The 43016-nt window shown below is 56.7% G+C and carries 36 protein-coding genes, 2 rRNA genes and 1 pseudogene (2 of these 39 cut by a window edge); 17 read left to right on the top strand and 22 right to left on the bottom strand.

Features of this window, described 5'->3' with window-relative positions; all coding sequences use genetic code 11:
- From nirD to mgtE, 4 genes are all read left to right on the top strand, one after another.
- Window positions 1–184 carry the 3' portion of a nitrite reductase small subunit NirD gene (nirD, locus tag ACTG2S_RS00915; protein ID WP_042079916.1) on the top strand. The gene continues 134 nt to the left of window position 1, outside the view, so 184 of the gene's 318 nt are visible here — the last part of the coding sequence; the start codon falls outside the window, past its left edge; its stop codon occupies window positions 182–184.
- Between the two features lie 57 nt (window positions 185–241).
- Window positions 242–1054, top strand: a complete 813-nt coding sequence (gene nirC / locus ACTG2S_RS00920) for a nitrite transporter NirC (protein ID WP_199427791.1) — start codon at window positions 242–244, stop codon at window positions 1052–1054.
- A gap of 12 nt (window positions 1055–1066) precedes the next feature.
- On the top strand, window positions 1067–2467 hold the full coding sequence (gene cysG, locus ACTG2S_RS00925) for a siroheme synthase CysG (RefSeq protein WP_279498866.1): 1401 nt from the start codon (window positions 1067–1069) through the stop codon (window positions 2465–2467).
- Window positions 2468–2613: 146 nt separating this feature from the next.
- On the top strand, window positions 2614–4038 hold the full coding sequence (gene mgtE, locus ACTG2S_RS00930) for a magnesium transporter (RefSeq protein WP_258721933.1): 1425 nt from the start codon (window positions 2614–2616) through the stop codon (window positions 4036–4038).
- Between the two features lie 84 nt (window positions 4039–4122).
- Here the strand turns inward: mgtE and ACTG2S_RS00935 are convergent, their stop codons facing one another.
- From ACTG2S_RS00935 to ACTG2S_RS00950, 4 genes are all read right to left on the bottom strand, one after another.
- Window positions 4123–5088: an ABC transporter permease gene (locus tag ACTG2S_RS00935; protein ID WP_021230728.1), complete on the bottom strand. Its 966-nt coding sequence runs from the start codon at window positions 5086–5088 to the stop codon at window positions 4123–4125.
- A gap of 2 nt (window positions 5089–5090) precedes the next feature.
- Complete coding sequence (locus ACTG2S_RS00940) at window positions 5091–6209, bottom strand: ABC transporter permease (protein WP_005340798.1); 1119 nt, start codon at window positions 6207–6209, stop codon at window positions 5091–5093.
- Window positions 6209–7774 carry an ABC transporter ATP-binding protein gene (locus ACTG2S_RS00945; RefSeq protein ID WP_005342527.1) on the bottom strand — a complete coding sequence of 522 codons (1566 nt, stop codon included), beginning with the start codon at window positions 7772–7774 and terminating at the stop codon, window positions 6209–6211. Before ACTG2S_RS00945 ends, ACTG2S_RS00940 begins: the two co-directional genes overlap by 1 nt.
- An 85-nt stretch (window positions 7775–7859) precedes the next feature.
- The gene (locus tag ACTG2S_RS00950; RefSeq protein ID WP_005340803.1) at window positions 7860–8858 is read right to left on the bottom strand and encodes a BMP family lipoprotein; all 999 of its coding nucleotides are present in this window, start codon (window positions 8856–8858) and stop codon (window positions 7860–7862) included.
- A 643-nt stretch (window positions 8859–9501) separates the two neighbouring features.
- Here ACTG2S_RS00950 and ACTG2S_RS00955 point away from each other — a divergent pair.
- The 4 genes from ACTG2S_RS00955 (at window position 9502) to ACTG2S_RS00970 (ending at window position 15009) form a co-directional block, all read left to right on the top strand.
- Window positions 9502–11466: a hypothetical protein gene (locus ACTG2S_RS00955; RefSeq protein WP_439981869.1), complete on the top strand. Its 1965-nt coding sequence runs from the start codon at window positions 9502–9504 to the stop codon at window positions 11464–11466.
- 5 nt (window positions 11467–11471) lie between these two features.
- On the top strand, window positions 11472–11933 hold the full coding sequence (locus tag ACTG2S_RS00960; RefSeq protein ID WP_439981871.1) for a hypothetical protein: 462 nt from the start codon (window positions 11472–11474) through the stop codon (window positions 11931–11933).
- Between the two features lie 69 nt (window positions 11934–12002).
- A complete protein-coding gene (gene uvrD / locus ACTG2S_RS00965) occupies window positions 12003–14174 on the top strand; it encodes a DNA helicase II (RefSeq protein ID WP_139410479.1) in 2172 nt (723 codons plus the stop codon).
- Between the two features lie 169 nt (window positions 14175–14343).
- Window positions 14344–15009: a hypothetical protein gene (locus tag ACTG2S_RS00970; RefSeq protein WP_439981872.1), complete on the top strand. Its 666-nt coding sequence runs from the start codon at window positions 14344–14346 to the stop codon at window positions 15007–15009.
- 106 nt (window positions 15010–15115) lie between these two features.
- On the opposite strand, the gene ACTG2S_RS00975 is transcribed toward ACTG2S_RS00970, so the two are convergent.
- From ACTG2S_RS00975 to ydfZ, 3 genes are all read right to left on the bottom strand, one after another.
- Window positions 15116–15646, bottom strand: a complete 531-nt coding sequence (locus ACTG2S_RS00975; RefSeq protein WP_274160885.1) for an REP-associated tyrosine transposase — start codon at window positions 15644–15646, stop codon at window positions 15116–15118.
- Between the two features lie 225 nt (window positions 15647–15871).
- On the bottom strand, window positions 15872–16309 hold the full coding sequence (locus tag ACTG2S_RS00980; RefSeq protein ID WP_017778641.1) for a DUF2846 domain-containing protein: 438 nt from the start codon (window positions 16307–16309) through the stop codon (window positions 15872–15874).
- A gap of 205 nt (window positions 16310–16514) precedes the next feature.
- Window positions 16515–16712 (bottom strand): putative selenium delivery protein YdfZ, encoded by a 198-nt coding sequence (gene ydfZ, locus ACTG2S_RS00985; protein WP_005342516.1) that lies wholly within the window; start codon window positions 16710–16712, stop codon window positions 16515–16517.
- A gap of 310 nt (window positions 16713–17022) precedes the next feature.
- Between ydfZ and ACTG2S_RS00990 the strand changes: the two genes are divergently transcribed.
- Window positions 17023–17523, top strand: a complete 501-nt coding sequence (locus ACTG2S_RS00990; RefSeq protein WP_236317998.1) for a DUF1993 domain-containing protein — start codon at window positions 17023–17025, stop codon at window positions 17521–17523.
- 101 nt (window positions 17524–17624) lie between these two features.
- On the opposite strand, the gene ACTG2S_RS00995 is transcribed toward ACTG2S_RS00990, so the two are convergent.
- From ACTG2S_RS00995 to ACTG2S_RS01020, 6 genes are all read right to left on the bottom strand, one after another.
- A complete protein-coding gene (locus ACTG2S_RS00995) occupies window positions 17625–18137 on the bottom strand; it encodes a cupin domain-containing protein (RefSeq protein ID WP_274161805.1) in 513 nt (170 codons plus the stop codon).
- A 278-nt stretch (window positions 18138–18415) separates the two neighbouring features.
- On the bottom strand, window positions 18416–19072 hold the full coding sequence (locus ACTG2S_RS01000) for a DUF3313 domain-containing protein (RefSeq protein WP_005340820.1): 657 nt from the start codon (window positions 19070–19072) through the stop codon (window positions 18416–18418).
- A 390-nt stretch (window positions 19073–19462) separates the two neighbouring features.
- Window positions 19463–20593: an ABC transporter substrate-binding protein gene (locus ACTG2S_RS01005; protein WP_274161804.1), complete on the bottom strand. Its 1131-nt coding sequence runs from the start codon at window positions 20591–20593 to the stop codon at window positions 19463–19465.
- A 57-nt stretch (window positions 20594–20650) separates the two neighbouring features.
- Entirely contained in the window at window positions 20651–21286 is a 636-nt protein-coding gene (locus tag ACTG2S_RS01010) for a LysE family translocator (RefSeq protein ID WP_274161803.1), read from the bottom strand.
- 40 nt (window positions 21287–21326) lie between these two features.
- Window positions 21327–22148: a helix-turn-helix transcriptional regulator gene (locus ACTG2S_RS01015; protein ID WP_274161802.1), complete on the bottom strand. Its 822-nt coding sequence runs from the start codon at window positions 22146–22148 to the stop codon at window positions 21327–21329.
- 60 nt (window positions 22149–22208) lie between these two features.
- Window positions 22209–22925 (bottom strand): substrate-binding periplasmic protein, encoded by a 717-nt coding sequence (locus ACTG2S_RS01020; RefSeq protein ID WP_439981875.1) that lies wholly within the window; start codon window positions 22923–22925, stop codon window positions 22209–22211.
- A gap of 299 nt (window positions 22926–23224) precedes the next feature.
- On the opposite strand from ACTG2S_RS01020, the gene ACTG2S_RS01025 reads away from it, so the two are divergent.
- Window positions 23225–23764, top strand: a complete 540-nt coding sequence (locus ACTG2S_RS01025) for a hypothetical protein (protein WP_439981878.1) — start codon at window positions 23225–23227, stop codon at window positions 23762–23764.
- Between the two features lie 43 nt (window positions 23765–23807).
- Here the strand turns inward: ACTG2S_RS01025 and ACTG2S_RS01030 are convergent, their stop codons facing one another.
- The 5 genes and pseudogenes from ACTG2S_RS01030 to rfaD all read right to left on the bottom strand — a co-directional run bounded on the left by ACTG2S_RS01030 (window position 23808) and on the right by rfaD (window position 30691).
- The gene (locus ACTG2S_RS01030) at window positions 23808–25022 is read right to left on the bottom strand and encodes a 3-deoxy-D-manno-octulosonic acid transferase (protein ID WP_439983218.1); all 1215 of its coding nucleotides are present in this window, start codon (window positions 25020–25022) and stop codon (window positions 23808–23810) included.
- 778 nt (window positions 25023–25800) lie between these two features.
- Window positions 25801–26619, bottom strand: coding sequence for a glycosyltransferase (locus ACTG2S_RS01035; protein WP_040069919.1), 819 nt, complete (start codon window positions 26617–26619; stop codon window positions 25801–25803).
- On the bottom strand, window positions 26616–27845 hold the full coding sequence (locus ACTG2S_RS01040) for an O-antigen ligase family protein (RefSeq protein ID WP_236325018.1): 1230 nt from the start codon (window positions 27843–27845) through the stop codon (window positions 26616–26618). The genes ACTG2S_RS01035 and ACTG2S_RS01040 overlap by 4 nt, the downstream gene beginning before the upstream one ends.
- Window positions 27846–27856: 11 nt before the next feature.
- Window positions 27857–29616, bottom strand: a pseudogene (locus ACTG2S_RS01045) (polysaccharide deacetylase family protein).
- Between the two features lie 118 nt (window positions 29617–29734).
- Entirely contained in the window at window positions 29735–30691 is a 957-nt protein-coding gene (gene rfaD, locus ACTG2S_RS01050; protein ID WP_204380457.1) for an ADP-glyceromanno-heptose 6-epimerase, read from the bottom strand.
- A 158-nt stretch (window positions 30692–30849) separates the two neighbouring features.
- Between rfaD and ACTG2S_RS01055 the strand changes: the two genes are divergently transcribed.
- The 5 genes from ACTG2S_RS01055 (at window position 30850) to ACTG2S_RS01075 (ending at window position 36897) form a co-directional block, all read left to right on the top strand.
- Window positions 30850–31494, top strand: a complete 645-nt coding sequence (locus ACTG2S_RS01055; protein WP_005340848.1) for a TetR/AcrR family transcriptional regulator — start codon at window positions 30850–30852, stop codon at window positions 31492–31494.
- 114 nt (window positions 31495–31608) lie between these two features.
- Window positions 31609–32799 (top strand): glycine C-acetyltransferase, encoded by a 1191-nt coding sequence (locus ACTG2S_RS01060; RefSeq protein WP_005342487.1) that lies wholly within the window; start codon window positions 31609–31611, stop codon window positions 32797–32799.
- 55 nt (window positions 32800–32854) lie between these two features.
- Window positions 32855–33883, top strand: coding sequence for an L-threonine 3-dehydrogenase (tdh, locus tag ACTG2S_RS01065; protein ID WP_005340852.1), 1029 nt, complete (start codon window positions 32855–32857; stop codon window positions 33881–33883).
- 197 nt (window positions 33884–34080) lie between these two features.
- Window positions 34081–34536, top strand: coding sequence for a c-type cytochrome (locus ACTG2S_RS01070; protein ID WP_058056430.1), 456 nt, complete (start codon window positions 34081–34083; stop codon window positions 34534–34536).
- Window positions 34537–34620: 84 nt separating this feature from the next.
- Window positions 34621–36897, top strand: a complete 2277-nt coding sequence (locus tag ACTG2S_RS01075; RefSeq protein ID WP_100652217.1) for a putative bifunctional diguanylate cyclase/phosphodiesterase — start codon at window positions 34621–34623, stop codon at window positions 36895–36897.
- Between the two features lie 2 nt (window positions 36898–36899).
- Here the strand turns inward: ACTG2S_RS01075 and rep are convergent, their stop codons facing one another.
- Window positions 36900–38912 (bottom strand): DNA helicase Rep, encoded by a 2013-nt coding sequence (gene rep / locus ACTG2S_RS01080; protein ID WP_069529784.1) that lies wholly within the window; start codon window positions 38910–38912, stop codon window positions 36900–36902.
- A 181-nt stretch (window positions 38913–39093) separates the two neighbouring features.
- Between rep and ACTG2S_RS01085 the strand changes: the two genes are divergently transcribed.
- Together ACTG2S_RS01085 and ACTG2S_RS01090 are read left to right on the top strand one after the other, a co-directional pair.
- Entirely contained in the window at window positions 39094–40314 is a 1221-nt protein-coding gene (locus ACTG2S_RS01085; RefSeq protein WP_439981880.1) for an aminotransferase class V-fold PLP-dependent enzyme, read from the top strand.
- Between the two features lie 13 nt (window positions 40315–40327).
- Window positions 40328–40762, top strand: coding sequence for a SufE family protein (locus tag ACTG2S_RS01090; protein WP_274161796.1), 435 nt, complete (start codon window positions 40328–40330; stop codon window positions 40760–40762).
- Between the two features lie 21 nt (window positions 40763–40783).
- Here the strand turns inward: ACTG2S_RS01090 and tcdA are convergent, their stop codons facing one another.
- From tcdA to ACTG2S_RS01105, 3 genes are all read right to left on the bottom strand, one after another.
- The gene (gene tcdA, locus ACTG2S_RS01095) at window positions 40784–41620 is read right to left on the bottom strand and encodes a tRNA cyclic N6-threonylcarbamoyladenosine(37) synthase TcdA (RefSeq protein WP_274161795.1); all 837 of its coding nucleotides are present in this window, start codon (window positions 41618–41620) and stop codon (window positions 40784–40786) included.
- A gap of 194 nt (window positions 41621–41814) precedes the next feature.
- Window positions 41815–41929, bottom strand: a 5S ribosomal RNA gene (gene rrf / locus ACTG2S_RS01100).
- Window positions 41930–42051: 122 nt separating this feature from the next.
- Window positions 42052–43016, bottom strand: a 23S ribosomal RNA gene (locus tag ACTG2S_RS01105); it runs 1925 nt beyond the window's last position.

Here is a 43016-nt window from a genome sequence, read left to right on the forward strand (position 1 = left end):
CTTCGCCGCCAACGTGCTGTCGCGGGGCCTGATCTGCGAACACGACGGCGAGCTCTGGGTCGCCAGCCCGCTCAAGAAGCAGCGCTTTCGTCTGAGCGATGGCCACTGTTTCGACAATCCCGCCATGTCGGTGCAGAGCTACCCCGTTGAAGTGCGCGATCAGCAGGTCTGGGTCGCTGTCTAAAGCCAAATTCACTCTCTTTCGGGCTGCCAGAGGGCAGCCCTTTCAAGGACTCACAAGATGTACACGGAAACCATCAACAAGTGCGCCGCCAACGCGGCCCGCATCAACCGCTTCGAGCGCAGCGACAAGCTCGGCTTCTGGCTCAGCTCCGCCATGGCGGGGGCCTATGTGGGCCTCGGCATCATCCTCATCTTCACCCTCGGCAATCTGGTGGATCCCGCCATCCGGCCGCTGGTGATGGGGGCCACCTTCGGTATCGCCCTGACGCTGGTGATCATCGCCGGCTCCGAGCTGTTTACCGGCCACACCATGTTCCTCACCTTCGGGGTGAAAAGCGGCAAGATCACCATGGCCGACCTACTGCGCATCCTGCCGCAGACCTGGGCCGGCAACCTGATTGGATCCATCGTGGTGGCGCTCATCTACTCCTACGGCGGCAGCCTGCTGCCGGATGCGGGCAGTCTGGCCCACAAGGTGGCGCTGGCCAAGACCCAGGCACCGGCGCTGACCCTGTTTATGAAGGGGATCCTCTGCAACTGGCTGGTCTGCCTCGCCATCTGGATGGCGCTGCGCACCGAAGGGGCCGCCCGCTTCATCGCCATCTGGTGGTGCCTGCTGGCCTTTATCGCCTCCGGCTACGAGCACTCCATCGCCAACATGACCCTGTTCGCCCTCTCCTGGTTCGGCGCCCACTCCGAGGCCTACACCCTGGGCGGCATCGGCCACAACCTGCTGTGGGTAACCCTGGGCAACACCGTCTCCGGCGTCCTCTTTATGGGCCTCGGCTACTGGTATGCCACCCCGAAAGCTGAGCGCCCGGTCGCGGTGAGCGAAACCACCAGCACCGCCAACCAGACCCGAACCGCCTGATCCGGAGGCCCCATGGACTACTTGCCCATCTTTTGCCGACTCGACAACAAACCCGTGCTGCTGGTCGGCGGCGGCGAGGTAGCGGAGCGCAAGGCGCGCCTGCTACTGGATGCTGGTGCCCACCTCACAGTAGTCGCGCCCGAGCTCGACCCCGAGCTGGCAGAACTGGCTGCCAACGGGAGCATTGAGTGGCTGGCCGGTGAATTTGCGCCGCAGCAACTGGCGGGCAAGTGGCTGGTGGTGGCCGCCACCGATCGGCGCGAGGTGAATGCGCTGGTTTACCAAAGCGCCAATCAGGCGCGGATCTTTGCCAACGTGGTGGATGACCCGAAACGCTCCAGCTTCATCATGCCGTCGATCATCGACCGCTCACCGCTGATGGTGGCCATCTCCTCCGGCGGCAAGGCGCCTGTGCTGGCCCGGCTGCTGCGGGAAAAACTGGAAGCCCTGCTGCCGCAACATCTGGGGGCCGTGGCGACCTTTGCCGGCAGCCTGCGGGAGCGGGTCAAGGCGCGCTTTGCCAGCATGGGAGAGCGGCGCCGCTTCTGGGAGCGGCTGCTCGGGGCGGATCGGCTCGGCCAAGCACTGGCCCGCGGTGATAGTGCCTCTGCCCACCAGCTGGCCGACAACCTGTTTGCCGACGAGAGCCAGAGCACTGGCGAAGTGGTGCTGGTGGGAGCCGGCCCCGGCGATCCGGGACTGCTCACCCTGCACGCCCTGCGCCAGATGCAGCAAGCCGACGTGGTGGTCTATGACCGGCTGGTCTCCGACGAGGTGATGGCACTGGTGCGCCGGGATGCCAAACGTATCTTCGTCGGCAAGCAGGCGGGCAACCACTGCGTGCCGCAGGAGGGGATCAACCAGCTCTTGCTGGAGGAGGCGAAAAAGGGGCAACGGGTGGTGCGGCTGAAGGGGGGTGACCCCTTTATCTTCGGCCGTGGCGGCGAGGAGCTGGAGACGCTCGTTGGTACTGGGATTGGCTTTCAGGTGGTGCCGGGGATCACTGCGGCCAGCGGCTGCGCCGCCTACGCCGGTATTCCGCTCACCCACCGCGATCACGCCCAGAGCGTGCGCTTCGTCACCGCCCACGGCAAGGGGGGCGCCCGGGATCTCGACTGGCCGCTGCTGGCCAAGGACAAACAGACTCTGGTGTTCTACATGGGGCTCTCATCCTGCGCCACCATCCGCGAGCAGCTGCTGGCCCACGGCAAGGCGGGCAACACCCCGGTGGCGCTGATCGAGCGCGGCACCCAGCCCTGCCAGCGGGTCATTCGCGGCACTCTCGATGAGCTACCCGCGCTGGCGGTGGGGGTCGAGAGCCCGGCCCTGATCATGGTGGGATCCGTGGTGACCCTTGCCGACCGGCTCGCCTGGTTTGGCGAGGCCCCGCAGCGCCAGCGAGCCCTCGCCTGAGGGATCATCGGCAACTCACCATGAGGCCACCAGCAGGTGGCCTCACTTTTACCTCTCTCTTCCCCCATCACGGTCATAACCTGTTGTTTTAAGTCTGGTATCCTATGGGCATTGAGCCCTTGGCTACCATCTCAGGAATTCATCCCATGTCTCTTCCCATCAAGAACAGCGCCCGGCAGCGCGCGGATGACAGATCCCGCATTCTCACCCTGCTGCTGCGCGATGATGCCCTCACCGACAGCCTGCTCGATCCGCAGGTGGTGCAGGATGCCGAGCAACGCGATCAGACCAGCGAACTCACCGCGCTGGTCAACGGGTTGCCCGCCGCCGACGTCGCCGATGCGCTGGAGTCGCTGCCGCCCGATGAGCGTCATGCCCTGTGGGCACTGGTGGAGGAGGAGAAGCGCGGCCAGATCCTGGTCGAAGCGTCAGAGACGGTGTGGGACAGCCTCATCAGCGGGATGAGCGACAAGGAGCTGCTGCACGCCCTGCGCACCCTGGATATCGACGACCAGATCTATCTGGGCCAGTACCTGCCACGCAACCTGATGGGGCGGCTGCTCACCTATATGGCCCCCGCCGAGCGGGATCGGGTGCGGGAGGTGATCCGCTACGGCAAGCACACCGTCGGCGCCATGATGGACTTCGAGATCATCACCATCCGCCCCGAGGTGACGCTCGCCACGGTGCAGCGCTATCTGCGCCTGCGCGGTAAGATCCCCGCCAACACCGACAAGCTGTTCGTCATCGATCGGCGCAACCACCTGCTGGGGGAGCTGGCCCTCACCACAGTGCTGCTGCACAAACCCGCCACCCTGGTGAGCGACGTGATGGAGCGGGATCCGGTCACCTTCGATCCGGAGGATAACGACGAAGCGGCGGCCCGCACCTTCGAGCGGGATGACCTGCTCTCCGCCGCCGTGGTGGATGGCAAGGGCAAGCTGATGGGCCGCCTCACCGTCGAAGAGGTGGTGGATCTGGTCTATGAGGAGAGTGACACCGACCTGCGCCGGATGGGGGGTATCAGCGAGGATGAAGACGTATTCGCGCCCGTCTCCAAGGCGGTCAAGACCCGCTGGGCCTGGCTTGCCATCAACCTCTGCACCGCCTTTGTCGCCTCGCGGGTGATCGGCCTGTTCGAGCACACCATCTCGCAGCTGGTAGCACTGGCGGCGCTGATGCCCATCGTCGCCGGGATCGGCGGCAACACCGGCAACCAGACCATCACCATGATAGTGCGGGCGCTGGCACTGCAGCACATTCAGGCGGGCAACCTCTCCTTCCTTCTGCTGCGGGAACTCGGCGTCGCCTTTATCAACGGGCTGGTGTGGGGCGGCACCATGGGCATTGCCACCTATCTGCTCTATCAGGATGCCGCGCTCGGCGCCGTGATGACCCTGGCCATGATGCTCAACCTGCTGGTGGCCGCCCTGATGGGGGTGATTATCCCCATGACCATGACCCGCCTCGGCCGCGACCCGGCAGTCGGTGCCAGCGTGATGATCACCGCCATCACCGATACCGGCGGCTTCTTTATCTTCCTCGGGCTGGCGACCCTGTTCCTGCTGTAACCAGCCACTCAAACCATAAAAAACAGGCCCACCGAAGTGGGCCTGCTGTTATCTGTGTGATCAGGAGTATCGCAATAAAGGGCGCTACTCCCGCTCCTTCACATAAGGTGTACCAAGTGCCTTCGGTGCCACCGCGCGGCCGATAAAACCGGCCAGCAGGAACACGGTCAGGATGTAGGGCAGCGCCTCGATGGCCTGCACCGGAATGGCGAAGCCACCGATGCTGACCCCTTGCAGGCGGATGGCGACCGCATCGAGGAAACCGAACAGCAGACAGGCGGCCATGGCATTCCAGGGACGCCACTTGCCGAACACCAGCGCCGCCAGCGCCATAAAACCCTTGCCCGCACTCATGTTGGGGATGAACTGGGCCGTCTGGGCCACCGCCAGATAGGTGCCACCGATACCGGCCAGCAGGCCGCCGATGAGGAGCGCGGTGTAGCGCATCCGCACAACCGAGATACCGGCGGTATCGACTGCTGCGGGCGCCTCGCCCACCGCCCGCAGCCGCAGACCGAAGCGGGTACGGAACATCACCCACCAGGCCAGCGGCACACAGGCAAATGCCACGTACTCCAGCAGGGAGTGGCCGCTCAGCAGCTCGCTGTAGAGCTGGCCGATCACCGGCACATCCCACAACTCCTTGGCATAGGGCAGATCGATGGGAGCAAAGCGGGCATCACCGGAGAGCGCCGGGGTCTGGCCACCCTGATCGAACCAGTAACGGCCCAGCGTCACGGTCAGACCGGCCGCCAGAATGTTGATGGCCATCCCGCTCACCACCTGATCACCGCGGTGGGTGATGGTGGCAAAGCCGTGCATCAGGGCGAACAGGATGGAGACTCCCACCCCGGCACCCAGACCTATCCAGGCGGAACCGGAGACCGCCGCAGCCGCGCCACTGGCGAACGCCGCTGCCAGCAGTTTGCCTTCCAGCGCGATGTTGACCACCCCGGAGCGCTCGCAGAACATGCCGGCCATGGCGGCCAAAATGAGCGGCGGCGCGGTACGAATGGTGGCATCCAGCATCAGGATCAGAATTTCAAACATGATCAGACTCCTTTAGCTTGCGCGGCTGAGCGGTTGGCAAACGCCAGATAGAGCTGCTCGATGCGCGGACGCATCATGTGCTCAAGGGCGCCACAGAACAGGATCACCAGACCCTGCAACACCACCACGATGTTGCGGTCGACACCGAACTCGAAACTGAGCTCGGCGCCCCCCTGATAGAGGAAACCGAACAGCAGGCTGGCGATGATGACGCCGACCGGATGGTTGCGCCCCATCAGCGCCACCGCGATACCGGTGAAGCCGAACCCTTCCACGAAGTTGAGCTTGATCTGGTGCAGCTCACCCTGCAGCACGTTGAGGGCAAAGAAGCCCGACAGCATGCCGGAGATGACCATCGCCAGGATCACCACCTTGGGATAGGAGATACCGGCGTAGGCGGAGGCGCTTTGGCTGGCGCCGACCGAGCGGATCTCGTAACCCCAGCGGGTGTGCCAGATAAAAACCCACACCAGCGCCGCACAGATCAGCGCCCAGAAGAAGCTGATATTGAGCGGGCTGTTGGGGATCTCCATCCCGAACAGGCTAGCCAGCCCGCTCATCTTGGGCAGCCAGCTTGCTTCGGCAAACACCTTGCTCTCGGTCGCCATCGAGCCGGGCGGCTTGAACACCTCCACCAGCAGATAGGCCATCAGCGAGGCGGCGATGAAGTTGAACATGATGGTGGTGATCACGATGTGACTACCGCGCTTGGCTTGCAGCCAGGCCGGAATAAAGGCCCAGGCCGCACCGAACAGACCACCGGCAATGATGGAGAGCGGCAACAGCAGGGCAAACGGCAGCACATCGCCGAGCATCAGACAGACCAGACCGACACCGAGCCCGCCGATATAGGCCTGACCTTCACCACCGATATTGAACAGACCGGCGTGGAAGGCGACCGCCACCGACAGACCGGTAAAGATAAAGCCGGTTGCGTAGTAGAGGGTGAAGCCGACCCCTTCACCGGTGCCGAACGCGCCGTACCACATGATCTTGGCGGCATCGACCGGATTGATGTCGAGGTAGTAGAACAGAATGGCCGACACCAGGAAGGCCAGCAGGATGTTGACCGCAGACAAGACGCCTACGGAGACCCAGGCAGGAATACGTACTTGGCTCATCAGTGGGCCTCCTTGGCTACTTCGTCCGGCACTATGTTCGCCATCATCAAACCAATGGTGCGCTCATCCGCCTTGGCACCATCCAGCTCGCCGACGATGCGACCATCGGCAATGACCAGAATCCGGTCTGCGAGGCTCATGATCTCGTCCAGCTCCACCGAGACCAGCAGCACCGCCTTGCCCTTGTCGCGCATGGCGATGATCTGCTGGTGGATATATTCGATGGCACCGATGTCGACCCCGCGGGTCGGCTGGCCGATCAACAGCACATCCGGGTCCTGCTCCACTTCACGGGCGATCACCAGCTTCTGCTGGTTGCCACCGGAGAAGTTGGCGGTCTTGTGATCGGGATGGGGCGGGCGCACGTCCCACTTCTCCATCTTGGCCTGACAATCCTGCTGGATCGCCTCCTTGTTCTGCAGCCACCCCTTGTTGTATTGCGGGCGGCGGTGATAGCCGAGAATAAAGGCCTCTTTCGCCTCGAAGCGGTTGATCAGTCCCATCTTGTGGCGATCTTCCGGCACATGGCCGAGGCCGTAGTTGCGCACCAGCTCGGGATCGGCCGGGTGCTCCGCGCTCACCTTGTGCACGCCGCTGCGGCTGCTGATGGTAAAGCCGCCCTTGCTTGGCTTGAGAATGCCGCCAAGCAGACTGAGCAGTTCGGACTGGCCGTTGCCGGAGACCCCGGCGATGCCGACCACTTCACCGGCGCGCACCTCGAAGCTGACCGATTTGACCCGCTCCACCTTGCTGGCGTCGAAGTAGCTGAGCCCTTCGATCTTCAGCTTGGCTTCACCGGGCTGGGTTGGCCCCTTGTCGACCTTGAGGCGCACCTTGCGGCCCACCATCAGCTCGGCCAGTTGCTCCTTGTCGGTATCCTTGGTGGCGACGTGTGCCACCATCTCGCCACGGCGCATGATGGAGACCTGATCGGTAATGGCCAGGATCTCCCGCAGCTTGTGGGTGATAAGGATGATGGTTGCCCCCTGATCCCGCAGCTTTTTCAGTACCTCGAACAGGTGATCCGCCTCTTGCGGGGTCAGTACCCCGGTCGGCTCGTCGAGGATCAGGATGCGGGCGCCGCGATAGAGCGCCTTGAGAATTTCGACCCGCTGTTGCAAGCCAACCGGCAGATCTTCGACCTTCTCGTGCAGCGGCACGTCGAGGCCATAATCCCGCGCCAGTTCGCCAAGCAGCTTCTCTGCCGACGCCACGCTCTGCTGAAGGTGCCAGCCGTTCTCAGCGCCGAGGATGACGTTTTCCAATACGGTGAAGTTATTGACCAGCATGAAGTGCTGGTGAACCATGCCCACCCCTGCGGCAATCGCATCTTGTGAGCCATGGGGTTTGAAAGGATTCCCGTCGATCAGCATCTCGCCTTTGTCGGCATGGTAGAAACCATAAATGATGCTCATCAGGGTGGACTTACCGGCGCCATTTTCGCCGACAATGCCGTGGATACTGCCTTTGCGAACCTTAAGGTCGATCAGCTTGTTGGCGTACACTTCGCCGAACCGCTTATCGATACCTCTTAATTCGATGGCATAGCGATCTGTCTGGTCCATGATGCAGCCCTGCGTTTCATGAAATAAGACTAAAAACCGGCCCGTGCGGGCCGGTGGTGCGTTGAGAGTCGTAGCAACTATCTAATTAGTATTTGCAGGTGTTATCGCTCATGTAGTCATGAACCTTGACCTTGCCAGCGATGATTTCAGCCTTGATGGCATCTACCTTGGCTTTCATTTCCGGGGTGATCAGCTTCTCGTTGTCCTTGTCGAGTGCCCAATCCACACCACCTTCGGCCAGACCCAGGTTCTTGATACCCGGCTTCCACTCGCCTTTGGCAGCGTCATCCCAGGTCTGGTAAGCGGCCAGACCCACAGACTTGACCATGGAGGTCAGCATGGTGCCCGGTTGCAGGTGGTTCTGGTTGGAGTCCACACCGATAGCGAACTTGCCGCTGTCCTTGGCTGCCTGATAGACACCGATACCGGTACCGCCAGCTGCGGCGTAAACCACGTCAGCGCCCTTGGCGAACTGGGACTTGGCCAGCTCGGCACCTTTGGCCGGGTCAGCAAACGCGGCAGGGGTGGAGCCCGCCATGTTCTGGAACACTTCGATCTTCGGATTGACGAACTTGGCACCCTGCTCGTAACCGCACTGGAATTTGCGGATCAGCGGGATATCCATGCCACCCACGAAGCCGACCTTGCCGCTCTTGGAAGCGATGGCAGCCAGCGCGCCCACCAGGAAGGAACCTTCATGCTCCTTGAAGATGACGGACTGGACGTTCGGCTTGTCGACCACCATGTCGATGATGGTGAACTGGGTTTTCGGGAATTCGGTCGCAACCTTCTCTACCGCAGAACCCATGTTGAAACCGACCGCCACGATCGGGCCGTTGCCACGGCTGGCCAGACGACGCAGACCCTGCTCGCGCTGGGCTTCGTTCTGGGGTTCAAACTCTTTGACCTTGACGCCCTTGTCCTTGTTGTAGAGCTCGACGCCGTTACGGAACACGGCTTCGTTGAATGATTTGTCATACTTGCCCGCGGTGTCATAAATGACGGCTGGCTCGGAAGCAGCCTGAGCAGAGAGAGCAGCGAGAGTGAGGGAGGCCACAGTGGCCAGCTTGAGCACTTTAGTCACGATCGTATCCTTGATTGTTATTAAGTGAGGGAACTTGCTTGCCTGTCAGAGCAGGCTATCTAGCACGCAGGCTTACTCTAAGTCAGCCCCGATGCGGGTCAAGCAAATGATAAGGGAAAAACGTTTGCGTTAACGGTTTGAATTCTAAGCAAATAACCTTATAAGCAGTTGTTTTTTAGCTACTTTTCAGTTTTTTATGCTAACAACCAAAAGACCCAAACGACATTTCTCTTATTGTTCAGCAAGTTACTGTAAACCGTTTTCCCCTGTTATTCATCCAGCCCCCCGGCAAGCCCGTGATCCGGCTCGCAAAATCCCCACAAACCGCGCGAGCAAGAGTTGGCTACAGCTGGAAACGACCAACGCTCACAAACCCTCTCTCTAATACTCTCCAGTCAACATTCCCTAACCAACAATCAGCCCCCGCTTCCACTTTGTTGAGCAAGCTCACAATTCATATGAACTCGAGATCCAGATCAAGTTGAAAACCATATGAGCCCCTGTATGATGCCCACCGCATAGATCTCAAATGAAACTAACAAAAACATCAATTGGGCTTCTTTTGCATCAATTCATGCCACCCATTCTGACTTCCTCAGCCAGGTGCCGGTGACATATGCATCGTTGTTTCAGGAAAATAAAAATGAAAAAAAATATTCTGGCTTTATCGGTTGTGACGGCGTTATCCAGCTTGGCGCTGGCAGGTTGTGGCGGTGGTGGCGACGGTGCCAGCACAAATAATGGCAATAACAGTGGCAATGGTGGAAACGCCACCAAACCTGCGTTGACTGCCACCTTTATTGATAGTGCGGTAGCCGGGTTGAACTACAAATGCGGCAATTACTCGGACGTCACGAACTCGCAAGGTCAGTTCCTCTTTAATGACGGTGACACCTGTACCTTCAAACTGGGCTCAATCCAGCTTGGGGAAACTCAGGTTAAAAAGGGCCAGACCCTAGTAACCCCATACACCATCGCCGAAAAGGGTGACAAAGATCGCGCCATTCGTATCGCCGCCCTGCTGCAAACCATGCACACAGATGGTGATATCCGCAATGGCATTATCCTGAACCCAGAAGATACCAAAAAGCTCGGCAACCTGAACTTTGATAACGACATTGATTTTGAAACCAGCCTGAATGAAGCCCTGAAACAGGCGCAGATCGACAAAAAAGTGGTTGATACCAAAGCTGCTGAAGTACATATGAATGCCTCGCTGGCCAACGCCAATGGGAAATCTGTTGCTGTAGATAAAGTCCTGCGAGGCCTGCTCGAAGAAAGTCAAGATTGGCAAAAAACCAATTTTGAAGAAAAGCTAGGCTTATATAAAAACATTCTGGAGCAAGAAGAAAGTGTTGAAGGAATGGCTGATCGTGAAATTGTGAAGGCCATCATCACCATGATGGAAATTACTAATGACCCCATAGTCAGCAAGCGCTTTGAGATAGAGCCCTCTTCAGACTCAGCTATAGGATCAGGCTATAAATCGACACTCGCTAAGGTGCTTGATATCATAGTCAACTCAGGTAATGCAGCACTGAGCAACATCAAAGAACAACCAGACCACACTATTGACATTGCTCAACTTATGCATAAATACGCAGTGGAGCTGGAGGCGGTCAGTAATAGCTTAGCAAGTATTACGGACCCTGATTACTTGGCGAAATATGGTGATAGTGATGAATTGACTCTCAGCTTTACACAAGTACAAGAGTTACGAGCTTCTGCTCTGGCAATGGCTGCTGCGATTAATGTCATGGCCTCCTATCAATATGGCTCCCCAAGCCAATATAGAATAAAATGGGAAGATTTGACTCTGGATACGTTCAGCATCACTAATAATTTTGGTGGAACCAACCTCAAGCAGCCTGCTTTTGGCAACGTACAGATCAATGCTGAATACATGAACGTTAACATTAATCCGGAAAGTTTCTTTAAAGACCCAAATTTCTTAGCACTAAATAGCAACCATTCTGAAATATTAGACAAGGCCAAAAAGCAGCTACAGAAAGCTATAGAGCTGACTTTGAAGAGTAACCTTCCTGAGACAGATCACCACCTTGACCGAAATGTGCTGGAAAAACTGCATAAACATCTTGCTGGTGATTCTGAGTTTAAAACGGTTGAGTTGCATGACTACGTGCTAATCAATGATGAGTGGCTTGAAGCTACCTATAATGTAGACTTAAATTTCTATTTCAAAAATGGCCTTGGTCGTAAAGATATGAAGCTTACCACGACAAGCCATTGTAATTTTGATGGTGAGACCATCGGTGAGTATGATATCACCATGTCAAAGGCCCTTGATACTGCCATGTGCAAAGTGGAAAAAGACAAGGTAATGGAAATTTTCCAAAAAATGGATGGTTCCTTCTTCAACATACCTTTTTATGGCATTGGCAATGCTCCTTCACAAAATGGGACTACTATTAATTTTGCCCAAGGCATTGCCATGCAATGGTCTGTTAATATTGATCCAACTGAAGGTGGAAACTTCGATAAAGTATTTATTTCCTGTAAAGGCCGTATTCCTGGATACATGCCAGAACAGGAATGGCAGAATATGCCATGCGCTAAGTTAATATCTAGCACGCTGACCAACATGTAATCAGCGTGACTAAAAGAATTTTATTGATATATCTATTCACCCCGATGGCTCATGCCATCGGGGTTATTTCGCAATATTCAGATTTGCGGCAGTCTTATTTTGATGCTGATGGAAAATTCAAATACCGCATTACTGTCGAGAAATACAACGAAGACTTTTCTACGATAAAATCAGCAAATTGGTTAAGTCTGATGTCAATTAGCCGTTTGCAGAGTCAGAGCGTCTCTCTTGGCCAAGGAACGTTTGAAACCTTATCAACCAATATTAGATTCACACATGGCACCTATAGTCGCGGTGACATTGTGTTATTCAATACCTATGGTTGTAACCTGTCGAACTGTTTCTCCAGCCATGAAGTCCGCATTCGCCTAAGCGACCTTCAATTGCAAGCCGGACGAACCATGTTGTTTGATACCAATGGTCAGGGGTTTGCACATAAACGCAGCTACCAACTCTCCCTCCGCTAACGCAACAGGTTAGCCATTCCATTCACATGGCCGTATAATCCCCGCCTGTATAAATAAACAGGAGTGGTGATGGACGTTTCAACCCTGCTCGACGGGCTCAACGACAAGCAAAGAGATGCCGTTGCGGCGCCCCGCAGCAACCTGCTGGTGCTGGCCGGTGCCGGTTCGGGCAAGACCCGGGTGCTGGTGCACCGTATCGCCTGGCTGATGCAGGTGGAACGCTGTTCACCCTTCTCCATCATCGCGGTCACCTTTACCAACAAGGCGGCGGCCGAGATGCGCGGCCGGGTCGAGAAGGTGATCGGCGACGGCGTGCGCGGCATGTGGATCGGCACCTTCCACGGTATCGCCCACCGATTGCTGCGGGCCCACCATCTGGATGCAGGCTTGCCGCAGGATTTCCAGATCCTCGACTCCGACGACCAGTACCGCCTCATTCGCCGGGTGCTCAAGGCGCTCAACCTCGACGAGAAGCACTGGGCCCCGCGCGCCGTGATGGGCTACATCAACGGCAAGAAGGATGAGGGGCTGCGCCCCGGCGACATCGATCTCTACGGCGATCCCGTCACCCGCACTTATCAGCAGATCTACAAGACCTATCAGGAGACCTGCGATCGCTCCGGTCTGGTGGACTTCGCCGAGCTGCTGCTGCGCGCCCACGAGCTGTGGCTCAACAAGCCGCACATCCTCGAGCACTACCGCGACCGCTTCCAGAACATCCTGGTGGACGAGTTTCAGGATACCAACGGCATCCAGTACGCCTGGTTGCGGATGCTGGCGGGCAACAGCGGCAAGGTGATGATCGTCGGCGACGATGACCAGTCCATCTACGGCTGGCGCGGCGCCAAGATCGAGAACATCCAGCGCTTCCTGACCGACTATCAGGGCGCCGAGACCATCCGCCTCGAGCAGAACTACCGCTCCACCGCCAATATCCTCAAAGCCGCCAACAGCGTCATCGCCAACAACGCCGAGCGCCTTGGCAAGGAGCTGTGGACCGAAGGGGCCGAGGGGGAGCCGATTTCGCTCTACGCCGCCTTCAACGAGGTGGACGAAGCGCGCTTCGTGGTCGGCCGCCTAAAGGATTGGAAGGAAAAGGGCGGTCTCCTGGCCGACTGCGCCATCCTCTATCGCTCCAACGCCCAGTCGCGGGTGCTGGAAGAGGCGCTGATGCAGGACGCCATGCCGTACCGCATCTACGGCGGCCTGCGCTTCTTCGAGCGGCAAGAGATCAAGGACGCCATGGCCTACCTGCGCCTTATCAACAATCGTGGCGACGACGCCAGCTTCGAGCGGGTGGTCAACACCCCGACCCGCGGCATCGGCGATCGCACCCTCGAGATCCTGCGCGGCAACGCCCGCGATCAGGGGCTCAACCTGTGGCAATCGGCCAAGGCGCTGCTCAACGACAAGGTGCTGACTGGTCGCGCCGGCAACGCGGTGCGCGGCTTTGTCGAGCTGATCGACGCGCTGGAGGAGCAGGTGTCCATGCTGCCGCTGCACCAGCAGGCGGATATCGCCATCCAGAACTCCGGCCTCAAGGCGATGTATCTGGCGGAAAAAGGCGAGAAATCCCAGGCGCGGGTAGAGAACCTGGACGAACTGGTCACCGCCTGCCGCCAGTACCAGCGCCCGGACGAGCTGGAGGATATGAGCGACCTCTCCGCCTTCCTCGCCCACGCGGCGCTGGAATCCGGCGAGAATCAGGCGGACGAATATGCCGACGCGGTGCAGCTGATGACCCTGCACAGCGCCAAGGGCTTGGAGTTCCCGCTGGTGCTGCTGGTCGGCGTCGAAGAGGGGATGTTCCCCAGCCAGCAATCCACCGAAGAGTCGGGCCGGCTGGAAGAGGAGCGCCGCCTCTGTTACGTCGGCATGACCCGCGCCATGGAGAAGCTCTACATCTGTTATGCCGAGAGCCGCCGCATCTACGGCCGCGAGATGTTCCACAAGCCGAGCCGCTTTATCCGCGAGATGCCCGCCGAGTGTCTGGAAGAGATCCGGCTGCGCACTCAGGTCAGCCGCCCCACCCAGTACGGCCGCTTTAGCCAGAACGAGGTGCAGCAAAGCTTCGACGCCAGCGGCATCAAGCTCGGCCAACGGGTGCTCCATCCAAAATTCGGCGAAGGGGTGGTACTCAACTTCGAAGGGGTCGGCCAACAGAGCCGGGTGCAGATCCAGTTCGACGACGTCGGCGCCAAGTGGCTGGTGACGGCCTATGCCAGATTGGAAGCGCTCTGATTTTTCCCGCCTTTTGATACAACCAACCCGGCTTAGGCCGGGTTGGTTTTTCTCTCTGTGATAAAGGCAGCATTAATTACGCGTTCGTCCGAATACGCTTCGCTATTCGAACCTACAGATCTTATTTCTCGGATACATTATGGACAGTACAACTAAACTGATAGATAACATGAAAGAAGATAGTGATCTTAATACAAAAAGAAAGCTATTGGTTATTGTCAGCATTTTATTAATGGCAATGAGTGTGAGTGGAGCCACTTTGCTTGAGGCGAATACATTTATATTTAAAGTTGGCTTTGCAAACTCAAAGGGTCTTGGTTATCTGTTGTTCCTTGGAGTTATTACGCTAACAATCAGGTATTATTCTGCGGCTTATCAATACCATGCGCAACTCTATGAGATGTGGGCCAATGACATGGTTCGTGATTATGATGTTTTTGGTTATTTATATGATGATCACTGGTTTAGTCCATGTGGATTGCTAAGTAATATCAGCATGTTTTCAAAGGGATTCGCTGAATCTCATGATGAGGACGAGAACATGCGCAATAAGTTTGTTTTTAAGTATGAAGTATCGGGAGTTTTTAGACGCACAGTGTCGTATACATGTGATTATGGTGAACATCTCTCGATCGAGAGAGTATCTCTTAACACCTTTAAAGATGGGTGGAAATTCACGCATTTAGTACAATTACTAAAAATTGAATTAAGATTTCAATCTGCTGCCTTTTTCAGAAGGACTGAGCACTTGGAAATCATATTGCCTTATATAATTTCCGTGTTATCCCTACTTTCATTTATTTTTAAATCGAGTATCCAAGTATGGATGCAATAATTCAATTTTCAGAACCGTAGGTTCGATTAGCGAAGCGTAATCGGACGATCGCGTAAGACGTTCGCGTCATCGGCCGCTTACAACGGAACAACCCTGTTAGGGTTTTTTACTCCAATCCCCCCAACACCCCAGCCACCGACCCGCACCAATCCTGCGGATAGACGCCACTCGCCACGTAACGATGGAAGGTGGAATACGGCCAATCGGCCACCCGTGTGACATGACCATGCTTGAGCGGGTTTATATGGACGTAATCCATATGGTGGCGGTAATCCTGCTCATCCCGGATCAGGTGTTCCCAATAATGGCACTGCCAGATGCCCCGCTCCCCGTGGCGTAGCCGGGTCTGGTTGCGCCGCTCATTGACCGGCAGGGCACGGGAAAAGTGGCTTTTGATCAGCCGCCAACGCGGGGGGAAATCGGTGTCCCCTTCCGGTAAAGAGAGGATGCAGTGGAGGTGGTCGGGCAACACCACCCATGCGTGAATGGCGAAGGGGTGAGCCTGTTGCACCTTGGTAACGCTTTGACGCAGCAGGTCGATCTGCTCCACCAGCAACCGGTTGTTGCGTCGCTCCAGCAGGTTGACGGTAAAGAACCAGGTTCCTCCGGGCCACCATGCCCGCCGCCAATTGGCCATCCCTTTCCCCTCGTTGAGACCTAAAAGCCAAGCATAGTCTTGCCTCACGTCGATCTGCTTGCGGGCGTGATGGTGCGGATGTTCCATTACGCGGATGTTCGATTACGCGATCGTCCGATTACGCTTCGCTAATCGAACCTACATGGACAGGAAATCTGGAACACCCACTTTCGGGCAAAGGCGTAACTGGTGGAGCTACGCCTTGTTTTTGGTGGAAACCTCTGGTCACTTGACCAACTTGCTCTCCATCACCCCTTGCTTGCCTTCCTCCTCACTGACCTGACTCAGCTTGGAGCGGGCCATCAGCAGGCCCATTTTGACCTCCTGCCAGACGTAGTAGTTTTTGCCCGCCTCGGTGCTAAGGGTCAGGGTGGCATCGTTCTCCGACTTGGAGGTGATGGTGTGGCTGCCCGGTGTCACCTGCTTGAGGATGTAGGTGTGAGCCACGGTATCGCCGACCGCCATGCCGTCCACCAGCACCGGCATTTTGACAGCCGTGCCGAAGGTCTCGTTGCGATAGATATAGAGGTTGGCCGCATCTTTGGGCGCCACAAACTGCTTGGCCTGAGCGTCTGCGGTGGCATCGGCCATGGGCACGGAAGCACAACCGGAAAGCAGCGCCGCCGACAGCAGGGCGGCACTCATCATTATTTGCCTGAACATAGTCGTTATTTTTTAGTGAGTTAACGGGATTTAAAGGTTCGCATGAGCCTGTACTGGCTGACAATCGCTCAAATTGGTCGGGGTGTGACCCGGTTCAATTTTTCGGCATTTGGTGGGATGAAGATGGGGGAACTCAGAAACCCGGCCGCCAGATGGGGCGCGGTGGCCGGGTGAATTGTAAAGAGTAGGGTGACAGGGAAAGGGATCAGCCTAGTCTAATCAACTCGATGGGGGCGTAGCGCTCACCGGAGTTTGCCAGCAGCACGCACTTCTCATGCTCCGCCTGATAGGGGGTCATATTGTCGGTGTGGGCCTCTTTCAGAAAATCGACTGCGCCAGTGGCGGCAATCATGACGCGCTGACCCAGGTTCAGCACATTGCGGTTACGGTCATAGATCTTCATTTCATTCTCCTTTTCTTGTGTCCTGGCGGATGCGCAGGCGTCTGTCCAGGACAACGGCATTCAGCCTACGCCCCTGAAAAAAGGTGATTTATGTCACAGATCAAAAAAGGGGCGATAAGGGACTCGCAGGTTCAAAAAGCGAGCATGGCCCCTTGGCCAGCGGTTGTCGCACGCAGTGGTGCTGCCCTGCCCTTTCGTCGTGGCGGGCTCGAACCCGGCAGCGGTTGGGGTATATTGGTGGCCGATTAGCCAGTCTCATTCACCGTGACCGCGCAAGCGGGCCGCTGTTTCAACAAGATGGAGAGTGCTCATGAATCGCGACATTACCGCCCAGTTTATCAAGATGCTGACCAACCTCGACCACTGTCTGGCCAAGGCCGAGGCCCACGCCGCGGCGAAGCAGTTCAACGTGGAGAACTTCTTCGGCGAGCGGCTGATCGTCGATATGTTGCCGCTGTCCAAGCAGGTGCTGATCTGCTGCGATTCGGCCCGCGCCGTGGTCGCCACCGCCAGCCACAGCGAACTGCCGGCCATGGGCGATGATCCCAAAACCATCGCCGATCTGCGCGCCCATATCGGCAAGACCATCACCTATCTGCAAGGCAAGCTGGACGCAGACTACAGCCAGTATGCCAGCGGTCGTTACGTGCCCCACTGGGCGGGCGGCAAGGGGATGGATGGCCATACCTGCGTCCATGAGTACGGCATTCCCAACTTCTACTTCCACCTCACCATGGCCTACGCCCTGCTGCGCCGCGCCGGGGTTGATCTCGGCAAGCGCGACTATCTGGGCGGGCTCAACCTGCAATAAGCGCTGCACGCCACTGGATGCAAACAGATAGCAAAAGCCTGCCACGCGGCAGGCTTTTTTATATCGGGTGGTGCAGATCTGGTGCGCAGAAGAGCTACGCCCTAGAAGGGGCCGTTGCGCTCGCGCAGCTTGTCGGGCAGGCCGTCGTGATCCCCCAGCTCGCGCTCGGGCACATCATCCCAGTGCAGCTTGCCAAGAGTGATATTGCGCTCGGGATGCACGGCGTAGTGGATGCGGTTGTCCTCCCGATCGGTATCGCCAATGCAAAGCAGCCGGACGATCTCCTCGGTGTTGTTGATAAAGGCGTGGGCCAGCCCGTCACCGGCCTTGAAGCCCACCGAATCCCCCGGTTGCAGGCGATAGAGGATGCCATCGAGCCAGACATCCGGCGTCCCCTCCAGCACGTGAACGAACTCATCCTCGGTCTTCTCGGCGTGGGGCCAACTGGTACGGTGGCCTGGCTCGACGATCTCGTGGTGAATGCCGATGCGGCTAAAGCCGAAGTGTTTGCCGAGGGCGCAGCCGCGAGAAAGGGGCTCCTGACTGCCGGAGTAGTAGCGCGGCGTCTGCTCTTGCAGCTCGCTCCAGTGTTTGATGCAGGGGTGGCGATTCATAGCGGTTCCTTTTCTATGAGGATGCAGTCACGGGAAGGGTCATCCTAACTGCCTGAATGCGGATGAGAAAAGCAGAAATCGGTCAGCCCACTTCGCAGCAGATGGTGAAAAGACGAACTCGGCTGCGGGTCAATTCCCATCCTGCAAGGGCTGTACGGCCATGCCAGCGGCAGCGGTGCGGACAAAAATGGAGACAAAAAGAGGGAGCCGCTGGCTCCCTCTCTCGATTTGTCTGCCCTCGTTTTCTGAAGCTGACATTCCGCTCTTGTTTCCCGCTCTTATTTCCCCAGATTGTCCGCCAGCTGTTTGGCGCGGCTGGCCGCCCACTGGTCGATCATCTTCTCCATCTCCTCGGCGGTGATGGGCTCATCCTTGTGGGTGGTATCCGTGCTCTCACGGGCATCCATCACCCGCACCAGCAGCTTGCCGCTCCGGGAGTCGAGCAGCTGGGCCATGCTGCCCACCTTGAGCAGGTAGGGCTCCTTGCCGATCACTTCGCGGGTGACGTTGATGGCGATCTTGGCCGGCAGCAGGTCACGCAGCTTGGGATCGGGGCGGGTCAGATCGAAGTTGGTGACGGCGGCCTGGATCCGCATGACTTTCGGGCCGGGGGCGGTGGCGATCTTGACGCCCTGCTTGATCAGCTCGCTCTGGAACTTGTCGTGGTAGTAGCGGCCAATCTGGTTCTGTTCATTGGCGGTCAGCAGATACCACTGACCATTCTCCTGCCGGATAAACTGCAGCGGATCGAGCAGCACCTCATTGTATTGGCGCAGGTCAACGCCCGGCTCCTTGTAAACGCGCTGATTGGGGTTGCTCTCGCTCTGCTGGAAGGCAGTCAGCGGGATCGCCTGCAAGCTGTGGGAGACCTGATTCTTGACGGCGCAGCCACCCAGCAGGGCCGCAGCCACGGCAACCATCACGACCTTTTTCATATTTGCTCCTGCATTTTACTGTTTGTTTTTGCTGTGGATTTCGCACCACATGGCTGGAGAACCCGTGCCGGATGCCGCCAATGTCACAGAGAAATAACCTATTCATCACCTTCCCACAAGGGACAGATCAGGATTATTCAGCTCACATCCAAGTTGTCACAATTGCGGTGCTTTTATACAGGGCCAGCCAGGGTACGAACGGCAATCTGGCGAGGATTCGGTTGTTTAATCCGGCTAAATGGGGCTGCGGAAAGCGCTCGGTTTTTTCAAACGATGGGGGCTCGCGAGCGGCGTGAGTTGAACGGGGGAATGCTCTGGAACGGGCGATGACCGATCATCAGCCATCTTGCGCAAACTTGCCTGCCGCCGGAGAAGCGACAGGCTCATTCATCAGTTATCGAGATCCCAGGGACACTGCTTGACCAGCCCCTCTTTGCCGCTGGCAACGATCGCCTGCTGCACCATCCGTTTGTAGCGATTCTTGATATGGGCGGGCAACGCGGGTACCAGCAGCCGTTCGTCAAACTCCGGCAGCGGGCGATCCGGCAGCACCGCCTGCTCCTGCGGGCTGAGGGGCGGCCGGGAGGCCATATTGCTGGCCGAGATGGTGGGCGTGCCCACCAGCATCTGGCGTTGCAGCGGCGCGCTCAGCAGAAAATCCACCAGCAGGTAGGCGGCCTTGAGCCGAGCGGGATCATCCCCGACATGGCGGGCGATGGAGATCGCATCGAGGGCATAGATGGCCCCCTCCTGCACCATGGCGATCCGCCACTGCTGATCGTTCTGCTTGTTGCACTCCACCAGCTCCAGCCCCCAGGTGGTGGCAAAGGTCTGCTGGCGCAGATCCTCACAGCGGTTGACCTGATTGAACCAGAAGCCGCGACTGGCTCGCAGCCGCTGCGAGAGCTGCTGCTCCACCTCTTGCTGCAAGGTCTTGTCGGCCAGCATCTCGCCGCTGGCAAACAGGGCGGGCGACTTGCCCAGCGAAAGCAGCACCGAAAAGAGCAGCGGCTCGAACTGGTCGCAGAACTCGGCAAACTGGCCTGGCGGCGAGCTGTTGGCAAGCACCTGCCAACTGGTGGGCGCTTGCGGCACCTGCTTGCTGTCATAGGCGAGGCTGAACATGGCGTAGGAGAAGGGCACCGAGTAGTTACGCTCCCCCTGCTTGTCATACTCGGTATTCTTGAGGGCGGGCTTCACCTCGGCGTAGTGCTGCAGGCGGCTGAAATCGATGGGGAGCAGCAGCTTGAACAGCGGCTGGTGATGGGCCTTGTAGAAGTAGCTGGTCGGCAGCACCACATCGGCGCTGCGGGTGCGCAGGGCGCGGTAGACGCTGTCGAAATCGGTCAGCAGCGGCTCGATCCGGCTGACCGTCGCCTCCACCCCATGGGCTTTGGCGTAGTCGGCAAACTGTTGTTCATAACCCGCAGGCAGATAGCCCCACTCCAGCAATTTGAGCTGAACCGGGGCCGCCAGCGCCGGGGTCATCCCCAACAACCAGCAAAGAGGCAGTAGACGCATGGCCGGGCACTCCTGACAGGTAAACCTTGTTGGAGTATAGGCCCATGCGCCCACTCGTCAGGCCACCAGCTCGGCGCCCATGCTCGCCAGAATGGAGAGGCTGACCATCGCAAACAGCACGCCGGTCACCAGATTGAGCGGCCGCTGTACCCGCAGCAGCAGGCGCTGGGCACGATCGGTGGAGAGGCTCCACGCCAGCAGCCCGAACCAGCAGAGGGAGATGATGAAGAGCTCGCCCACCAGCAGGCTGCGGGTCATTCCATCCACCTCTGGCGTCACCATGGCGGCCAACAGACCGATAAAGAACACCAGCGCCTTGGGGTTGAGCAGATTGGTGGCAAGGCCAGTGCGCACGCCCCTGCCCCAGCCGCGCAGCTCGTTGGCGGCGCTGGCCATCACTGTACTGCTCTGCTGCCGAGCCGCCATCAGGGCGCCCCACCCCAACCAGCCCAGATAGAGGGCACCGCAGCACTTGATCACCATAAACAGCAGCGGGTGACTGGCGATCAGCATGCTGATCCCGGTCAGGCTCAGGGTGGCGTGCACCATGATCGCCAGCGAGATGCCCAGTGCAGCGCCAAGGGCGGTCGGCCGGTGCAGGCTGGTACGCAGGATCAGGGCGAAATCGGGGCCGGGGCTGGCCAGTGCAATCAGGTGCATCAGGCCGAGGGTAACGAACAGACTGGTCAGCATAACAACTCTCGCTTTAACGACGGAGAGCCAGCATGGCGGATCAGCGGGGGACGCGGCTTGTAAAAGATTGCATCTGGGCACGAAATTCGGCGGGTGTCAGACCGAATGCCTGGCGAAAGCCGTGGTGGAAGTGACTCTGATCGAAGAAGCCGACAGCCAGCGCCACCTCGCTCACCGCCATGCCGCTCGCCAGCAGCCGCTTGCCCTGCTCCAGCCGCAGCCGTTTCAACCAAGCGTAGGGGGTCATGCCGCTGCGCTTCTTGAACTGGCGCAGGAAGGCGAAACGGTCGAGCCCGAGCAGCCCCGCCAGATCTTCCAGCGAGTGGGGCTCGTCGAGGGCGGCCATCAAGTAGTCGCGCAGGAATCGCAACTGGGGATCGGCCAGTTGGTGTACCTCGGGGGCCAGATGCAGCAGCTCCCCCAGCAGGGCAAGCAGCTGGCTCTCGATCAGCAGGCCATCAGCCTTGGGGTTGTCGAGATAGCCGTGCAGCTGGGCAAAGCCCTGATAGAGGTCGGGGCGGCTCTGCAATCCCTTGTCGAAGAAAGGTTCCGGCTGCTCCGGCAGCCAGAGCGCCAGCTGCTGCGGATCGATGGCGAAGACCCGCACCTCGTACCCTTCCGGCAGCAGGCTGAGGCCGTCGTGCACCTCATCCGGATTGACGGTAGATAGCACCCCGCGCACCAGATGGTGGCTGTTCCCCTTGTGGATAAACTTCTGGCCACCCCGCTGCACCAGCCCGATATGGTAGTCGAGATGGACATGGCGGCCATAGCTGAACGCCCTGTGGTGGGAGTGTGACAGCTCGACCCCCGGCAGGTGCGGGGATTGCCAGTAGCGGATGAGGGAATCGGTGGTATTCATGGGTTATAGATACACCAGAAGCGGGCCTTGGGCTTGTAGATTATTGCACGCAACCCCCTCTCAACGCCCCCACAGCCGCGGGGTTGGCTCTACCAGAGAGGCGAGCGGCACCCGCTCCACCATCTGACGCATCTGTTGCACCAGTTCGGGATTGCCATCCCCCAACGACTTGTTCAGCACGATATGCACCTGCAGTGGGGTGACCGGCAGGTAGATGAGGCGGGTCGCCGCAGGGAGCTTGGCGCGAAAATGGTTGGCGGAGATATCGTTGGAGAAGAGCGCGGCATCAATCCGCCCGCGCAGCAACTTCTGCATGTTGCCATGCTCCCAGCTGAGCTGGGAGAGGGTGTCGATATGGATCTGCGGATGCTGCAAGAGCGGCGGCACGATCGCCTGACTCGACCAGCCGATGGTGGTGCCGAAGAGATCTTCTTGCCGTTCGACCGAGTGAAGCCGCGATGGCACCAGTACCACCAGCACCGGCCGCAGCAGCAACAGGTGGGGGTCGATATAGCGAAAGTGACGGGCACGCTCCGGACTGTAACTCAGCAGCGGGGTCAGATCGCACTCGCCGCTCTCGAGGTTGCTGAGCAGCCGCGCCACATTGAGCCCCTGCCACTCGATGGTGCGCCCGATCGCGGGTTCGATATGACGGCGAAAGTAGTCGATCACCGGCCCGGAGACCTCGCCCTGCTGATCGATGGTGACCAGCGGCGCCAGCTGGAAGACACATCCCCGCAGCGGCGCGGTGATCGCCACGGCCTGGCTGATGGTCATAAGAGGGAGAAGAAGTGCCGATAGCAGTAATAACAAACGCATACCCGAACGAGAGATGCCCATAGGTGCCGACCCGATGCCCTGATAGCCATCAGCATGGCACAAGGCAAAGGGGCGGGCTATCCGCTCCTGCCGCGCTTCGACCTCTTGTGCCCCCTACTCCCATGACCAATGGGCCCCCGTTTTATTGCGGTGAAAATCAATAATTCCGCTGCTTTGATGGATTTTGGTCTCTTGAGATATAGTGCGGCCCCATTCATCAAACCGGCGGGTGAGCGCCCCGCCGGACAGGTAAATTCATGAGACTGTTTTTGCTGTTGTTGTCGTTGTTTGCTGCGACCGTAAGTTCTGATGAAAAGCCGCGCCTGCCCTATTACGACTGGGGTCGCTGCCCGTTTGAAGGTTGTACCTATAAGACATGGACCACCAAGCAAGAGGTGATCGTCAGAGCCGAGCCATCCCTGACGGCCAAAGCGCTGTTCCGGCTACCCCGCGGCCAGCAGGTGGAAGGACTGACCGGGGTCGTCATTACCGAACAACCGGGGATCGTCGAAATACTCAGATCGGTCAAGCTGGGCTACAGCAAGGAGGGCAAAGGGCCGCTGTTGAATATGAAGGCAGGGGAAACGCTTTATATCCTTGGCGGACTGGGCGAAGGCAATAGCCTGTTCTGGTACAAGGGCAAAACCTACATTCTCGATTATGACTATGCGCGCAAAGAGATCAGATACGGCCGGTCACCGCAGAACCGGTGGTGGGTAAAAATTCGGGACAAGCAGGGGCGTGAGGGTTGGGTTGCCGAAGCCAAAAACTTCGCCCATATGGACCGTTTAGAATAGTGACAGCCAGCCCCCCGAGATCGGGGAGCTGGCCGTGGATGACTCACTGCTTGGGTTGCAGCTTCATCTCTTGCAGATACTCCAGCACCTGGGTTTTGTAGTCAGCCTGATAGGAGAACTTGGTGCTGTCGCACGCCGCGATCAGGTTCACAGCGGTGCAGAACAGGGTGGCTGCCAGCAGCCCCTTGCCAACCCACTGAGGATGGTTGCGGCTCCAGCTAACCAGCAACAGCAGGATCGGGAACAGGGCATAGGGGAATATCAGCATCAGGTGCCAATAGTTGAAGATGATGGGCGAGAGGGCCGCACTCACCAGCACAGCCAATACGGCCGCCAGCGCATAGAGACCGAGCCAGCTCTCGCCATCCACCTCGGCCCGATCACTGCGCAGCAGACGCGGCTTGAGTTCGCGCCACAGCAGCCAGTTGGCCTTGGCCGCCAGCAATACGGTCGCCGAGCCCACTCCGTAGATCACCACCCGCCACAGCCAGACTGCCGCCATCTGCAGGTATTCGTGCCCAGCCAGCCAGATGAACTGGGTGTCATTGACCAGCTTGCTGGCAAACAACCAGGAGCCGTAGCGCAGCCAGTAGAGCACTGATTTCAGCACCGGATAGACATGCACCAGCCCCCAGCCGATATAGCGCTGGCGCGCCTCGGGATCGACGTTCTGGGTGATGTGGCTGTTGCTCATCACTTCCATGGCGTAAGGGATCAGGGAGGCACCGATCAGCAGGGTAGCCACCACCACCCCGCTCCAGCTCACCTTGAGAATGCGGCGCCAGAACAGATAGGTGGACATTACCGCCAGCAGCGGCCAGGAGTAGTGCAGCTGCATCGCCATGCCGATAGCCAGCAGGTGGACGATCATGTGCCAGAAGGAGGCCCGCTCGCGCATATGCCAGGCCGACCAGCAGTGCATGGCCGAGAAGAGGAAAAGATAGGAAGGGTTGTAGAGCAGACTCTCGTACTGGAACCAGGGGTTAAGCCAGCAGAGCACCAGAAACAGCAGGCGCACCTTGCTATTCAATACATGGTCATCAAACACCTGACGGATCACTGCATCAAACAGCAGGAATCCGACCAACCGCATCGCCAGCAGCAACACCATGGGGGCATAGGGAGAATCCCACAGCAGCAGCGGCCCGCCAATCAGCCAGGCCGACAAACTCCCCGGCACATTACCCACCGCACTCGCCGCATTGCCATAGCTGAGCCAGACCCCCTCATAAGCCCCAAGGTAGCCCTTGTAAAGCATCTGGGTCTGATCGCCGGTGAGCTTCTGTAAATTCGAATATAATATGCTGGTCAAAAGACCAATGAACATTGTTCCGAAGTATAATGAATTCTTTATTAAAGAAATAGTTTCACCTTCAGTTTAAATATAATCCAACCCCATCAACAACAACCTAGTTTACACCATGCAAAACTCAGTTTTAGTTAAAAACCGATCAAAAAAATGAAACATCCCGTGATCCGGCTCACTATTCTTACAATTGAATTGCGTACTGTACTGATAATTCCAACTCATAAACAATATCATTGCTAAATGCCAACACAACACTTTTGGAACACCATAAAAGCCTCCCTTTGAGACCATACGTGTACGGTGACTCTATCCTCCCCTATTAATTTATATTGGTGGCTATCAAAAATACAATTTTCAATATCCCCACTTGGCATAGATAGGAGAATTAAACTTTACCTAACTTCATTTATATTAGATCTGATAATTTCCATTTTTTCTGAAAAAACCATCATTCACTATAGCCGTGCTTGAAGAGGAAAAAAATAATTTAAATATCCAATCGAGATAACTCACAATAAAACATCAAAATATTATAACTATAGTGCTCTCATGTAAATATAACTAAACATCACCTCCCAATCCCAACTTGGCACCATCATGAACAACCAAGTATTTTTTCTACTACATCCAGAAATTAAAAAATCACTGGAAATCATTTACCTCAAACAATATTATTATCGGGAGGAACTCCATAGTCCCTCCATCTCTAAAAAGCAGAAACGCACACTCATGGTGTTGTCCGTCTTATAATACCCCATTGGGTATAATATTCTCTTGACTTAACTACAGAAGCATATATTTCGTCATTCACACGATCTCTAGGAAGCTCTTTATGATACATATGAACCTGATTAGCCAAATAAAAAATATTTTTGCATCTAAAACCAGCCAACTTCAATCTGAATTCAACATCAGTATCTTCTCCGACCCCCGCAGCCTCATACCGCTCATCGAATCCATTAATATAAATCAAATCTTTCTTGTAAAGAGAAAAATTACATCCAACAACCCCTTTGTTTTTCCTATTCAACCATCTACTCAAAAATCGATTAGTAATTCTTATCCCTTTCTCTATATTTTTCCCTTTCCCAAGAAAAATATATTCTGCAAGCATAAAAAATAAGTTCTCTTTAAAAAATGACTCTGGCCTGACAAGTGTTATTTTCTGACTAAATGATGGTGACAAGTCCGCCCTTCTTCCATTTAAAAAACAACCAACCTCTGCATTTTCCAAATGATCACGAACGAAGTTAACTTGTGGAATGCAATCTCCATCAATAAATATTATGTACTCATTGGATGCAAGTAACACAGCCTGATTAAGTATCTTGTTTTTTCTAAAACCTTTATCTTCATGCCATACATGCTTTATATGATAACTAAATCCTGTCTGAATAGACTTTATTTCTGAAACAACATCTTCCCTAGAGCCATCATCAGCAATAATAACCTCAAAGTTATCTTCAAACTGATTGTTAAGAGCTGACAGAATAATTTTCAATGCTTTTAAATTATTGTAAAAAGCTATAATGACACTAGCTTTCATGCTCTCACCTTATGGTTATCAACATTATATTGCTCAACCTCCGAGTAGGCCAATGCAACAACAAAGAAAAATATGTAGGTTTGAAACTCAAGATAATTTGTATAGAAAACACCCAAGATTAAAAATGGAGCAATTAATATGCAACCCTTAATGAGAGATTCTTTCTTATAAAAAAGATACACAATGAAAATTAATGAGCCATAGAAAAACAACGTATACAAAAAACCCATTTTATTTGCAGAATCAAGATAAGAATTATGCAAATCATTTAAGGAGTAATTACCTTGCGTTAATTTTATCAGATCCTCAGTATTCGAAATTTTGTTCAAATAGGCCGAGTATTCTGTCTGAAACTTATTGAACCCTATACCAAATAGAAACTTTCGAGGATAATGTGATAAATTTTCATGCAGAAGAGAAACGCCATTCCCCCACATGAGAATACGGCTAAAGTTAGAATAATCCTTGCTTGTAGTCTCAGTTACAGATGTAGCCCTTCCCGCTACAGCATTAAATTGTGAGGGCATTGCTAGATAAAGAGAAAAAATCAACACACATGCAACCGGAGTAAAAACATACAACATTTTCCGATTCATAAAGATCATATACACCACAAAGGAAAATGATGCAGCAATCCAACCAGCACGACCGCCAGATATTATAAGACTCAAGAAAGTCACAAACAAAAATAATCCAATGACAATTTTCTTTGATGCCGTCATATCATCAGACAATTTGGGCAACATAAATGCAAAGACAAACGTTGTGATCTCAGCCCACCGACCTATATCCCAGAACCCACCAAATCGCTCACCACTCCAAGTATGTGGAAGCAGAACAAATGCTTGGACAAAAGACCATAATACCGATAGAAGAAAACCCAACATCGATATTGAGAATGCTAATCGTCTATTTTTATTCTCTCGCAAAGAAATAACTAAGACCGGGAAAACCAATAAAAACATCCCCTTATAAAAAAAATGACCTATATCAACAAAGGAAGCAGGAGATATTATTTTCGCGAAGACCCCGAATAGGAACACCGCGATTGGCCCCCATAAAACAACATCGCGTTTCACCACATTATAATATTCTCTGTCAAAAACACATCGCCCAATAAAAAACACTATCATTAGTGCCGATGAAATATAAATAGCTGGCTTACTAGTAAATATGGAAGCAGCAAACAAACAAAGTAAATATCTTTCTATTTTTTTGTAATTCATTTTTTTCTCTTTCATTTTCTAAAAACATAATTCCGCGGATCTTGCGCCACAGCCCGAATACATCAGTACGGGGGAAGATGGCAATCCGGCGGATCTGGAAAGGGTCCTGGTGCATTGCTTTGGGGCCGCTATTGGTAGCGACGGCAAAACGATACCCGGCGGCGATAGCCTGTTCCTTAGCACTCTCGTTCAGATCTCCGTAAGGATAGGCGAACGAGAGCAGCGGATGGCCAAGCAAGGCCTCCAGTTGGCGTTTATTCTCCTGAATTTCATGGGCTTGTTGTTCAGGTGTGAGCTTGCTCAAGCGGGGGTGAGTCAGGGTATGACCACCAATTTCCACATGACCGCTGGCGGCCAACGCCTTGACCTGCTCACCACTCATCAATGAAACCTTGGTGTCCGGATTGGTCGGATGCTCCACATCCCAACGGTTATAGCCTTCACCGGTGACCACGTACACCACGGCTTTGTAACCATATTTTTCCAGCTGCGGCAGCATGCGGGTCAGATTGTCCTGATAGCCGTCATCGGCAGTGATCATCAGGTACTTCTTGCCGTATTGCAGACGGTGGATAAAACCTTTGTCCGCCAAATCGCGGAAAGTCAGGGTCTCATATCCGAGCCACTTCATCAGTCGCAGATGCTTCTCGAACATGGTGATCGGCATCCAGGTACCATGCACTCCTTTCTCGCTATCCTGCTCGATAAAACGGTGGTACATGATGACGGGCATCTCGCGGCGCAGGGTTTCGACTACGGCATCCTGATAGATGGTTTCGAGGCCGGATACTACCCCCTGCAAGCCATACTCATCCTGAATGCGTTGGCGAATGGCTTCCGGCACTGTTTTACTGGCCAAGGCAGATGCAATCTCAGCCTTCAGCGCAGCAAAATCGATAGCTAGATCCTTGGGGCCGATATCGCCAAAATTACTCGCCAGAGCATCATCCAGATTCTGTTCGGTTACCAGACCAACTGCCTTGGCTTCACCAATAGCAAAGGCGGGCCGACCGCAGAGCAGTGCTTCCATCGCTACCCGACCGGCGCCTATCACCAAATCGCTGCCAGCCAGCAGAGCGGGAACATCATCGACGTACCCAACAAACTCGGCACGGTCTTCGAAACGGGCAAAGCGCTCCGGTACCTTGGTTCCGCTGACAATCCGCACCTTGCAGGCATCCAGATCGAGTACCTCGTCGAGCAGACGGTAACAGAGCTCCCCTTTGGGGCCGCTCAAACGGCCAATGATGGCGATCACCGGCTTTGGATTATCCGGCGCAGGTACAGGCTGGAATTTGTCGGTTTCGATACCGTTGCGCAGCACCTGCACGATCGCGGGATCCACTCCCAGATTGTCGACTATCTGATGGGCAATATCCTCACAAACGGCAACCGCCCTAAGCCCAAGGGCATGGAACGCCTTGCGCGAAGCGTGCACTGGCTGGCGACCATGAACCGTGGTGATCATCGGGGTGCCAGTCAACTTGCAGGCCACATAGCTACTCCAGCCGGAGGCACGGGAGTGAGCATGCACCAACTGGATATGGTGCTTTTTGATGAGATAAATGAGGTAAAAGACGTGCCAGAAGCGGCGCAGAATGCTGCGCTTGTTGAATCTCAGCTTGAAGACGGGGCCAAGCGTCGGCTTGGTCAGGGTATCTGACACATAAAAGACGTTGTGACCACGCCGGGTCAGTTCGTTACCGACCGTGGTGGCATAGACCTCAGCTCCCGTTACCTCGAGCTGGGAGAGTGCCATCAATATATTCATCGCGCGGTTACCCGATAGATAAGAGAGGAACGGCAAGCAGCCACAGAGACCAGAAACCGGAAGCAGGCGAGTGCCTACTTCCGGTTTTGCGCTCAAACTGCCGCGTTGTGCTCACCCGTTAGCGGTTGAGCCAGGCCATGTAATCCGCTACCCCTTCGGCAACGGTTTTGAACTCGGCGTCATAACCCACGCTGCGCAGCTTGGTCATGTCAGCCTGGGTGAAGCTCTGGTAGCGACCCTTGAGGTGATCCGGGAAGGGGATGTACTCGATAGTACCCTTCTGATGATGCTTGATCACCGCTTCGGCCACGTTCTGGAACGGCTCGGCACGGCCGGTACCACAGTTGAAGATGCCGGAGTGCTGCGGGTTCTGCCAGAACCAGAGGTTTACCTTGCAGACGTCGTCGATATAGATGAAGTCACGCATCTGGCCACCGTTCGGGAAGCCGTCACAGCCTTCAAACAGCTTGGGATTCTCGCCCTTCTTCACCTGGGTATTGAGGTGGAAGGCAACGGAAGCCATGGAGCCTTTATGCTGCTCGCGCGGGCCGTAGACGTTGAAGTACTTGAGGCCAACGACCTGAGAGTTGATCTCCGGCATCCAGCGGCGCACGTACTGGTCGAACAGCTGCTTGGAGTAGCCGTAGACGTTGAGCGGCTGTTCGAACTTGGGATCTTCGATGAAGTTGTCGTTGCGGCCACCGTAGGTCGCGGCAGAAGAGGCGTAAATAAACGGGATTTCACGCTCGATGCAGTAGTGGAACAGATCCTTGGAGTACTCGTAGTTGACCTCCATGATGAACTTGCCGTTCCATTCGGTGGTGGCAGAGCAGGCGCCTTCGTGGAAGATCACCTCGATGCCGTTGTCCCACTCTTCAAACTCGTCGCCGGAGACGATGCGCGCCTGAAACTCGTCTTTGTCCATGTAGTCAGCGATGGTCAGATCGACCAGGTTGACGAACTTGGTGCCGTCGGTCAGGTCATCAATGACCACGATATCGGTCCGTCCTTGAGCGTTCAGCTGCTTGACCAGATTGCTGCCGATAAAGCCAGCACCGCCAGTTACTACGATCATGGAGTTTGCCTCTCGTACGTTGATGGCTACATGTGACTGCTTGTTAAAGCTGTGTATAGTGAGCCAATTTGAAATTGCCGAAAAGTTTATCACGGGCCGCCCGGGGATTCGACCTTGTTCAAAACTGCCCCGAGCGGAACCTGTTGGAGGAATGAGTGATGAAAACCAGAGACAGGATCATTCACAGCGCGACCGAGCTGTTCAACGATCAGGGTGAACGCAACATCACCACCAACCACATTGCGGCGCACATGGGTATCAGCCCGGGCAACCTCTACTACCACTTCCGCAATAAAGAAGACATCATCCACTCCATCTTCGACCAGTATGCCCGCCACCTGAGCGAGAGCTTCGTGCCGACCCGCAACCGTGAAATTACCCTGCAGGATCTGATGGGCTATCTGGATGCCATCTTCTATCTGATGTGGCAGTTCCGCTTCTTCTACGCCAATCTGCCGGACATCCTGAGCCGTGACGAGCCGCTGCAACAGAAGTACCTCAAGGCCCAGGAGCAGATGCGATCCTCCGTGGTCGCGCTGCTCCGGAGCCTGCGCGAAGGGGGCATTATCGATGTCAGCGATGAAGACCTGCCGGATCTGGGCCAGACCATCAAGATGGTGGTGACCTGCTGGATCCCCTTCCAGATTGCCCAGGCCCCCAACACCCGCATCACCAAACCTCTGCTCTATCAGGGCGTGTTGAAGGTGCTGTTCCTGCTGCGCCCCTATGTGCAACCCCAGGTTGCCGGACAGATCCAGCAACTGGAACAACACTACCGCCAGCTGGCCCAACCAGCTGGGTGAGATCTGTTTCACACTTGTTGAATATCAGCACAATCATTTGAATTTACCGCAACAAATTGCAGTAAAATGTCGCCTCTGTTGATACGCAGCTGAAATAGCCAATAAGGATCGAGGATGTCTAACGGATTCTATCGTCACCTGACCGAGCAACTGAACCAGGTGCAAGCTGAAGGGTTGTACAAGCAGGAGCGCATCATCACCTCCGCCCAACAGGCAAGTATCGCCGTTGGCGGTGAGCAGGTACTGAACTTCTGTGCCAACAACTATCTGGGGCTGGCCAACCACCCGGATCTGATCGCTGCCGCCCATCAGGGGCTCGACAGCCACGGCTTCGGCATGGCCTCGGTACGCTTCATCTGCGGCACCCAGGATCAGCACAAAGCGCTGGAGCAGAAGATGTCCGCCTTCCTCGGCACCGAGGACACCATCCTCTACTCCTCCTGTTTCGATGCCAACGGCGGTCTGTTCGAGACCCTTTTCGGCGCCGAAGATGCCATCATCTCCGATGCCCTCAACCACGCCTCCATCATCGACGGCGTGCGGCTGTGCAAGGCCAAGCGCTATCGCTACGCCAACAACGACATGGCCGAGCTGGAAGCCCAGCTCAAGCAGGCTGACGCCGATGGCGCCCGCTTCAAGCTGATCGCCACCGACGGCGTCTTCTCCATGGATGGGGTCATCGCCGACCTCAAATCCATCTGCGATCTGGCCGACAAATACGATGCGCTGGTGATGGTGGATGACTCCCACGCCGTCGGCTTTATCGGCGAGAATGGTCGTGGCACCCACGAATATTGCGGCGTGATGGATCGGGTCGACATCATCACCGGCACCCTGGGCAAGGCGCTCGGCGGCGCATCCGGCGGCTATACCTCCGGCAAGAAAGAGGTGATCGACTGGCTGCGTCAGCGCTCCCGCCCTTACCTCTTCTCCAACTCGCTGGCCCCCTCCATCGTTGCCGCCACCATCAAGGTGATCGACATGCTGGCCGAGGGTCACGACCTGCGCGCCCGCCTGAAAGAGAACAGCCGTTACTTCCGCGAGCGGATGAGCGCCGCTGGCTTCACTCTGGCTGGCGCCGACCACGCCATCATTCCGGTGATGCTGGGGGATGCCAAACTGGCCTCCGAAATGGCGAGCCGCATGCTGGCAGCTGGCATCTATGTGGTGGGCTTCTCCTTCCCGGTCGTGCCCAAGGGTCAGGCGCGCATTCGCACCCAGATGTCTGCCGCTCACACCCGCGAGCAGCTGGACAAGGCGATCGACGCCTTTATCCGCATCGGCCGTGAACTCGGCGTTATCTGATTTGAATCAAGGGGCTGCAGCCCCTTTTTTCTGCATTCATATTGAAGGAACAGCCATGAAAGCACTCTCCAAACTGCACAAAGAGGTCGGCATCTGGATGACGGATGTGCCGGCCCCCGAGCTAGGCCACAACGACCTGCTGATCAAGATCCGCAAAACCGCCATCTGCGGCACCGATATCCATATCTACAACTGGGACGAGTGGTCCCAGAAGACCATTCCGGTACCCATGGTGGTCGGCCATGAATATGTCGGGGAAGTGGTCGCCATCGGTCAGGAGGTGCGCGGCTTCGCCATCGGCGATCGGGTCTCCGGTGAAGGGCACATCACCTGCGGTCACTGCCGCAACTGCCGCGCCGGACGCACTCACCTCTGTCGCAACACCATTGGCGTTGGCGTCAATCGCCCGGGCGCCTTCGCCGAATATCTGGTGATCCCCGCATTCAACGCCTTCAAGCTGCCGGACAATATCCCGGACGAGCTGGCTGCCATCTTCGACCCGTTCGGCAATGCGGTGCACACCGCCCTCTCCTTCGATCTGGTGGGTGAAGATGTGCTCATCACCGGGGCGGGCCCTATCGGTATCATGGCCGCCGCCGTCTGCCGCCATGTGGGTGCGCGCCACGTGGTGATCACCGACGTCAACGAATACCGGCTGGAGCTGGCCCGCAAGATGGGCGCCACCCGCGCGGTCAACGTGGCCAAGGAGAAGCTGGCCGACGTAATGAGCGAGCTGGGCATGACCGAAGGCTTCGATGTGGGGCTGGAGATGTCCGGCGTCCCGAGCGCCTTCCAGGAGATGCTCGACAAGATGAACCACGGCGGCAAGATCGCCATGCTTGGCATCCCCCCCTCCACCATGGCCATCGACTGGAACAAGGTGATCTTCAAGGGGCTGTTTATCAAAGGGATCTATGGCCGCGAGATGTTCGAGACCTGGTACAAAATGGCCAGCCTGATCCAGTCCGGGCTGGATCTCTCCCCCATCATCACACACAGATTCCACATCGACGAATTCCAGCAGGGGTTCGATGCGATGCGCTCCGGCCACTCCGGCAAGGTGATCCTGAGCTGGGACAAATAACCCATTTCACCCCTTGGGTACCCGAAACCCGGCGAATGCCGGGTTTCTTTTTATCTCCACCACCAGAATTGCCGTGATATCGGCCAAAACTTTGTACGCAGAGTGTTTAACACTTCACACACAAGCGTTTAAATGACTGTAACTATTCGGTTATAATCCCGTCGTTTACATGGATAATAAAAGACTGCTGGGAGTATATGAGCGTGTTGAAAAAACTGAGCTATTTGCTGGCTGTCGGGATGACGGCCGCCAGCTTGTCTGGGGCAGTGCTTGCTGCCGATGAGATGTCACCGGAGGCCATTGCCGAACGGATAAAACCAATCGGTCAGGTCTATACCGCCAAGGATCTGGAAGGTATTGCCGGCGCGAGTGCTGCACCGGCGGCGACCGCCTCTTCCGGTCCCCGCGATGGCGAAACGGTATACAAGGGCGCCTGCTTTGCCTGTCACGACACCGGCGCCGCTGGTGCCCCCAAACGAGGTGACAAGGCAGCCTGGGATCCTCGCATCGCCCAGGGCATTGATACTCTCAAGAAACATGCCATTGAAGGCTTTACCGGCAAGTCCGGCATGATGCCTCCGCGCGGCACCTGTGCGAACTGTAGTGATGAAGAGATTGAAAACGCCATCCACTACATGATCGACAAGCTGTAAGTATTTGAAAGGGCCGCAATTGCGGCCCTTTCAATCTATCGGCTTCCGACTACTCTTGTAAGGTAGACATATCGGGAGTTGCACATGTCGGCCCAATCCATCGAACCCCACTACTCAACTCCTCTGTTGGCGTTGGTCTCTGCCATTATGGACTTCCCGGCGCCACAAACCGCCACGTCTGACGATTACGATGCCCTGATCCAGCAGATTGACCAACTCTGCCCGCTGCAACATTTCGGCATGCTGGGCCTCTCCGATACCGGTCTGAACTGGCTTTACGCCTACAAGGTCAGCGACATCTTCAAGCAACAGCTGGGCCGGGAGCAGTCCCGCATCACCGATCAGCTCACCCAGCTGGATGAGGCCGAAGGGTGGTGCGTCTTCCCCATCGAGCATGGCCAGATACAGTGGTTGCTGGCGCGTGGCACCCCCGCCGACCTGCCGACCCTGCGTCTGCTGCTGGAGTGTCTGGCCAAGCGGCTGACCGAAACCCAGGCGGGCTCCCATCTCACCGAGCTCCCTTCGCCGCTGATCCGCAAAGACCCGAACTGGAAAAAGAAAATCGAGAGCATCAGCCGCATCATGCGGCTCGCCAATACCCTGCCGGCTCAGGCGCTCTTCTCCCAACTGGAGGCGGTTCTGCGCCAGATGCTCACCATAGAGGACATGCTGCTGGTCAGGTTAACCAGTCAGAAGCTGGAAAAGATCTACCCTGCCCATCCCCATCAGGGAGACGAGTTCATCAGCGGCTTGTGCCACAGCACCAGCAATATCGAGGTGAGCAGGGAGTCACGCTACTGGCACAGCATGCCGCTGCGGCTGCAACAACAGTACTTCGCCCACTTCATCATCAGCACGGCTCAACCGCTGGAGACCGACGACAAGCTGTTTCTCGACTTCCTGCGTGGCCAGCTCACCCTGCTGCTGGAGCTGAGACGGATCCGCCAGCAGCTCAACGACATCAATACCGAGGACTCCATCAACCAGCGGCTGCAACAGCTGCGTCAGACCAACCTCAGGCTGCAAAAGCAGCTCAAGCAGCATCAGGAGCTGGAACGACGGTTGCAATTCGATGCGCTTCACGACCCGCTGACCCAGCTGCCCAACCGCGCGCTGTTGATGAACCACCTCAACCACGCCATGACCCACTACAACCGCTACAAATCGCCGGGATTCGCGGTAATTTTTATCGATGTGGATCATTTCAAGCAGATCAATGACACTCTGGGCCACAGTGCTGGCGATCAGCTGCTCAAGGAAGTCAGCCGCCGCCTGCAGACCTGCATCCGGCAAAACGATCTGGTGGCCAGACTGGGGGGCGACGAGTTTGTCATCTATCTGGACAGCAGCAAGAGCGACGATGACATCAGCCCGGTGCTCAACCGCATTATCAGCCGTCTCTCCTACCCGTTCCGGCTACTCGGCAACGAGCTGAGCATTACCGTCAGCCTGGGGGTATCGAGCGTCTCCGAGCAAACCTCAGATATCAGCCAGCTGCTCCATCAGGCCGATTTGGCCATGTATCAGGCCAAGCGCAATGGTCGCAGTCGCATCGTCAGCTACTCGGATGATTGCATCAACCAGAACTGGAATTCGCCGGAAGAGATGCTGGCCAGAGCCCTGCGGGAGGGGCGCATCGTCCCCTATTTCCAACCGGTGATCCGGCTGCAGGATAGCCGCCTGACCGGACTGGAGGTGATGGCGCGCTGGCTGACCGAAGAGGGCATTCTGAAGGATGCATTCGACTTTATTCCGCTGGCGGAGCAGTGCGGCCTGATTCTGGAGCTGGATTACCAGATCCTGCGCCACACCTGCCAACAGCTGAAGAACTGGCTGCCAATCTCCGGGCAGGGCAAGTTCAAGATCGCCATCAATCTGTCGGGCAAGCATCTGGTCAACCATGACCACATCATGCGACTGATGGGGATCATCGAAGAGGAAGGGGTCGCCCCCGGCTATCTGATTTTTGAATTCAACGAGCGGGAGCTGTCGCGGCAAGATTCCGATGCGCTGGCATCCCTGCACGAGCTGCGCGCCAAGGGCATCCAGATCAGCCTCGACGATTTTGGGACCGGCTTCTCCTCCCTCAACGCCCTATTCCACTTCCCGGTGGACTACATCAAGGTGGATGACAGCTTTACCCAGAGGATGCTGCAATCGCCCAAAGATTTGGCGCTGATCCGCGCCATGCGGGATATCTGTCAGGATCTCGATTACACCCTGGTCGTCGAGGGGATCGAGAACCAGCAGCAATTGCAGAAGCTGATTGATATCGGCTGCCGGATGGGGCAAGGGCGCTATATCTCACCGCCCATGCCGGGAGCAGACATAGTACCGCTACTGACCCCAGCCAATCCTTAGGGTTAATCCTTCTTGAACAACGCCCGCAGGTTGGCAACACCGACCTGCCCCTTCTGCTGGCGCTCCTCGGCAGTCACCTTCTTCTGGTTTTCCCATTCAAGATCATCCTGCGGCAGCTCCAGCAGGAAGCGGCTTGGCTCCGGACGTACCGACTCGCCAAACTGACGCCGCTCCTTGCAGAGGGTGAAGGTCAGTTCGGTCTGAGCCCGGGTGATGCCCACGTAGGCGAGACGCCGCTCCTCCTCCACATTGTCCTCGTCGATGCTGGTCTGGTGGGGCAGCAAGCCCTCCTCCATCCCCACCATGTAGACATAGGGGAACTCCAGCCCCTTTGAGGCATGTAGCGTCATCAACTGCACCTGATCCGCATCGTCCTCCCCCTCGTTGCGCTCCATCATGTCGCGCAGGGTGAGGCGAGTGACTACCTGAGCCAGCGTCATCGACTCCTCCAGCTCATCCCCTTCCAGCATCTCGGTGATCCAGCGATAGAGGGTGGAGACGTTCTGCATCCGCATCTCGGCCGCTTTCGGGCTGGGCGAGGTCTCGTAGAGCCACTCTTCGTAGTGGATCTCCTTGATCATGTCCCGCACCGCCTCCACCGGATTGCCACGCAGCGCCTGATCGCCAAGGCGTACCAGCCAGTTGGTGAAGGCCTGTAATGCAGTGAGGCCACGGCCTGAGAGGTGCTGCTCCAGCCCCAGCTCGAAGCTGGCGGCAAACAGGCTCTTGCCGCGCTGATTGGCATACTGACCCAGTTTTTCGAGGGTAGTGGGGCCGATCTCGCGACGCGGCAGGTTGACCACCCGCAGGAAGGCGGTGTCCTCATCCGGATTCACCAGCAGCTTGAGGTAGGCCATGATGTCCTTGATCTCGGTGCGGGAGAAGAACGAGGTGCCGCCGGAGATGCGATAAGGAATCCGGTTGGTCATCAGCGCCTTCTCGAAGATGCGCGACTGATGGTTGCCCCGATAGAGGATGGCGTAATCCTTGAACCGGGTGCGGTTCATAAACTTGTGGCCCATCATCTCGGCGGCGATCCGCTCCGCTTCGTGCTCCTCGTTCTTGGCGAACAGCACCTTGAGCTTCACCCCCTCATCAAGCTCGGAGAAGAGCGCCTTGTCATAGACGTGCGGGTTGTTGGCGATCAGGATGTTGGCGCACTTGAGGATACGCCGCTTGGAGCGGTAGTTCTGCTCCAGCTTGATCAGCTTGAGACTGGGGAAATCCTCGCTCAGCAGCACCAGATTCTGCGGCTTGGCACCGCGCCAGGAGTAGATGGACTGGTCATCATCACCCACCACGGTAAAACGGGCCCGCTCACCGACGATCTGCTTCACCAGCTCGTATTGGCTGGTGTTGGTGTCCTGGTACTCATCGACCAGCAGATAGCGGATCTTGTTCTGCCAGCGCTCGCGCACCTCCTGATTGCTCTTGAGCAGCAGGGTCGGCATCACGATGAGGTCGTCAAAATCCAGCGCGTTATAGGCCACCATCTGGCGGTGATAACGCTCGTAGAGCTGGGCCATCAACACCTCTTCCGGCCCACGGGCGATACGCATGGCGCGGGCGGGCAGGATGAGGTCGTTCTTCCAGTTGGAGATCTGGCTGATAAGGGCCGAGAGCTTGTCCTTGTCGTTGTCGAGCTCGTCTTCAGTCAATTCTTTCAACAGCGCCAGCTGGTCGGTGTCATCGAACAGGGAAAAGTTCGCCTTGAGATTCAGGCTCTTGTGCTCCCGGCGGATGATATCGAGCCCCAGAGTATGGAAGGTGGAGACCATCAGCCCCCGCGCCTCCTTGCGACCCAGGGTCTGGCCGACCCGCTCCTTCATCTCCCGCGCCGCCTTATTGGTAAAGGTGACCGCTGCTATGTTGCGCGCACTGTAGCCGCACTGCTGCACCAGATAGGCAATCTTGTTGGTGATGACGCGGGTCTTGCCCGATCCGGCACCCGCCAGCACCAGGCAAGGGCCGGAAACATACTTGACCGCTTCGTTCTGATTGGGGTTGAGCTTCATGGGCCGGATCTCTTGGCTTATGATGAGGGGCGGCATTGTACCAGAAATCACCCGACGAGCCGTACCTGATGCACGGCAGGCAACCGCCATTCCGGCTTATCGCGCCTTGTGTTCGGGCGCTATTTTCAGGATCATGGCCGACCTTTCGAGATGATGACTTTTTCCGGATAGTGAGGGGAGCATGAATCAGCAACAGCACGACCAACTGCGCAGCCAGTTTCCGGCCTTGGCGCAGGAGGTAAACGGCCATCCTCTGGTCTATCTGGACAACGCCGCCACCACCCAGAAACCACAAGCGGTACTGGATGCCATCGCTCACTACTATCGGGCCGACAACGCCAACGTGCACCGTGCCGCCCACGCCCTGAGTGGCCGCGCGACCCGCGCCTTCGAAACAGCCCGCGAGACGGTCGCCCGCTTCATCAATGCACCCCGCAGCCACGAGGTGATCTGGACCCACGGCACCACGGAGGCGATCAATCTGGTGGCCCAGAGCTGGGGGATGAGCGAGCTCAAGGCGGGGGACGAAATTATCCTCAGCACGCTGGAGCACCACGCCAACATAGTCCCGTGGCAACTGGTCGCCCAGCGTACCGGCGCAGTCATCCGGGTTATCCCCCTCGATGAGCGGGGCGATCTCGATCTGGCCGCCTATCACGCCATGCTGGGGCCACGCACCCGGCTGGTGAGCGTGGCCCACGTATCCAATGCCCTCGGTACCGTCAATCCGGTCGCCCAGATAGTAGAGGCCGCCAAAGCGGTTGGCGCCGTGACGCTGATCGACGGCGCCCAGGCGGTGTCTCATCTCGAGGTGGATGTGCAAGCCATCGGTTGCGACTTCTACGCCTTCTCCGGCCATAAACTCTATGGCCCGACCGGCATCGGCGTGTTATGGGGCCGCACCGAGCTGTTGGAGCGGATGCCGCCCTGGCAAGCAGGTGGTGAAATGATCGACCGGGTCAGTTTCAGCGGCACCACCTTCAATAGCCTGCCCTTCAAATTCGAGGCGGGCACCCCCCATATCGCTGGCGCAATCGGCCTCGCCGCCGCCATCGACTTTGTGATGGCGCAAGATCGGCAATGGCTCGCCAGCCATGAGCAGACACTGACCGACTATCTGGTCGCTGGCCTGCAACAGGTGCCGGGGCTGCGTCTGGTCGGCGAACCCGGCCAACGCGCCGGTGCGGTCTCTTTCTGGCTCGACGACATCCACCCGCAAGATGCTGCTACCCTGCTCGACATGCAGGGGATCGCCCTGCGAGTCGGCCATCACTGCGCCATGCCACTGATGGAATCCCTCGGGATCGGCGGCACCATGCGTGCCTCGCTGGCTTGCTACAACAATCGGGATGATGTCGACGCCCTGCTGGCCGCCCTGCACAAACTCAGTGACTTCTTCTAAGGCAGACAACCGAATGAGTGACCTCGCAAGCTATACCCAGATTGGCCTTGAGCCCAACGCCGACAAAATCCGCCAACTGTTTGCCACCGCCCACGGCTGGGAGAACCAGTACCGGCTCATCATCCAGCTCGGCAAGCAGTTGCCGGTGCTACCCGGCGAATGGCAGCAGGAGGAGTTCCGCCTCAAGGGGTGTGAAAGTCAGGCTTGGCTGAAGGGAGAACAAAGTGAGGATGGCTGCTGGCACTTTGCCTGTGATTCCGATGCCCGCATCGTGCGTGGCCTTATCGTCATCGTGCTGGCGGCACTCAACCACCAATCGTCTGCGGCGATCCAGGCTTTTGATATGGAAGGGTATTTCACTGAACTGGGGCTGGAAAAACACTTGAGCCCGTCACGAGGTAACGGGCTCAGAGCGATCGTGCTGGCGATCCGGGAGCAAGCGGTCTAACCCGCCTTGTTCAGTGGTCGATTAGGCTTCGCTAGTCGACCCAGCATCTTCATTCCCGGCCTCTTTCTCGGCACGGGCGCCCCGCTCGGCAATCTTTTTCAATACCCGGGACGCGGCAACCAGCCCAAAGGTTGCCGTCACCGGCGTCACGGCGCCAAAACCGGAGGCGCAATCCATCTTCATTGTGCCATCGCTGGCCGCCTTGGCCTGACAGGTGCCACCATTGCCATCCGGATAACTCAGTTGCTCGGTTGAGAAGACACACTCCACCCCGAATTTGCGCGCCGGATTCTTGCTGAAGTTGTGCAACCGGCGCAGGTCGGAGCGAACCTTCGCAGCGAGCGGATCCTGAATGGTCTTGGCCAAATCGGCCACGGTGATTTGGGTCGGATCCATCTGCCCACCGGCACCACCCGCGACGATCACCGGGATCTTGTTGCGCTTGCAGAAGGCAATCAGCGCCACCTTGGCCTTGACCGAGTCGATGGCATCGACCACATAGTCAAACTCCCGCTTGATATGCTCGGCCAGGTTATCAACGGTGACGAAATCGTCCACCTCGATCACTTCGCAATCCGGATTGATGGCGCGAATACGCTCGGCCATCACCTCTGTCTTGAGGCGACCGACCGTGCCCTGCATGGCGTGGATCTGGCGATTGGTGTTGGTGATGCAGATATCGTCCATGTCAATCAGGGTGATCTGGTTAATACCGGCGCGGGCCAGCGCCTCGGCCGCCCAGGAGCCCACACCGCCGATCCCCACCACACAGACCTTGGCCTGGCTAAAGGAACGCTGGGCATTCTGACCATAAAGACGGGCAATGCCCCCGAATCGCTGTAGATATTCTGCTTTCATACCACCACCTTGCTTGAGGGCGGCCATTATAGCGACAACCACCGCCAGCCGCGATGGCATAATCGGAGAAAATCGGGGAGGAAAAACAGGGAAAACGGCAGAGAAGAGGGAATAAAAGGTTAGTTATCAGACGATTTAATAAATTGCAGGCAATAAAAAACCCCGCTCGATGAGCGGGGTTACTTGTATTGGGAGCCTGGCAGTGTCCTACTCTCGCATGGCGAATGCCACACTACCATCGGCGCTACCGCGTTTCACTTCTGAGTTCGGCATGGGATCAGGTGGTTCCACGGCGCTATGGCCGCCAGGCAAATTCTTAATCTAGAAAGCTGACGTGAATAACGACTTGGCTAGTTTGCTTTGTCATTACCACTGAATTTGAGTAGTTCGTTCTATTTGCTACAAGCCTTAGAACACTTCTTGGGTGTTGTATGGTTAAGCCTCACGGGTAATTAGTATGGGTTAGCTCAACACGTCACCGCGCTTACACACCCCACCTATCAACGTTGTGGTCTCCAACGGCCCTTTAGGACCCTCAAGGGGTCAGGGATGACTCATCTCAGGGCTCGCTTCCCGCTTAGATGCTTTCAGCGGTTATCGATTCCGAACTTAGCTACCGGGCAGTGCCACTGGCGTGACAACCCGAACACCAGAGGTTCGTTCACTCCGGTCCTCTCGTACTAGGAGCAACTCCCTTCAATCATCCAACGCCCACGGCAGATAGGGACCGAACTGTCTCACGACGTTCTGAACCCAGCTCGCGTACCACTTTAAATGGCGAACAGCCATACCCTTGGGACCGACTTCAGCCCCAGGATGTGATGAGCCGACATCGAGGTGCCAAACACCGCCGTCGATATGAACTCTTGGGCGGTATCAGCCTGTTATCCCCGGAGTACCTTTTATCCGTTGAGCGATGGCCCTTCCATTCAGAACCACCGGATCACTATGACCTACTTTCGTACCTGCTCGACCTGTCCGTCTCGCAGTTAAGCTGGCTTATGCCATTGCACTAACCTCCTGATGTCCGACCAGGATTAGCCAACCTTCGTGCTCCTCCGTTACTCTTTGGGAGGAGACCGCCCCAGTCAAACTACCCACCAGGCACTGTCCGCGAGCCCGATTCAGGGCCCTGCGTTAGAACATCAAACATACAAGGGTGGTATTTCAAGGACGGCTCCAGCGCAACTGGCGTCACGCCTTCAAAGCCTCCCACCTATCCTACACATGTAGGTTCAATGTTCAGTGCCAAGCTGTAGTAAAGGTTCACGGGGTCTTTCCGTCTAGCCGCGGGTACACCGCATCTTCACGGCGAATTCGATTTCACTGAGTCTCGGGTGGAGACAGCATGGCCATGGTTACACCATTCGTGCAGGTCGGAACTTACCCGACAAGG

Origin of the sequence: Aeromonas sp. 82P (genome assembly GCF_051919365.1) — a bacterium.
GTDB classification, from domain to species: Bacteria; Pseudomonadota; Gammaproteobacteria; order Enterobacterales; family Aeromonadaceae; genus Aeromonas; species Aeromonas veronii.

Coding starts and splice junctions, on each gene's coding strand:
- nirC (WP_199427791.1), top strand. CDS start 242: ATGTACACGGAAACCATCAACAAGTGCGCCGCCAACGCGGCCCGCATC.
- cysG (WP_279498866.1), top strand. CDS start 1,067: ATGGACTACTTGCCCATCTTTTGCCGACTCGACAACAAACCCGTGCTG.
- mgtE (WP_258721933.1), top strand. CDS start 2,614: ATGTCTCTTCCCATCAAGAACAGCGCCCGGCAGCGCGCGGATGACAGA.
- ACTG2S_RS00935 (WP_021230728.1), bottom strand. CDS start 5,088: ATGTTTGAAATTCTGATCCTGATGCTGGATGCCACCATTCGTACCGCG.
- ACTG2S_RS00940 (WP_005340798.1), bottom strand. CDS start 6,209: ATGAGCCAAGTACGTATTCCTGCCTGGGTCTCCGTAGGCGTCTTGTCT.
- ACTG2S_RS00945 (WP_005342527.1), bottom strand. CDS start 7,774: ATGGACCAGACAGATCGCTATGCCATCGAATTAAGAGGTATCGATAAG.
- ACTG2S_RS00955 (WP_439981869.1), top strand. CDS start 9,502: ATGAAAAAAAATATTCTGGCTTTATCGGTTGTGACGGCGTTATCCAGC.
- uvrD (WP_139410479.1), top strand. CDS start 12,003: ATGGACGTTTCAACCCTGCTCGACGGGCTCAACGACAAGCAAAGAGAT.
- ACTG2S_RS00970 (WP_439981872.1), top strand. CDS start 14,344: ATGAAAGAAGATAGTGATCTTAATACAAAAAGAAAGCTATTGGTTATT.
- ACTG2S_RS00975 (WP_274160885.1), bottom strand. CDS start 15,646: ATGGCCAATTGGCGGCGGGCATGGTGGCCCGGAGGAACCTGGTTCTTT.
- ACTG2S_RS00980 (WP_017778641.1), bottom strand. CDS start 16,309: ATGTTCAGGCAAATAATGATGAGTGCCGCCCTGCTGTCGGCGGCGCTG.
- ydfZ (WP_005342516.1), bottom strand. CDS start 16,712: ATGAAGATCTATGACCGTAACCGCAATGTGCTGAACCTGGGTCAGCGC.
- ACTG2S_RS00990 (WP_236317998.1), top strand. CDS start 17,023: ATGAATCGCGACATTACCGCCCAGTTTATCAAGATGCTGACCAACCTC.
- ACTG2S_RS00995 (WP_274161805.1), bottom strand. CDS start 18,137: ATGAATCGCCACCCCTGCATCAAACACTGGAGCGAGCTGCAAGAGCAG.
- ACTG2S_RS01000 (WP_005340820.1), bottom strand. CDS start 19,072: ATGAAAAAGGTCGTGATGGTTGCCGTGGCTGCGGCCCTGCTGGGTGGC.
- ACTG2S_RS01005 (WP_274161804.1), bottom strand. CDS start 20,593: ATGCGTCTACTGCCTCTTTGCTGGTTGTTGGGGATGACCCCGGCGCTG.
- ACTG2S_RS01010 (WP_274161803.1), bottom strand. CDS start 21,286: ATGCTGACCAGTCTGTTCGTTACCCTCGGCCTGATGCACCTGATTGCA.
- ACTG2S_RS01015 (WP_274161802.1), bottom strand. CDS start 22,148: ATGAATACCACCGATTCCCTCATCCGCTACTGGCAATCCCCGCACCTG.
- ACTG2S_RS01020 (WP_439981875.1), bottom strand. CDS start 22,925: ATGACCATCAGCCAGGCCGTGGCGATCACCGCGCCGCTGCGGGGATGT.
- ACTG2S_RS01025 (WP_439981878.1), top strand. CDS start 23,225: ATGAGACTGTTTTTGCTGTTGTTGTCGTTGTTTGCTGCGACCGTAAGT.
- ACTG2S_RS01030 (WP_439983218.1), bottom strand. CDS start 25,022: ATGCTTTACAAGGGCTACCTTGGGGCTTATGAGGGGGTCTGGCTCAGC.
- ACTG2S_RS01035 (WP_040069919.1), bottom strand. CDS start 26,619: ATGAAAGCTAGTGTCATTATAGCTTTTTACAATAATTTAAAAGCATTG.
- ACTG2S_RS01040 (WP_236325018.1), bottom strand. CDS start 27,845: ATGAATTACAAAAAAATAGAAAGATATTTACTTTGTTTGTTTGCTGCT.
- rfaD (WP_204380457.1), bottom strand. CDS start 30,691: ATGATCGTAGTAACTGGCGGTGCTGGCTTTATCGGCAGCAATCTGGTC.
- ACTG2S_RS01055 (WP_005340848.1), top strand. CDS start 30,850: ATGAAAACCAGAGACAGGATCATTCACAGCGCGACCGAGCTGTTCAAC.
- ACTG2S_RS01060 (WP_005342487.1), top strand. CDS start 31,609: ATGTCTAACGGATTCTATCGTCACCTGACCGAGCAACTGAACCAGGTG.
- tdh (WP_005340852.1), top strand. CDS start 32,855: ATGAAAGCACTCTCCAAACTGCACAAAGAGGTCGGCATCTGGATGACG.
- ACTG2S_RS01070 (WP_058056430.1), top strand. CDS start 34,081: ATGAGCGTGTTGAAAAAACTGAGCTATTTGCTGGCTGTCGGGATGACG.
- ACTG2S_RS01075 (WP_100652217.1), top strand. CDS start 34,621: ATGTCGGCCCAATCCATCGAACCCCACTACTCAACTCCTCTGTTGGCG.
- rep (WP_069529784.1), bottom strand. CDS start 38,912: ATGAAGCTCAACCCCAATCAGAACGAAGCGGTCAAGTATGTTTCCGGC.
- ACTG2S_RS01085 (WP_439981880.1), top strand. CDS start 39,094: ATGAATCAGCAACAGCACGACCAACTGCGCAGCCAGTTTCCGGCCTTG.
- ACTG2S_RS01090 (WP_274161796.1), top strand. CDS start 40,328: ATGAGTGACCTCGCAAGCTATACCCAGATTGGCCTTGAGCCCAACGCC.
- tcdA (WP_274161795.1), bottom strand. CDS start 41,620: ATGAAAGCAGAATATCTACAGCGATTCGGGGGCATTGCCCGTCTTTAT.